Origin of the sequence: Shewanella ulleungensis (assembly GCF_014648315.1) — a bacterium.
In the GTDB taxonomy this organism is placed as follows: domain Bacteria; phylum Pseudomonadota; class Gammaproteobacteria; order Enterobacterales; family Shewanellaceae; genus Shewanella; species Shewanella ulleungensis.
Genome location: NZ_BMQW01000005.1, coordinates 173015 through 230685, shown reverse-complemented (window position 1 = coordinate 230685; position 57671 = coordinate 173015). Strand labels below are relative to the sequence as shown.

Here is a 57671-nt window from a genome sequence, read left to right as displayed (position 1 = left end):
CAAATGTCTAGCTCTTGTTCATTTAATGCTTCTCGCAATGCTTGTTCAAGCTGCATACGGCGAGAGACGATATCAAGGAAATGAATTTTAAAGACGACAACTTGGTTTTTTCCTCTGCGTTTAGCTTCATACATGGCGAGATCGGCATTGCGAATGACATCTTCTTTCGTTGCCGCATATTTGAGCGGAGCAAGCCCGATTGATGCATGTAGGTTTAGTTTATGACCTTCATACTCAAAAGATTCAGCAATTTTCTTAAGTAAGTGTTCAGCAAATGGATGCGCTGCGTCGGGATCTGTGTCTTCTAATAAAATAGCAAACTCATCGCCGCCTAAACGCACTACTGTGTCATCAATCCGCACTTGAGACGTCATTCTTTGGGCTATTAATTTAAGAATATGATCACCAGCCGCGTGCCCTAAGCCGTCATTAAGCAGTTTAAAACCATCAAGGTCGAGTAACAGCAACGTGCAAGAAAAATTAGGCGTTAGCGCATGTTGATGCATATTAATGTCGAGTTTTGCCTGTAATAGGCGTCGATTGCCAATACCTGTTAGTGGATCATGGTGAGCAAGGTGATGTAAATCTTCATGCCGTACCTCTACCTCTGCAATAAATTCATTAAGAGATTGTGCCAGGTTATCTAATTCATCGTGACCTTTTACTGGCCAACGAATGGAAGAATGCGGCTCTTGTCTATATTGGTCAGCCAGTCTTGAAAATATATGCAGTCGGTTTAAGACTTTAAAGTGAACAATCCAATAATTACCAATAAGTGAGACCAGTGTTAAACCCGCCACACTAAACAATAATAATGTAAAGGTGAGATCTCGCTCTGCCTGTAGGTGTGTACCACCTTGCACTTCAGTTTTTGCTGCTAAGCCAGTTAACGATTTAGTGGCTAACCAGAGCTTATTTCCATCATTATTTTGCATTGTGACTGATACTGTCGACTGCGGGCTTGATGGACTTTTTGTTAACTCAAAAGGTACGAGGGTTAATTCACGTAAACTGTTTAACATCGGCTCATCTAAAATTCGAATAAAAAACAAGTAGCCGCTTGATGGAGTATTTTTAAAACTGTTGGTTATCGCCACGCCAGATATCATGATCCCGACGTTATTGTGCCAAATCATTTTACTGGTCACGGTTGTTTGTTCTGGTGACATTAACGATGGTATAACAGGCTGCAGTATTGCCCATAAATCTGCAGGCATCGAGACTAAGTTTCCTGCCTGTGTTATCAGAGGCGTTGACACTTTACTGCCATCTAAATGAGTAAGGATAAGGCCATTTACTTGGATATTATCGAGTGCTTCAGCTGTAAAGTTATCTTCGATATAAGTCGGGTTATTACCGAGAACAAACGCTTCAGTGTCATCCCAATGTGCGTAATCAATAAGACTTGATTCAAATGCTAAATTGTTTTGTTCAAATATACCGTTAACTCGCATCAGTTGTTGTTCGTAAAACTTAGCGTCAAAATTATCAAAGCGTGAATTGATTAAATGGCTCGAAAACCAGAGGAAACAGATACCAACAAATATCAAAAGTGCAGCCATGGCGAAGAGCATCCAGCGGCCCATACTGCTAGTAATCGTTTGATTTTGCGCTATCGCCATTTAACGTATTCCTTGATAACAACCAACCAGTCAATAAGTAAACCTAAAGATTAAGGTACTTGATAATCTTTATTTATAGAATAGGTTAAAACTAAAATATAATAACTAGTTCAGGCGATAATTTGTCTTTCAGCAAATTTATGTTTCCTCTAAAGCTAAGGCTCACATGTAAATGTGCAGCCTCTTTTTAGGTTTACTTCCCATCATATCGATAGCGCTTATTTGTCATTTGATCTTAGCCTTAACCTCTCCTTAACCAGCCCATCGGTATGCTTGTTCCATTATTGTGTAATACACAAGCTGGGAGAAGCACTTGATGATGGTTAAACCTGCTGTACGAAAAGCAATACTTGCACTGATGGTGTCGAGCCTGTTGGGTTGCAGTGCTTTTGATAATACCCATTACGCCGAGCAAGCTAGGCAAACAGAAGCCAAAACAAGCCAGCAGTTACTTGAACAGCTATTAGCGAGTTCGGCTTCTGGTTCACAAGATATACTTGCCCAACCCGTAGCACGATTAACCGATTTAATTAACGTTCCAGAGCTACAAACGTTTATTAAAGCCGCATTGCAAAACAACCCCAGTTTGCAACAAAGCGTGGTCGCGTTAAATATGGCTTATGCTCAGCACGGTATAACTTCAGCGAGTCGTTTACCATCGGTAGATGCTAGCTTTAGTGGCTCATCAACAGAAGACAGTGACGACAGTTACACCACTGACATTACCGTGAGTTGGGAATTAGATTTATGGCAAAAAATCGCTGACAGCAGTAATGCTGCGCTAAAAGATATTGCCAGTTCGCAAGCCAGTTTACAAAGTGCTCAGGATTTGGTGGCAGCTAATGTGATGCGCAGTTGGTTAGACATTAGCCTTCAGCAACAATTAGTGACCATAGAAACGCAACGTTTAGCGGTACTCGAAAATAACCAGGCACTGATTATGGCGCGCTATAGGGTGGGCTTAGGCAGCTTAGAAGACCTTGATAATGCCAATACTAGCGCCGCTAGCACTCGCGCAACATTAGTGAGCTACCATGAGCAGCTTGCGCAAAGTAAACGTGATTTAACCTTATTTACCGGGCAGTGGACGGGCAAAAATTTAGTGGCAGATGTCTCAGCGCAATTCCCTACTGTCATCAATCCAATTAGTTCACTTGGTCAACAAAACCTTGGTCGTCGTCCAGACGTTAAGGCGGCATTTTATAATATTGAAGCAGAATCATTACGTACCGATGCTGCTTACAAGGCAATGTTACCGTCGATCAGCTTATCTGCCAGCTTAACTGACATGGCAGAGTCGCCAAGTGATGCCTTACTCACGGGTCCGTTATGGAGTGTACTTGGGCAGTTATCGGCGCCGTTATTCCAAGGTGGTAAATTGAAGTCGCAAGCCGAATTAGCTCGCTTAACCACTGAGCAGCATTACTGGGTATATCAAGACACCTTACTCAATGCTGTAAACGAAGTTGAAAATACAGTTGGCCAAGAGTATTCCCTTGCTAAACAGCAACAATATTTAACAGAGGCACAAATGAGTGCTCAGCGTAGTTTTGTGAGTTACGAAGAAAAGTATCGCCAAGGTTTAGTGGATATTTTTGACCTACTCACAGTGCAGCAGCAAACCTATGATATTGAAGCGCAGCTTGCCACCACCATTTATAACCGTCTTGTTAACCGCATTGATTTAGGCCTTGCATTAGGTCTAGGGGTATCCGCATGAAACTTAACCGTATGAACGTTATCGTCACTGTATTATCTGTGGGCAGTATTTTTGCTGCATTAGGTTATACCGCCTCTAAATTACCGCCAGCGCCTAATCAAAAAGCCTCAGCTGAATCACCGGTCAAACCGCTTGAGAAAAGTGTGCCGGCAACGTTGTTACCGCAAGTTGGCGTAGTGGCAGTTACTGGCCAAGAGTATCAAGCTGAAGTGATTGGTTTTGGTGAAGCAAGACCGCGCTTTGAGTTAACGTTAAGCGCTGAAGTGAACGGCAAGGTGATTGATCTAAATCGTCAATTTGAATCAGGCCAAGTGATCAAAAAAGGCACGGTATTAGGCCAAATTAATGACACCAGTTACCAGCAAGCATTAACCCAGGCAAAAACCGATGTAGCCCAGGCTGAATTGGATTTATTAGAAGAGCAACGCGAAGGTGAGCAAGCGAAAGCTGAGTGGTTGCGTTCAGGTTTATCTGGCGAGCCAGCATCACCTCTCGTATTACGTACCCCACAATTAGCTCAGGCCAAAGCCGCATTAGAAAATGCTAAGCTTGCACTAAAAAAAGCCCAACAAGATGTGGCTTATACCCAAATTACCGCACCCTTTGATGCGTTGATTATCAGCCGTGATATTCAGCCAGGTAGCTATGTGCAAACGGGCACGCAGCTTGGCACGTTATACAGTGTTGCCGAAGTTGAAATCAACGTCCCATTGTCTGAGCAACAATGGAAAAATTTACCTGCGTTTGATAACGCCCAATTAGCCAAGACGCCTTGGAATGTGACGTTACAAAGCACCGATGGCCTAAAGCAATGGCAAGGATATATTGAACGGGTAGAGCAGCATTTAACCCAAACTAGCCGCCAACGTTCATTAGTTGTGGTGGTCGATGACCCGTTGGCACAGCAAACCGACTTGTATCCAGGTACGTTTGTTAAAACGCAGATAAACGGCAAGTCATTAAACAATTTGTGGCAATTACCTTCATCGGCTATTTCGCAGCAAGGCGATATTTGGTTTGTTGACGATAATGACCTATTAGCTAAGTCTGCTGCCACTATAGTTTTTGAAAAAGCAGGTTTTGTATACGTGATGCCTATGACCACTAAACAAGGCATGCCAGCCACAATGCAAATTGTAAAACGTCCGTTAAGTGGCTTTAAGGTTGGCACCAAAGTGTTGGCTAAGGTAGAGGTATAGTGATGTCAGTTCCTCAATCGACTCATACAGGGGCAATTGCCTGGTTTGCCAGAAATTCAGTAGCAGCTAACTTGCTGTTAATTGGTATTATTGTTGTAGGGCTATTCTCGCTTAATAGTTTACGTAAAGAGGCATTTCCGAGCCTAGAACCTGATCGCGTCACAGTGTCTGTTACTTACGACAGTGGTGACCCAGTGCTAGCTGAAGAAGGCATCGCGATTAAAATCGAAGATGCTTTAGAAACCGTCCCCGGAATTAAACGCATCACCTCAACCTCTAATGCCAATGGCAGTAGTGTGATTATTGAGAAAACCAGCTCGTATGATTTAGATACTTTACTCACTGACATTAAAACCAATGTCGATGCCATTTATAACTTTCCAAGCGAAGCTGAAAATCCAGTAATTGATAAGATGCGCATGCAAGACCATGCGTTATGGATTGAGATTTACGGTGATGCAGACCGTGCAACATTACAGGCATTAGCCGAGCAATTAAAGTCGGATTTACTCAGCCAAGATGCGATTCATGATCTTGAGATTAAAGCCAAAGCTGAGCCAATGATTTCGATTGAAGTTGATGAAGCCAAACTGCAAGCCTATGGATTAACGCTTGCCTCCGTTGCCAGCGCGATAAATGCCGAATCAGCGACATCAATCTCGACTAGTTTGTATAACGACGATAAAACCGTACGTTTAAAAGTGTCAGATCAGGCCTACCAACAACAAGATTTTATGGCTCTACCCATCATCACTAACAGCCAAGGATCGTTAATTACCTTAGGCGATATTGCTACAGTAAAAGACGGTTTTGCCGACGACACCTTTGTGTTGTCGCGTTATAACCAAGCTAACTCAAGCGCAATTGAAATTGTAATGGATGAAAGCGGCGATATCGTAAATATTGTTGAGCAAGCAAAACAGGTAGTTGAAAAGTGGCGTAATTCAACTGTGTTGCCTGCCAATGTCAGCATTGCCACTTGGCACGACAAAAGTACCCTCATTACCGAACGCTTAAGCTTACTGGTTAAAAACGCCCTTAGTGGTATCGCGTTAGTGTTTATTATTTTGGCGTTGTTTTTAAACCTTCGCGTGGCGTTTTGGGTTGCTGCAGGTTTACCGTTTGTGTTCTTCGGTACCTTGTTTTTTATGACCAACAATTTTGCCGGATTAACCCTAAATGAAATGACCACCTTTGGCTTTATTATGGCATTGGGGATCGTAGTTGATGACGCAGTAGTCGTCGGCGAGAGTGTGTATAGCACCAGACAAAAATACGGCGACAACATCGACAACACCATTAAAGGCACGCTTAAAGTGGCAACGCCAACTATTTTTGGGGTGTTAACTACCGTAGTGGCGTTTGTGGCGTTAGCCAATGTAGAAGGGCGCTTAGGGCAAATTTATGCCCAGTTTGGCACTGTGGTAGCAATTTGTTTAATGTTGTCGCTGGTGGAGTCTAAATTTATTCTGCCGTCACATTTAGCGCATATTGATACTAAAAAACGTGCTAAAAAGTCATGGTTTAATCATCTTCAACATGCGGCAGACAGTGGCTTAAAGTGGTTTAGCCGAGTTATTTATCAGCCATTAATTGAGTTTGCCCTGCGTTTTCGTTATGCCGTCGTTATGGTCTTTATCGCGATGTTTATTATTGTGGCCGGCATGCCGATAACTGGCAGTGTAAGAGTGGCATTTTTCCCTGATATTACCGGTGATACTGCAGTGGCTGACTTTTCAATGCAAAATGATGCCAGTTTTGGTCAAACCTATAAAAACTTAACCACTTTAGAGCGCGTAGCAAAAGAAGTTGATGCACAGCTTTCAGCGCAAGTAGCTACCGAGCATAGCGATAGCGAGGTTAAAGACAGTTATCTAACAAGCTTACATGTGTTGGCCAGCAGCAGTAGCTCAGGCCAAGTGCAAGTTGAGTTAGCCCCTAATAGCCCGTATACGCTAAAAGCGTTTACCCTTAAATGGACCGAGGCCGTTGGCCAAATGGAAGGGGTGAAAAAGCTTAAAGTATTAGCAAAAAAAGAAATGCTCGATAATTTTAAAGTAGAAATTAAAGCCAGTGATACGGAGTCGGTTTTTGCTGCTGGCCAGGCGTTAAAAGCGGCAATCGAAACCATGGACGGCGTGAGCGGTATTGATAACAACCTAGACTTAGGTGAGCCCCAATATCGTTTTGAATTAACTGCACAAGGTCGCGCCCTAGGATTTGATACCGAAACCTTATCGGCTCAAATACTGCAGTCGTTTGGCGGTGGTGTCGTTCAGCGTTTTCAACGTGGTAAAGACGAGGTTAAAGTCCGTGTTCGATATCCTGATGACGACCGCCAAACCATAGGTGATATTAAGCTTGCCAATGTGCGTACCAGCGACGGAACCATAGTGCCATTAAGCAATGTGGCAACAATAGTTAATGATTATCAACCATCGAATATTACCCGCATAGACAGTCAACGCGCCGTGTATATTAGTGCGGTGTTAGACAAAGATAAAATTGCTTCCAATGAGTTAGTGAGTCAATTAAAGCAGTCGTTAGTCCCGCAGCTTGAAGTGCAATATCCAGGGGTAAGCTTTAACTTTGCCGGTGAAGCAGAACAACAGGCAGAAACCACTAGCTCTATTGAGTCTATGTTTGTGCTCGCGTTAATCGCTATATATGCTTTGCTGGCCGTGCCGCTTAAGTCATATGTGCAACCTGTTATTATCATGACCGCAATTCCATTTGGCATTGTTGGTGCCATTCTAGGCCATTGGTTGAACGACTTAACCATAAGTATTTTATCGTTAAATGGTATATTGGCGTTAAGTGGTGTGGTGGTAAACGACAGCCTATTATTAGTGTCACGCTTTAATGAATTGATTAAAGAAGAAGGCTTTTCGGTACATGATGCCATTGTTGAATCATGCACCGGGCGATTACGTGCCGTACTGTTAACATCAGTTACTACTTTTGCTGGGTTAGCACCATTATTAGGGGAAACCTCATTGCAAGCGCAGTTCTTAATTCCCGCGGCAGCTGCGCTGGGTTATGGTATTTTGTTTGCCACGGTCATAACCTTGATTTTGACACCATCATTACTATTAATTCAAAGTGAAACAAAAGACTTTATTACTCGTATAATTAACAAGTTACGTTCTAATAATGACGCAACAGTATCGGCATAACACTAAGGAGCCAACTTGATGACAACTGATAAGTTGCAATTGTTGCTGGTCGAAGACGATCTCGACCTAGCCACAGCGGTTATCGAGTATTTTGAGTTAGAAGACATTTTGTGTGATCACAGCGCTAATGGCTTAGCAGGACTTAATTTAATTCAACAAAATCATTATGACGCGGTGATTCTGGATTTAAATTTACCCAAAATGAATGGTTTACAGGTGTGTGAGTCATTACGTTCTCAAGGTATTGATGTACCGGTATTAATGTTGACAGCGCGCGACACCCTAGACGATAAGCTCAGTGGCTTTGCCAATGGCACCGATGATTACTTAGTGAAACCCTTTGCCATGGAAGAGCTTATTGTCCGAGTTAAGGTACTAGCCCGTCGTCGCAGTGGCCAAGTACAACGCCTGAGCGTGGCCGATTTAACCGTCGACGTACAGCAAAAACAAGCTTTTCGCCAAACAGTAGAATTAAAGCTGTCGCCGACCGCATTGAAAATTTTGACGGTCTTAATGCGTGCAAGCCCCAGCCCAGTGTCACGGGAAAAGTTAATGCAAACAGTGTGGGGTGATGAACAGCCCGACAGTAACAGCTTAAAAGTACACATATTTAATTTGCGTAAACAAGTCGATGCCGAGCATGATCACAAGCTACTGCACACCATTAGCGGTTACGGTTTTGCGATAAAGGAAAGCCATTCATCATGAAAATAATCCCTAGCATTCGGCTTTATATATTATTGGCAATGTTGATTACGGGTATCAGTACCATTTTGATTTTATCTGCATTAAGCCTGCATTATTTTATCGCGGGCATGGATGCGTCTTTGCGAGTATCGATGTATGCCCAAGGCCAGCAACAAAATGTAGCAGACGGAAAACCCTATCAGTTTGAATCATTTACAGTCGCCAGTCGTTGGCAAGATCTACCCGAAAAAGTGCGCCAAATTATGCTTGAGCCACCAACAGAATTAAATGTACTGAATAAGGTGATTGTTGGCGGTAACTTAATAAGCCCACCTGATGCGGGTTATTTTACGATGAAAGTGGAATATGGTAATGAAATACGTTTTGTTTCAACGGTATTTGAACGCAGTAAAATCGGTGCCTTTAAGCGAAATGGTCCGCCTTATTTTTTAATCATTTTGCTAACGGCAATATTAGGCATTATTGCTTTTACTGTAGTGCTAATTTTGGTGATGCGCCGTGTTACGCTGCCGATAGAAAGACTCAAAAATTGGGCAAAAGGTCTAAATACTCAACAGCTCGAACAACCGATGCCAGACTTTCACTACAGCGAACTTAACACCTTGGCCGTAATCATCAAAACCAGCTTAAGTACAGTGCAAGACAGTTTAGCGCGAGAGCAACAGTTTTTGAGTTATGCCAGTCACGAACTGCGCACTCCTATTGCAGTGATCCGTACCAATACTGAACTATTACAAAAGTTAATCGCCAAAGGAGCTGGCGCTGAAAAACAAGCACAAGTGGTTGAACGGATTGAGCGCGCCGGACTGACGATGACCGACCTTACCGAAACGCTGTTATGGTTAACTCGCCGTGAAGATAAAAGCTTACCAGTCATAGAGGTGTGTTTAGACCAACTTATTCGTCAACTAGTGAGTGACCTGGCCTATTTAGCAACAGGTAAAGACATCGATATTAGTATTGAAACAGACGACTCTGTTCAACAACTACCAGGCACATTATGCCGCATAATTATGACCAACCTTATCCGTAATGCGCTACAACATACCATGAAAGGCAGTGTTAGCATTGTGCAGAATGGTTACACTGTCAGCATTATTAATCAGTGCGAATCTTACGCTAATAGCAGTGAAGACTTAGGTTTTGGCCTAGGGCTAGAGCTCACCACACGGTTAATTAAACAATATGATTGGCAGTATCAAAATATTGAAACCAATCGCGGCCGTAAGGTGTCTATCGATTTTTCGGTAGGTTAATCGCATTTTGATATGACTGAGCTAATCACTAAAGCCACCTAGCGTGGCTTTTTTATTGATACGAATTTATTTATTATAATGTAATGATAATAAAGTTATCATCAAGTGGTAACTTAATTTGATTGTGCTAGCGGACGAACGGCCTATAATGAGGGGTATCTTGACGCCGTACTAGGTTATGGGATCGCCGCAATGAAATACCGCACACATTTATTTTCTCTTCGTATCGGGCATGCACTTCGAGAGTCTTTAAAAGACGCTCCCTACAATGCCAATGCATTCACTAAAGACTTATTAGCCGGCTTAACCGTTGGCATTATTGCTATTCCGTTAGCTATGGCACTGGCGATAGCTATAGGCGTTGCGCCGCAATATGGCTTATATACCGCCATTATTGCCGGGTTTGTTATTCCGCTCACTGGTGGTTCGCGTTATAGCGTGTCAGGGCCGACAGCCGCTTTTGTGGTGATTCTTTATCCTATCGTGCATCAATATGGCTTGTCTGGGTTACTGCTTGCCAGCATTTTGTCTGGATTGATGTTAATCGTTATGGCGTTATTTCGCTTAGGACGTTTTATTCAATATATTCCTGAGTCGGTCACTTTAGGTTTTACCGGTGGTATTGCTGTCGTGATCGCAGTATTGCAAGTTAAAGACTTTTTTGGCTTAAACATTACTGACATGCCAGAGAGCTTTGTGGGTAAAGTTGCCACGTTAATACAAGAAATTCCTGGGTTTTCCGGGCCGACGATGCTGGTGGGGATAAGCACCTTAGTCGTGTTTATTTTGTGGCCCAAACTCAAGATAAACATACCCGCTCATTTGCCTGCAGTGATGGCGGCGAGTGTGGTGGCTTTGATGTTAAACCTGTTAGGATTTCATGTATCGACGATAGGCTCAACCTTCAGTTTTACCTTAGCCGACGGTTCTGTCGGTGCAGGTATACCGTCAATGCTGCCAGATTTTGAGTGGCCTTGGCAGCGGGCACAAATGGGCGAAATGCCGCTGGTATTCACTTGGCAACTGGTCAGTGACTTATTGTCTGCCGCATTTGCCATTGCCATGTTAGGGGCGATTGAATCGTTACTGTGCGCCGTAGTTTTAGATGGTATGTCGGGTAAAAAGCACAGCGCCAATAGTGAGTTACTAGGCCAGGGTATCGGTAACATTATTGCCCCATTTTTTGGTGGTATTACGGCTACCGCTGCAATTGCACGTTCGGCAGCCAATTATAAATCTGGCGCGGTGAGCCCCATTGCCGCAATGATCCACGCGTTGGTGGTGTTGGTGTCATTGTTATCATTGAGTACCATTTTGGCGTATATCCCAATGGCAGGCATGTCGGCATTATTGATCATGGTGGCGTGGAATATGAGCGAAGCACCCAAGATTATTCACTTAGTGAAAAAAGCGCCAGCCAGTGAAGTGTTGGTATTGATGGTGTGTTTGTTGTTGACCATCTTTTTTGACATGGTGATTGCCATTAGTGCTGGAATTATTTTGGCATCGTTGCTGTTTATGAAACAAGTTGCCGACATGACAAAGGTACAAGACATTAGCGAGCAGAAAAAGCATATTCATGTCGAGCTACCGCCGCGCTGGAAAGTATTTAAAATCAACGGGCCATTATTTTTTGCCGCTGCCGATGGGGTATTTGGTGAGTTGGTTCATTTAAGTGCTGACCAAGATGGTGTGGTGTTGTATTTCGACGGGGTGTCTATTTTAGATTCGGGTGGAGTTTCGGCGTTGTACAAATACATTGCTAAATGTAAGCACGATAATACCCGAGTATTGTTGGCTGATTTTCAATTTCAGCCACTTAAAACCCTGGCAAAAGCCGGTTTTAAACCCGATGGAGTGCACTGTGTAACTTATTCAACACTCACAGATGCGCTAGACGATATAGTGAAAAGTTAACAGAACCATATAAGTTTGCTTATTATGGTTCTGTTATAACGATTAACGGTGTTTAAGCCATATCTACTTAGCAGGTTTAGTTACTTAGCAGGTTTAGTTACTGGGTAGGTTTAGCGACTTCAATATAATGCCAAGAGTCAGCAATATGCAGTCTTGCTGAAGTGACACGTTTATTACGCTCTACATTAATGTGGTTGGTTTGCTCTGACCACAGTTCTTGTAGCGCAGTCATTTTTAGGTAAAAACCTTCCATATCAGCGGTAATCGGTGTTTCTTGGTACACCCACAAATACTTACCTTCTAACTCTGTGCCAACATAAGTCAGAGTTAACGGTTGTTGTTGCTGATCTTGCATCGAAAATGTCGAAATAGCGTAATAAGCAAAAGCATCGCGACCAACCGGATCGCTGATCAAATCCGTGTTTTTATCGATCACTTGCTGGGCGGCATGCTCTGCATCGTGTAAGTAAAATCGATGTTGGATTTCAAGCATGCCACTGCGCTGATTGAACACAATACTGGTGTAAGCTTCTTTTTGCTGGTGGGCAAGGGCTTCTCCTGTAAAGAAACCCAAACCTACCATACTGATTAATAGTAAGGCTAGTTGACGTATCACTTCTTTTTCACCTTAATCTCGGGTTCTTCAAGCGCTTCTTTGTTGTCATGCATAATATCGCGATACTGATTGCCCTTACGTTCTTCTTCTTTAAAGGCTTCGATACGTGAAGGGATAATTTGACGTGGATAATAGTTATTTTCAATATCGACATCGGCTGTTTCACCGCGACGATCGACCACCGCCGACACTAAAATATTGTCCTTGTCGGTCACTATTAGCTTACTAACTTCAAATGGTGAGCGGCGCCAAATTTCAGCAGGTAAAACCAATGACTCAGTGTTGCCATTTTCAAAGGTTAATTCGAGTAAAATGGGCATCACAAGGCCGCCAAGATTAGAAAAATTAAATACGTAATAGTTTTTATCTTCTTTGATGGCTCGAGGGAGCACTTGTTGCTCCCATTCGTCGAGCTCAGCGTGTTTTTTGTTGTACTTGTTGCGTTCTTTATTGGTGACGCTAAATTGATCATGTTGGTCATGATAATCAAGATTGTCTGAGTTCAGTTCAACCCAGCTTTTTTGACCACTTTGTTGATTACGTTCCACCGAATAAGGCATGGGTTTACCTTGATAATCTTGGCGGCGGCGCTCGAAATCAATGTCTGGATTGTTAGTGTCTAGGCGCAGTTTATAAATGCGGTCTAACGAAATATCAACATGATCGGTGCTGTAAAACCAACCTCGGAAGAACCAATCTAAATCAACCCCAGAGGCTTCTTCCATGGTACGGAAAAAGTCGCTTGGTGTTGGACGTTTGTTCATCCAGCGGTTGCTGTATTCTTGAAAAGCGAAATCAAATAATTCACGGCCTAATATCACTTCACGCAAAATGTTTAACGCCACAGCGGGCTTAATATAGGCATTTGGGCCAAGCTGCAGCACACTGTCTGACTGAGTCATAATAGGCACTTGCACGTTAGATTTCATATATTCAATCACATCACTTGGCTCACGTCCCCAAGAGAGGTTAGGGTCCCATTCGCGAGTCGCAATACCGTCTAAAAAGCTGTTTATACCTTCATCCATCCAGGTCCATTGACGCTCATCTGAGTTTACAATCATTGGGAAATAGTTATGACCAACTTCGTGGATCACCACACCGATTAAGAATTGCTTTTCCGATAGGGTATAAGTACGGCTGTCATCGTCGTGCCAAATGGTGCGTGGACCATTAAAGCTGATCATCGGGTATTCCATGCCGCCAACAGGGCCGTTTACACTAATGGCCGCAGGATAGGGATAATCGAAGGTAAAGCGTGAATAGACTTTAAGGGTGTGAATAATTGAAGCGGTTGAATAGCGTTGCCACAGCTCGCCACCTTCTTTAGGGTAAAACGACATCGCCATTACGTGCGGATTGTTACTGTCTTTTTGCTGATAACCTTGAGCGTCCCATATAAATTTACGTGACGATGCCCATGCAAAGTCGCGTACATTGTCGGCTTTAAAATGCCAGGTTTTATTACCTTTTGCTGTGCTCGACTCATTTGCGATCGCTTCATCTTCAGACACAATAAAGACTGGTTTATCGGCTTTTTTTGCTTTATCTAACCGCTTAAGCTGTTCTGATGACAATACTTTTTTACTATTTTGCAATACGCCAGTCGCTGTAACAATGTGGTCGCTAGGCACTGTCATACTCACATCGTAATTACCAAACTCCAAGGTAAACTCGCCGCTGCCTAAAAACTCTTTGTTGTGCCACGCTTCGTAATCTGAATAACTGGCCACTCGCGGAAACCACTGCGCTAATAAGAATATGTCGTTCCCACCTTTGCGATCATCGTCGGGGAAATGCTCAAAGCCAGATCGAGCGCCAACGGCGTCTTCTTCTAAAATGTTGTAACCATAATTAATGCGCAATTGAGTCGATTGGTTTTGACCTAAGGCCGTTGGCAAGTCGACTCGCATTTGAGCACCGACAATGGTGTATTTGAGTGGTTTTTTATTAGTGTCAGTTACCGCAGTAATTTGGTAACCCAAGTTGTTATCGGCTAAAAACTGTTGGCGTCGTAAGTCTTGCAGGCTGATTTTTGCAAATGCATTATCACCATAAGTGTTGGTGGCACTCACGCTACCATCAACCCCATAAAAAGTACTGCTTCGTTCGGCGATAGAATCAGATTTAAATCGATTTTGTTCTAGCTGTAACCAGAGATATTTAAGCGTGTAAGGAGAGTTATTGTGATAAGTAATCACTTGTTCACCTTCAATACGACGCTTTTCTTCATCTAGAGTGACATTAATTTTATAGTCAACTTGCTGCTGCCAGTACTCTTTACCTGGCTCGCCAGCTGCATTTCGGTAATCATTTGGGGTTGGTAGGCTTTCTTCAAGTTGGCGAAATTTATCGACAAAATGGCCTTTACTTTGGACGATTTCTGAAGCCGAAATGGTAAAGATTACTGAACTGGTCAGTGCCAAGACTAGCAGTTGACTATACACGCGCATAAACACTCCTTTGACACTAGCGAACCAGTGCCAATATCCCAAAATGATGATTTATTGTATTTTTTGTGGGCAGAGTGTAACTAAGTTGAAGTGAATATACAGAGAAATAATGTTACTAAAGTTTGCACTTTAAAGTCGATTGTTGCGTGCTTAATAAATAGTGTCGTGTCACTTATTTATGACGGGTAGAAATTTTTGTAAGTGCTTATGGCGCGCTTTATTTGTTGAAACGCTAGGTAATATTTTGTATTTATTAATAATTTCTTGATACTCACCGTTTGCTTTTAGCATCTCAATGCCGTTAGCAAACATTTTCGCATTGGCGTGGTTTAGCTGACTAAAGCCCACATGCAAAGGCACTGGCTGGCCAATAGTGCCAGCATAGCGCAATTGTTGACTTAAGTTTAATTGACTTGCTGTGTACTCGATGACATTTTTGTTGTCGACAATAACCGAATGTCGACCTTTTACTAGCCGAATGATATTCATCGCTAACGGATCGTTACCTGAGGCAAAGTAGGTATTAGGATGGGCATTTAGCCAAGCATCAAGTTCAACGCCGTAGTTATAACCGCTGACCACAGCTGCTTGTAAAGTTTGATTAAGATCGGCAATGGTTTCAAACGACTCGTCTTCACCTATGAGGGTATAAAAGTCATTGCTGTTGTAACCGATAATAATATCAGCATCGATGAGTTGGTTATTGGTAATGGCGCTAGGCGTTAATGCCAGTACCGCATCAATATTATCTCGTTGCAGCTCTATAAGGGCGCGTTTATAAGGAATAGTAACAAACACTACCGTTTGCCCTTGAATTTCAAAAGCGCGTTTTGTTAGTTCAACAACATAGCCCTTTTCATTTTCACATATATAAGGGCACCAAATATCCGACGCGATACGGATTGGTGTTGCATGGGCGTGAATACCGATTAACGACAGTAGTATCAACAGGTACTTAAACAACTATTGTGCTCCATGATTTGAACGGCCGGGTATAGTAATTGTTCAGCTACTATAGGCAATGTTTTTTTGATTAAAAAAGAAACTACTTTAGCACTCTCTAACATTATCGCTCATTTTGCGAACAAGCACACAGCAACAATAACAGGCTTTTAATGCTGATTACTTTTTGATAACAATTAACCGAGATAATATTTTATGGCGACAATAAGCAGAGAATTTACCCATGTGCATGTTGAGCAACCAGGTGCTCCAAGTGTGATGACAATGGCTCAATCAACATTAGCAATGCCCGCAGAAGGCCAGGTGACAATTAAGGTTTATGCCGCCGGTGTAAATGGTCCTGATATTAAGCAGCGTGTAGGTGCTTATCCACCGCCAGCAGGTGCCAGCCCAATTATTGGTTTAGAGGTCGCGGGTGAAATCGTCGCGTTGGCAGACGATGTAACTCAATGCCAAGTGGGCGACAAAGTCTGTGCGTTGGTTCCTGGAGGTGGTTATGCCGAGTTAGTAAACACTTACGCAGCACATTGTTTACCTATTCCAACGGGCTACAGTTTTGTGCAAGCCGCTGCGTTACCAGAAACCTTTTTTACTGTGTGGGGTAACTTGTTTATTCGCGGCGGATTGAAAGCGGGTGAAACGGTTTTGATCCACGGTGGTTCTGGTGGTATCGGTACTACAGCCATTCAAATGGCAAGTCGTTTAGGTGCAAAAGTATTTGCAACTTCTGGCAGCGATGAAAAATGCCAATATTGTTTAGATCAAGGTGCCAGTGTTGCGATCAATTATAATGAACAACAATTTGTTGAGCCTATATTAGCCGCCACAGAAGGGGTTGGCGTTAATGTTATTATGGATATTGCCGGTGGCGACTTTATCAATGAAAACCTCAAAGCCATTGCTACAGAAGGGCGTATGGTGTCAGTGGCAATGCAACGAGGCCCACAAGCGACTATCGATATTTTCCGTATCATGGCAAAACGAGTGGTGTGGACAGGTTCAACATTACGCCCGCAAAGTGTCGCCAACAAAGCACAAATAGCTCAAGGCTTAGCAGAGCACGTATGGCCGTTATTAAATAATGGTGATATGAACATTCCAATCGACAGTGTATTTCCGTTTTCGCAGGTGGTTAAAGCACATGAGTTAATGGAATCAGGTAAGCATAAGGGTAAGATAGTATTAGATTTACAGGCTTAGTTTTAAGCATCATTTTATACAGTTCAATTTGGTCAGCATTTAATATTTTAGGATGAGTGCCGAGTTGAGCTGTATAAAAGCGTTATAAAGATAATGCGATGCCGATAAAATTTTTTAGATAAAAAACTTGAAGGCTGTTTTATTTCAGCTATTGTCCTGTTATCGATGTTTATTAAGAGGGTCTAATGCAGCCCATGACGTCACATTGTTGTGAGTCAGTTGAGCAAAGCTCAATTGGGGCTGTGAACTAACGGTAGCAATTCAATCGTATAGGTAGACAGCATAAAGACCTCTTTTTTAGTAATGGTAATGGTCTTTATCCGGACAAATTTTACTAAGATTGACATTTTTATGCCGTTACGCGAAAAATTCATCGTTTTAGGCATTGATTCTCAGAAATATTCTGTTTAAATACCCACGTAAATACAGAAGAGATAATCGTGGTGCAAAATGAGGTGTTTTAACTCATTACATTGCATCATTTTTAGTATATGTGTTGATTTAAGGGCGTTAGCATATATGTATAACACAGCAAAAAAACAACTTTGGTTTGGTGAATTAAGAACATCGAAAGGTAACACTATCGTGGTTCATGATAATCAACTACCACAAGCGTCACCTGGGCGCGTTTATATGTTTCATACTACGCGCAATACGATTGTTGAATTTGTAGAAGACATCGTTAAAGTTAACTTACACGACTTAGATGACGAACAAACAAAAGCTGCTATGGCTGAGTTTGGGGATGCTTGGAAAGCTGCACGTGCTGAGTTTATGTTAAAGCACCAATCACGGATAGACTTGTCAAAAGTGCCAGATACGGCACCACCTCGCAAAGCTAAACCTGTAGCTGAGCCAGATGAAGTTGTAGATTCAGATGATGACATTCCAGATTTTGATGACTCTGATGACGACGATGGTGATGATTTCGATGAAATGGGCGACAATCTAGACGATTAATCGCGTGGATAATATGGTGTTATTGCTAACAGCATATTATTTAGTAGTGATTTATCAGATTGTATACCCACTTGTGAAAACGGCATAAAGAATGAAGATTCTTTATGCCGTTTCTTTTTGGCTAAAGTTCAAAGGCCAAATGTTAAGACTTAAGCGTTAAAACTTAAGCGTTAAATAGAATTGTCCAAACTTAATGTCGTTATTCTTTATCAAAACTGTCGACAATAATCGCGCCCATCGACGCGGGCATCGCAATTAAAATAATCCGCTTTAATGCTAAAATAGGGTCGGTTAATAGCGGCAGTTTATTTAACGCTAACAATACGATCCCTACCACGATTAATGTCAAAAAATACGCGGCAACCACCCGTAAAAAAAATGCCCTTCTGCGTTTTATAATATTGCCTTGAAACACACTCTGATAAGCAAATAATGTGATAAACGCCAACGACAAAAACACCACAAGTACTAAGTTTAACGTCGGTAAACTGGCCGATAATCGCCATGCTTCTTCTGAAAATGCTATCGGTACAGATAGAGCAAAAGCCCCAACAGCGATTTGGCCAATATCTTCGGCGTTAAAGGTGGGCTTTGCTGGCGGATTACTTGGCATCGAACTGATAACGCGTTATGTGGTGATAGACGCTTTCTGGTGTAACCCAGACATTACTGGCACCAGGTAAATGCGGCTGATTGGGTGAATCTGGCAGCATTTGCGGTTCAATACACACCGCTTGATGATCCGCTAATATCCGTTGTTTTTTAGCCACAGTACCTTGTAAAAAGTTAGCCCCATATACCTGCACTCCAGGCTGGTTTGTATATACTGTCATACGGCGACCACTATTGTGGCTCGCTAAGCAACCAAAGCGTTGTAAGTCTGCGCCGGGGTTATCTAATATATAACAGTGATCAAACCCCTTAGTGGCCGCTAAGGCAGCTCGTTGAGTTTGTACTGACATAAGCGTGGCAACAGCCATATCTAAATCACTGCCTGTAGTAGGTTGAATAGCGGTTGGTATACCAACATCATTCATGGTCAGGTAGGTTTTAGCATCTACTTGCAGAGTGTGCTCGGTATTGGTGTCACTGCGGTTGCCGTCTAAATTAAAGTAGCTGTGCTGGGTTAAGCTAATTGGGCAAGCTTTGTCTGTGCTAGCAAGCATTTCAACATATAAGTTATTGCCGACTAAGCGGTAGTCTAGTTGCACAGTGCAATTACCTGGAAACCCCATATCGCCGTCAGGGCTTTTTAACGTTAACCGCACCCCGTCACTTAAGGTGCCTAATTGCCACAATTTACGGTTAAACCCTTCCGTGCCACCATGTAAACAGTTGGTAGCTTGATTGACGCTCAGCGAGTAGCGCTGGCCTTGATATTCCATAGCACCATTGGCAATACGGTTACTGTAACGACCAGCAACAGCGCCTAAATGGGCTTGTTGGGTTAAATAGTCTTCAGCGCTATCGCACCCTAAAACAATATTTTTACGTTCGCCATTTCGATCGGGTGTCCATAATGATCGAATGATGCCGCCTAGACTTAATACTTCAAGTGCAATGATGCCATTATCAATTCTAACCCGCTCAATCTCTCCACCACGGGGATCTTGCCAAGGTTCAAGTACACTAAAACGTACCATTTACGCCTCTCTCTTTTGGTTAATTTAGCGGATGCGTCCAGCACCGCCGCTGGCTGAACATAAGTGAATGGTTGCTTCAATTCCGGTTTGAGTAAAAAATTGATTTTCAACCAAATTAATCACATCGTCGCTTAAATCATGGTTCACTAACGCCAGTACACAACCATCACTCATGCGCACACCGCCTTGTTCGCCTATCAAGGTGGAAATTAGGCTGACCAAAGTGTCTATTTCTGGAGTGATAATCTCAAAGTCATCACGCATTGATGTTTGCGACTGTGCCATCAACTGGCTAAAGCGGGCAATATTGTTTTGTTGTAAGGCGCGAGCGGCATTACTGGTACGTTGATTTTCAGTAATGATATGACGAGCTCGGCGGAATTGTTCATCGTTGAGTAACTCTTTGCTTTGGCTCAATAAACTTAATGAAGAGTCGCGTAATGAATCGAGCCCAAGCAATTGCGTAATATGGCTACATTCTTTTTTACGTTGTTCAAATTGTTGTACAAACGCCTGCCTGTCTTGTTTAAGGTCGATAATGATCATACTGAGCTCTTCGGGTAATAACACCGGCTCGCTCTCGAGCTCTAAACAGTCAATTAATAATGCATGGTCTGGCTCGGCCATTGCGCTGATCATTTGGTCCATCATGCCGCAGTCTAAACACATAAATTGGCTTTCGCCGCGCTGGGCCAATTGGGCAATGGCTAACGGAGATAAATGTAATTGGCTGGCATAACTGATGGCCGTACCAAAGGCAATCTCTAACGCCGCAGACGAAGATAATCCGGCGCCAAGAGGCACATCTCCAACAATCGCGAGGTCTAACCCTTTGGCTTGTAAACCAGATTGATTCATCGCTGCCGTGACACTCTTTAAGTAATGTGTCCAATCATCACCGGCTGCAACAGTGCCTTCTTCACCAAAATGCCATTGTTCAATTTTACCAGGAAATGCAGTAGTGACCGCGCGAAATACATTATCATCGCGGTGTTTAACCGCAATAACAGTATGAAAGTTAATGGCAGCGGGCAGCGCAAGCCCTTCATTATAATCAGTATGCTCACCCATAATATTGACTCGGCCAGGCGCTTGATATAACTCGTCAGGCTTGGTGCCGAATGTTTGAACAAACAATTTAGTCGCGCGTTGAGCAGGGTTTGACATACTTCAAAAAATCCAACAAAAAAGTGACAAGAACCTTTGAGTTATAGCATGACTTTACGGTGTCTGTAACTTAGATTTTCTTATCTGAAGCAAAAATGAAAATACTGTGTCGCAAACAAAAACGCCTACTTTAATTTGTAGGCGTTTTTGTTATCTTGAGTTCAGGTTGATTAGTTTTATGATGGCGACTTAACCTGTTGCGCTTCAACATCTATGTTATCGGTTTCGACTACATTTTCGGCCACATTGTCGACCATATTAGCCGCAGCATATTCAGGCACAATTTCTGGCGGGGAGTCCAACAACTCATGAATCACATGGTCAACAAAACCGGCGCCTGCGGCTTCATATAAATTGTACACAGTGTGAACACCAGACTCTTTGAGCGCTTGGCCATCTTCTGCATATTGCACAATGGCGCTAATCTTACCTTCGTAGTTCATTTTTTGTAGTTGCTCTACTGCAAATAAATTACCCACATGATGTGGCATTGCCAGTAGTACCAACTCTAAATGCGGTGCTCGTTCAAGCTTTTCCCAAAAGTCAGTATCGCTTGCGTCGCCTTGTACTACGTTACGCCCTTCATTGCGATGAAAATCTACCAACTCTTGCTTGTGTTCAATCCCTAAAATTTCACCGGTATATTTAGCGCGTAACTCATCGTAAGCACCTGAGCCTATTCGGCCCATCCCTAAAATCAAAAAGCGAGGGTTACCAATGCGGATTTGTCTGTCTTCTGGGTGTAACGGATGGCGCTCAAGCTTACTCAGTCTGGCTTGATAACGTTGGTAAATGTTGCTGACGCTATTATTAAGCGGTGCAGCAAATAAAAAGCTAATACTTAATGCAACAGCAATAATAATCAGCCATTCAGGTGGTAACCAACCTTTATGTGCCGCGACCGCTGCGACAATTAAGCCAAACTCACTGTAGTTACCTAAGTTAAACGAGGCCAATAATGAGGTGCGCGAACGTAACTTAAAGCGAGTGAGTAAGTATAAAAACATCATAATTTTAACGGGCACTAATGCGACCAAAATAGCCGCTAAACCAATATCGGCCAAAGTGGGGAGACCATTTAAACCAATGGTTAAGAAGAAAGCGACTAAAAATAACTCTTTAAAGAAGTAAATCGACTTGGCTAATTCTGATGATTTAGCATGTCCTGCCAGTAAAATACCAATAATAAGCGCGCCTAAATCTGGTTTTAAGCCGACGGCCTCAAACAACCAAGCACCCACTACTAATGCCATGACTAGGCCAAAGAGCACCAGCATTTCACCGTGACCAACTCGGTCGAAAATTTTATAAATCAACGGACGAACAAGTGGCAGCAACAATAATCCAAAGGCCCAAACTGAAGGGATATTACCTTTGGAAATGGTTAAAAATATCACCGCAAAGATATCTTGCATAATTAAGATACCAATCGCCACTCGGCCATAAAGCGACTGCATATCACCACTGTCTTCAAGCACTTTTACCGCAAATACAGTACTTGAAAAGCTCAGTGCGAATGACACTAACATCAGTTGATTTATCGAAAATCCGTCGAGTTGTTCTATGCCTAAAAATCCCAATAGTTTGAGTATGGGTACAAAAAACAGGATAGAACCGATTAAATGTAGGCTTGAACCGGCCCACACTTCAGCTTTGAATAAGCTTTTAAGATCGAGCTTAAGACCGATCGAAAATAATAGTAAGGTGACACCCAAATCAGCCAGTTGCTGCAAAATAGGTAAGCTGCTGTCTTCTATGCCGAAAGTGAATAATACGAAGCCCGCGGCAAGATATCCAATGAGTGGCGGTAAACCAACTCGACTCACCAACATGCCGCATAATAAGGTGATAATAAGAATAGCGGGTTCCATAAAACTCCTTGGATGAAGAATACAAAACCACATTGTATAAGAAAAAGTTAAACTTTCGATGACTTTAATGTCGTAAATGCAAAAAACAGCATCTTTAGTCATTAAAGATGCTGTTTTAAATTGTGTTTTTAAATCTATTTAGCTAATTTTAAATCTACTTAGCTAATAACAGGTCTAAATGAGCGGCAAAATCTTTTGGCCCCATAAAGCCGGTTACGCGTAGGTCTTCACGTTGCTCGCCATTCTCGTTAAACATCAATAAAGTGGGTAAACCCAACACGCCATAATGCTCCAGTAATTCAATATCAATATCATCACTGGCGGTGACGTCGGCTTGCAGTAATACCATTTGATCCATACGCATAGCGACTTCTTTATTTTTAAAAGTAATCGCTTCAAACTCTTTACATGCCACACACCAATCAGCGTATAAATCTAACATTACCGTTTTACCGCTAATACTGGCTTTATCAAGCTCGACTTCTAAATCAGCAAGCGACTTAATGCGAATAAAGTGATTCTCTTCGGCTTTACCTTTACCCTCAAGGCCCGCTTGAGTAATGCTTGGTGTCTCGTGGCCAAAACCTGTCATAAGCGCTTGGAAACCATACGAGAAACTGGCTAGCAATGTCAGTAATAACAACACGCCACGGGTAGTTTGTTTCCAGTTAAACTCGCTAAGTTTGTTTTGGTGCATTAAGTAGCCGGTTAACGCAACGCCCCATATAGACCATAGCAAGTCCGATACTAGACCCGGCCAAATGCGGCCAATCATAACAATAGAGACTGAAATCAGTAAGAAGCCAAATATGGTTTTAATGATGTCCATCCAGGCACCGGCACGCGGTAAGATTTTACCACCAGAAGTACCAATCACTAATAACGGTAAGCCCATACCCATACTAAGCACATATAATGCTAAAAAGCCTTGTAGTAAGTCGCCAGACTGCGCCACATAAATCAGCACGCCAGACAATGGCGCTGTAGTACATGGTGAAGCGACGAGCCCTGAAATGACTCCCATCATGAACACGCCAATAAGGTTGCCACCTTTTTGGTTATTCGACATTGAGTTCATTTTTTCCTGCCACTTGGATGGCAGTTTCAAATCGTACATGCCAAACATCGACAAACTTAACAGCACAAACATTACCGCCAAGAAAATCAAAATAGCAGGGTGCTGAAGCGCCGCTTGAAATTTAAGTCCGGCAGAGGCAACGACTAGTCCTAATAATGAATAGGTAATCGCCATACCTTGCACATAGGCCATTGATAAGGTGAATGCTTTAGCTGTAGACAGCTTTTTACCTTGGCCAACAATAATACCCGACAAAATAGGGTACATAGGGAATACGCAAGGTGTCAGTGCTAAACCAATACCTAAACCAAAGAAAATCACTAAGGTCCATAGTAGGCTGTCGTCTTGCAGCATCTGGTTAAGCGTGTCTTGCTGGGTAATCGGTGCTTTTGCAGTGTTAGTAGCAGCTACTGATTGTGTTGCTTCAGGCGCACCAATGACTTGTTTGGTTATAATGTTACCGTCGTTGTCAGCAACAGCCGTTAATTTCACGTCGTTTTTGGTTGGTGGATAGCATAATGTACCCTCTGCACAACCCATAAACGTCACTTGGAATAAGGCGTCAGCGTCAGCCTGTTTTAGTGCTACTGGGATTTCAACAAACGAGTAGTAAACTTCTTGATCACCAAAATATTCATCGTTATGGTTTTTACCGCGAGGTAAGTCAATATCCCCAATCACCGCTCCGTTAGCAGAAAACTGCAACTTATCGCGATACAAGTAGTAACCGTCAGCAATCACAAAGCTTATTTTAAGTTGATTACCTTGTTGCTCATAATCAAATGCAAATGCCTCGTTTACCGGCATTAGCTTGGGCTCATTGCTTAAAAAGCTAAAGGTGTTACTCGTGGCATTGGCACTGTGTACCGTTGGTGAAAGTATAATTGATGACATCAATAACAATGATGTGAGGCAAAATGCGACGATTTTTTTCATGATAGTGAGTTGTCTTTTATCCATTGTAGATAAGGGCCAAAACCACCGATAATCGGAGTGGCAATGAATTCAGGTACTTCATAAGGATGCATGTGGATCACAAGTTGCTCAATGGCATTATATTGTTCTGCCATGCATTTTATTTGCAATGGCACCTCTTGTGACTGACAAATTTCATTGTCCCAACAGTAAACAGACTCTATCACTTGACCTATCTGCACACAGGCAGCCAATTGCGCTTTAACAAGTGCATTGGCAATACTGTTTGCCGTTTCAACATCTGGGCAAGTCGTTAAAATCAGTAATTGCTTAGCTTTATACATACGTTGTCTTAAAGTTTACTTAAGTTAATGGCGCTATACTAAAAGCGTTATCACATTACGCTTATTTAGCTGAATTTTCATTAAACAGAGACGATAATCGTGACCTGTCTTGAAAACAGACCCGATAACCCCCATTTAAGTTTCATCGGCATTAATTTTTTAGGTCGCTAACGTATTATTATACGTCGCTACTTTATTATTTACCCAGTCGCCAAATGTAACAAAAAGCGATGATTAGAGGCCAATATGTTTTTTATTTTATTGTTAGTGTTTGTACTTATTCCGGTTGTAGAGCTCAATGTGCTGATTGAAGTAGCCAGCTCAATTGGCTCATGGACTACGGTCGGCTTAGTATTATTTACAGCCGTTGTCGGTGTGTCATTAGTGCGCAGCCAAGGGTTAAGCACCCTAATGAGCGTGCAGCAAAAATTAGCCCGTGGTGAAGCTCCAGGGCAAGAAATTGTTGAAGGCATGATGTTAGCCGCCGCAGGGGTGTTATTACTTATCCCAGGTTTTGTGACTGACTTTATCGGCTTAATTTTATTAACGCCGTTTACGCGCGCTCCTATTGCAGCGTTTTTGTATAAACGTATGCAACTTCGCGTGGTGGCCAATGGTGGTTTTAAAGGCGGTTTTGGCCCAGGACAAAGCCCATTTGGTCAATCAGGTCCATTTGGTGGACAAAACCCACATGAGCAAAATGGCAATACTTTTGATGGTGATTTTGAGCGAAAAGACGAGCAACCACGCAGCCATCATATAGAGCAAAAACAATCTGACGACGATATTATCGATGTTGAACCGGTAGACCCTAAAGACGATAAAAAGTAACTGATCTAGTTAAATATTATTATCAATAACTCCACAAAAAACAGCCGACTATTACATAATTTAGTCGGCTGTTTTTGTTTGTAGTTGTTTATCTTGTTTCGCACCTAACCAGAATGCAGTCGCGATACTCAGCGCCCAGTTAGCAATAAACAACCAAGTGATGCCAGATAAATCGGTCGATTGTGTGTCGAGTGCGGCTTTAGATACCTCGGTGTAAATGGAGCTTAAATCGTTGCCAATATAGCCGGCTAAAATCTGTTCAGCAATCACTTGTGCACGACTAATAATGTGGTTCATTAGCACCATTACGCACAGCAAGCTAACACTAATAAACCCCCAGCCTAACCATTTTTTACCTAACCAAACCTGACCACTACCAGGGCATATAATGGCCGACAATAATGCGGCATAGAGGGAATTTTTCATAAATAATATGGCTGAATGTTATAAATAATAATGACTGATATTAACTCACTGACGCCAGTTAAAGGCAAGCACTAGGTATAAGGTTAATGCCGAATTAATCTACGAGGTTATTTGACGCAGATTTAGACGGCACTGAAGTGCGCAACAGTTCTTTACCGTTATCTGGCTGATTGTCATGGCTGTTATTATAACGTTGGCCATTATTAGACTGATTGGTTTTATCACCGTATGGCACACTGTGCTTAATGTGCTCGGGTTCGCTAATTTGAGTGGCCAAATAATAACAAGCAATGCCCATAAAAGTGTTAGTGATTGGCAATGCAAGCAAAATCCCTTTTACGCCACCAATATATGCCCCTAATGCCGCTAAAGGCAGCATGATCAACATTAATCGGCAAAGGTTAATGACTAGCGAGCTTAATGGTCTGTGATAAGCATTTAAGCTTGTGGCAACAACAATCACAATACCTAATGGGCCATAGGCTGCAGGCAATATCATCACATAAAAACTTAGCCAATCGATCACTAACGGGTCGTTGGTAAACAGTTGAGCAATGGCAGTGGCATTAAAATACAGCGGAATAAATAATAGGGTTTGAAACACAAATACAAACTGTAGCGACATCAATAAGGCTTTTTTTGCTCGCTCTGGCTGGTCTGCCCCTAAGTTTTGCGCAATAAACGGCATTAAGCTTGATGACAAAGCCATCACCACAATTAATAACACCGACTCTAAGCGGATCCCTGCTCCAAATGCAGCCACACCAGCATGATCAATGCGTGCCAGCATGGCCATAATAATGCCGTTAGCAATAGGGTTAATTACATTCATTAAGGCAGCTGGGCGAGCAATGTGCGCAAGGGCTTTCCAGTGCAAAATAAGCCGGCCAATATCAAAACTGGCAAACTCAACCAACTTGCGTTTGATAACAATTAAATATCCGGCCAACGACATAGCCACAACCCATGAGAGCGTAGTTGCAATCGCAGCCCCTTGTATTTCTAAGCGTGGAAATGGGCCTATGCCAAAAATAAGCAGCGGGTCGAGAATTAAATTAACCACTGCCGCAAGCATCATAATTTTTGCAGGGGAGCGAGTGTCGCCAGTGGCACGTAATCCTTGATTGCCTACCATCAACAACACCAGTGCGGGAGCGCCCAAATACCAGTACCACATATAGTCATTAATTAACGGTAAGCTGGCTTGGTTAGCACCGAGTAAGCTAAAAATAGGCTCAATAAACACACAACCGAGTATTGATAAACCCCAAATAATCAATAAGGTCATGCACAAGGCATCAAACAAGAACACCTTGGATTCTGGCGCATGGCCTGAGCCAATCAAACGCCCAAGGTTAGTCGACACCCCTGCACCAATACCAATACCAATACTTGAAATAACCAAGGTAACAGGGAAGGTAAAGCTCACCGCAGCTAATGCCTCAGTCCCCAACTGACTGATAAAAAAGATGTCTACCAGACTGCCACCCAGAATGGTCATTATTCCAATCAGGTTCGGTAAGGTCATATTAAATAATACACGACCAATAGGTGCACTGAGCAACCCGTGTCTGTCTTTCATCTATTCTCTAACGTCTGGGGTTTTAAAGGTGTCGAATTCTATCAGGATTAGTTCAGCTTTAATAAAACAGACTTAAAAAAAGTGTAGTTTTTTTTTAAATTCCCCTTGGATCTGTGATCAATCACCCCCATATCACATGCATCAAGGGGAAAACCCTTTTTTGTTAGTTAATAGCCTCGTTTTTTGGGCATCAAATCATTAGGAGAGTTCATAGATGAATATTCGTCCATTACATGACCGCGTTATCGTTAAACGTTTAGAAGTTGAATCAAAATCAGCAGGCGGCATCGTGCTTACAGGCAGCGCAGCTGAAAAATCAACTCGCGGTAAAATCCTTGCAGTAGGCAATGGTCGCATTTCAGAAAACGGCACAGTTACTCCACTTGACGTTAAAGTGGGTGACGTTGTGATCTTCAATGAAGGTTACGGCGTTAAAAAAGAAAAAATTGACGGTGAAGAAGTCTTGATCCTGTCAGAAGCTGACCTGATGGCTGTTGTAGGCTAAGCCTCACGCATCAATCGACTTTCCAATTAATCATTAAATTTAAAGGAACATCAAAAAATGGCAGCAAAAGAAGTCTTATTTGGTAATGACGCACGCGTAAAAATGCTTGCAGGCGTTAACATCCTAGCCAACGCAGTTAAAGTAACTTTAGGTCCTAAAGGTCGTAACGTTGTTTTAGACAAAAGCTTTGGTTCGCCACTTATCACCAAAGACGGTGTGTCAGTAGCCAAAGAAATCGAACTAACAGACAAGTTCGAAAACATGGGCGCACAAATGGTGAAAGAAGTTGCTTCTAAAGCCAATGATGCAGCGGGTGACGGTACAACTACTGCAACAGTATTAGCACAAGCTATTGTTGTTGAAGGCCTAAAAGCAGTAGCCGCTGGCATGAACCCAATGGATCTTAAGCGCGGTATCGACAAAGCGGTTATCGCTGCAGTTGCTGAACTTAAACTCCTTTCTCAAGATTGTGCTGACACTAAAGCCATTGCTCAAGTGGGCACAATTTCTGCTAACTCTGACGAATCAATCGGCGAAATCATTGCAACAGCAATGGAAAAGGTTGGTAAAGAAGGCGTTATCACCGTTGAAGAAGGCCAAGCGCTTGAAAACGAATTAGACGTTGTTGAAGGTATGCAGTTTGACCGTGGTTACCTATCACCATATTTCATCAACAAGCCAGAAACTGGCAGTGTTGAACTAGACAGCCCATTCATTTTGTTAGTAGACAAAAAAGTGTCTAACATCCGTGAATTATTGCCAATCCTTGAAGGTCTAGCTAAAACCGGTAAGCCATTGCTTATGGTTGCAGAAGACGTTGAAGGCGAAGCATTAGCAACGCTAGTGGTAAACAACATGCGTGGTATCGTTAAAGTGGCTGCTGTTAAAGCACCTGGCTTTGGCGACCGTCGTAAAGCAATGCTTCAAGACGTGGCAATTCTAACTGGCGGTACTGTTATCGCTGAAGAAATTGGCCTAGAACTTGAAAAAGCCACTCTAGAAGATTTAGGTACAGCTAAGCGCGTTATCATTACTAAAGATAACACCACCATCATTGATGGTAACGGCGACCAAGCACAAATTGCAGCACGTGTTTCTCAAATCAAACAACAAGTTGAAGAGTCAACATCTGACTACGACAAAGAAAAGCTACAAGAGCGTATGGCTAAACTAGCTGGCGGTGTTGCAGTAATCAAAGTTGGCGCAGCAACTGAAGTTGAAATGAAAGAGAAAAAAGCGCGCGTAGAAGATGCATTACATGCAACTCGCGCAGCGGTTGAAGAAGGTGTGGTAGCCGGTGGTGGTGTTGCTCTTGTTCGCGTAGCAAGCAAAATTAAAGACGTTGAAGTAATCAACGAAGACCAAAAGCACGGTGTGGTAATCGCATTACGTGCAATGGAAGCGCCTTTACGTCAAATCGCAACTAACGCTGGTCAAGAAGCATCAGTTGTCGCTAACACTGTTAAAAACGGCACCGGTAACTTCGGTTACAACGCTGGCAACGACACTTACGGTGACATGTTAGAAATGGGTATTTTAGACCCAACTAAAGTGACTCGTAGCGCACTACAGTTTGCAGCATCTATTGCAGGTCTTATGATCACAACAGAAGCGATGATTGCTGAAGTACCACAAGAGTCTGCGCCAGATATGGGTGGAATGGGTGGTATGGGCGGAATGGGCGGCATGATGTAATCTAACTGGTTAAAATGGGTTATAGCGGCGTTACTTTGCAGCTCGTGTAGAAAAACGCTACACGTCGCTACAAAAAGCCTTGCTCTAAGCCCATTTTTCCTGCGTTAGATGCATTGTATGCTGGTCGAAAGCCTAAAAGCTTAAAGCCAAACTTCTTGTAAAAAGAAAAGAGAAAGCCCCGATACTTAACAGTGTCGGGGCTTTTATTTATTGGTTATTTGGGTGATTTTACTCTGACCTAATTTATCTAAAAGTGATGACTGTTAATACCCACTTAGCGGTACTAAAATTTGTGGCTGGTACCAGCGAGAAACTAATGTTATCTTTAGCTCTATGCGGAAGCCTGTGACTTCGAAATCCAAGTTTTTGAGATACTTTAGTGTTATTGAAGTTATAGTGACTTTCTATAGTTGATGCAACGCTATCTCAGCTGATTTTTTTGTTATCCTTTAACTTAAAATTTCATGACGCGTAACAAATGCTAACTATCTGTTCACCATTTAGTAAAAGAATTTTTAAGGTTATTGTATGTCATCAATAGTGAGCACTTTTTCTGATCCATTAGGGCGATATTACACAAGAGAAAGGGTTAGTGAAGTTTTAGTTTCTTTTTTATCAATTAAAAACCCCAAGATAGTATTAGATTTAGGAAGTGGAGATGGCTCTCTGTCTAAAGCTGCGGCAAAGAAATGGGCAAAGGCTCAGTACATAACGGTCGATATCGAGTGCAACACATCGTTAGAATTAATGCCAACTTCAGGACACCAACTTAGTCACAAACACTTTTTTAAGGATGCACTAGAGCCATCATTGATCAGCGATATCGGCCTATATCCAGAAAATATTGATTTAGCAATTTGTAATCCTCCATTTATTAGGCCTCAATGGCAGAAAAAACATCATGACTTTTTGGTTAATGCAGGGTTACCAAAAGAAATTATAGGTATAAAAGAACTATCTGCAGAAGTAATATTTGTTGTTCAGAACTTGGCATCACTGAAGCCTAGAGGGCAGTTAGGTTTAATAATTCCTGATGGTTTTATTTCTGGAGAGAGAAATAGAAAGTTTAGAGAGTTCATTTTAAAGTCAAATGCTATCGAAAAAGTTGTCAAACTTCCAACAAATGCTTTTGTTGGTACTAATGCTCAAGCCCATATTATGATTATTACCAAGGGCGGAACTAATGGCTTTATAAGTCTTGAGGAGCTTGAGTCTTTAGGTAATACATCAAAGGAAATAGTAATACCAAAAAATGACGGAATTGAGTCATTAGATTATTCATATCATCAGGGTAGAAAAGGTAGAACGAAAAATTGTGTGACGTTGTCAGAATTAGGCTGCTCTGTTTCTAGAGGGGTAAGTAACTCAAAACAGTGTAGAGAGTCACATCAGAGGATATTTCATACCGTTGATTTTCATGATGATATGAAATTTGTAAATTTAGAGTTATTTTCAGGCGGTATAGGGTCTGAAAAATCTAGGCATGTTATTGCGAAAGAAGGCGATATTCTGATGGCTAGAGTAGGTAGAAATTTAACTAAAAAAATATGTATTGTGTCTAAAGGGGAAGCTCCCATATCTGATTGTATTTATCGATTAGTAATACCTTTTAAATGGCGTGACTTAGTGTATGAGTTTCTTGTTAGTGAGGTCGGCCAGGCGGCTATACAGTCACGAATTCATGGGACTGGAGCAAAGTATTTAACAATGGAACGGTTATTAAGTTTACCTGTTACAAATATTTGAATGGTGAAAATAGTGGATACGATAGAGCAGGACCTTCTCGAAGAAGCAATAGAACAGAGAGCTGATTTCATACCAAGCGGTGATTTGAAAGCTGAGACGGCTGACAATGATATTTTTAATAAAGTTATTGATAGTTTGATCAAAAGGCAAACTACGCTAATAGTGGGGCCAAGAGGCTGCGGGAAGACTCATATGATGCGTTATGCATCGATATTATGCCAAGAAAATGAGTCTAAACCTTTTGCTGTTTATGTGTCTTTTAATCGATATTATCGCCTAGAGCCGTTGCTCACATCTAAAATTGATGCAATAAATTTATTTCACTCTTGGGTTTTGGCTAGGATTGTCGTTTCCTCTTATGAAACAATAAAAGAAATAAATCATGAACTTACTGATGAGGATTTATTTGAGAGTTTGAACTATTTGGATGTAAATTCATTAGGTAATGTTATAAATCAATTGGAAAAGGGGATTTCCTTAACTGAAGAGGAGCAGCTTGAAGTTAGGAAATTATCAATTTCTAATGTCAAAAATATAATTGATAATTTAAGAGTGCTTAGTGGCCGAACGCGTACAGTATTACTACTTGATGATGCTGCGTTGACTTTAACCCCAGAGTATATGAAAGAGTTTTTCGATATATTCAGAACATTAAAATCACCTCATATATCTCCAAAGGCCTCTGTATATCCCGGGACTACTGAATATGGTGCTAGATTTCATCCTACCCAAGAAGGCGACTTTATTCCTGTTTGGATCTCGGTGGAGGAACCTTTATACAGTGAAATAATGGAAGATATAGCAAAAAAAAGAATTCATAATTTTAATGATGTTCCGATAGAAGTTAGAGAGTATTTAAAGTTTGCTGCATTTGGTATACCCAGAGCTTTTCTAGGGATGATGCAAGAGTTTTTAGCTGGTGACTTTAAAACGCAACAACAAGGTCTCAATAGAATAGTTCAACATCATATTGAAGCAAGAATTGAGGAGTTTCGGTCTATTAAATTGAAGTCTCCAAAGTTGAAAAAACTCTTGGAAACGGGAGAATCTGTTTTTGATACAATTTGTAAAGAAGTTAAAATTAATAATAGCAAAGCGATTGAAAGTGGACACAAACAGCTTCGAGTTGGAGTCTCTGATGCCCAAACTAATCCATATGTAGAACGTATGTTTAATCTCTTGATTGAAGCTGGTTTGTTGTTTGAGATTCCTGAAGTGGTCTCTCATGGTTCTCAGAGAGGGTACACCCGATATATTCCACATTTATCAGCATTGTTAAATAAAAAAGCCTTTATTTCAAAAGAGAAGACCGCTTCAGCAAAAACAACTATTGATATTATTAAGTCACCTTCGACTAAACATCCTCTACGGCGGTCGATTTCCACTTTGATGGCAAAAGATGAGCTAGAGTCATTGGCGTTTAATTTACCTCCTTGTGGCTCTTGTGGTATGGATAGGATTAATCAATCACAGAAATTTTGTCATAATTGCGGGTCAGAATTGATTGATATATCGACATTTGAGCAATGTATGGCATTACCTATACATACCGTTCCGGGATTAACGACTTGGCAAATGAATAAAATAAAGAAAGAAATTCCAAAGTTTAAAAACATTGGTGACTTTCTTTCTTCTCAAGACCCAAGCAAAGAGCTCAGACAGGCGAAGCGAATTGGCAAAGTCAGAGCTGAGAAAATAATTAAATTAGTAACAGGTTTTGTGGATGACTTTTTACAATGATAAATGAAATTAACACTCTAGATTTTTCGGAAATAGTAAAAGTTCAGGCCATTACGCAAACTATAGATACAGAGAATCTTTTTGATAGGGAATACAAAGAGCTAAATATATCTCCTATTGATCAATTTTTAACAAATGCAAATAAAATCAATTTGCTTTGGGTATCAAGTTCTGACGTTTCGAGAGAGATGGCTACTATAGCTTTTCTTGGTTATATGTCTGCCGTAGAGAGTTATGTTCGAGCTTTAGTGAGGGGGCTAGTTCAAGTAGATATACATTCTCAAAAATCAGTTTCGTTAAGGGAAATTACATTTGGAGCAGCATTACATCACACTAAACAGTTACTTCCAGAAGCTTTGATGGATGAGTTTTCTTTTACTCACAGCGATAACATAAAAAAAACATTTAGTGATCTTTTGGATTTAAAATTATCTCTTAATAACCAAGCTGAAACTGAATTTAACAAAATTTGTCAATTGAGGCATTGTTGTGTTCATCGGTTTGGTAAGTTAGGTGCAAAAAATGCTATGAAACTTGGCATTGATAAGCATAGCGCACTATTTGAAAAACCATTGAATTTGAATATGAATGATTTGGGGTTAGTTGCACAGAATTTACGTTCAATCGTTAAGCAAATTAATAATTCAGCCTATAAAGAAGTTCTAAATAGAACATTTCCAATACACAAAAATCAGGCTCAAAGAAAAGAATGGGAAAAAGCAGGAATTGTAAATATGTGGTCTAAAAATTACACTGATGATAAAGATTTATTTAGGGTTTACTATAATTTATTTTCAACTAAAGTCGACACTGTAAAGTCTGAGTCCGCACAATCAATGTATAAGAAGTTTATAGATTGCAGAGTCGAGGAAATCGCTCGTAAAAATGCAAAAAAATAATTCAATTAATCATAAATAAGTGGGGTCTAAATTTGACGAATTCCCACAAAAAGAACTGAATAAATAAAGAGATAAGTAAAAAAGAAAGGAACATTCATGGCATTTGGTGATCAAATTTATCGCCAAACAAAAATTACCATGAGTAAATGCCATGAATGCGAAACAAGTTTTATCAAAATGCCTATCGTTTGTCACCCCGTTAATGCACAAAACTCGCCGACAGAGTTTATTCTCTGCAATCGAAAGCGCAATGAATGGTGGCTCCCTATGAATCACGGGTCTTGGCCGTGATATTGAGAGTCAAGCCATGGAAAAACATAAGATTAAACGTGTGGATTGGCTTTGTAGCAATGGTCACTTACATCGTGATATCGAGTTCATATACACCCGTATGACCTATTTGCTAGTCGGAAAAATGAAGCAACCAATCATTCATATCGATTGGTCAGATCTTGATGACCGAAAGCAGCATTTTCTCATTCGAGCATCACTAGCAGCTCAAGGACGTTCACTGACACTTTATCATAAGTGGGGCCAGAATAAACTTTCCCCTGTTCAACAATGGGTGGCTTAGTTTTTGCTTCTTCTTCACGCTTCTTCCGCGCATTTACCAATGACAAATCAGGGTAACTTCCCAATACCAGCTTTGTGGGGTTTGTGTTCCTATTGCCTATTCGGTAACGGAAAAGCCAACTCACTTAATTATGTTGGGTCATAATTATGTTGGGTCAGAACAAACTTTCTGCCCCACGATATTGTTATGCTATTTCCACGACGAAATTCAGTTATTACTTACGGGTTATCTTATCCAAATACCCCATGGCGAAGGCCGATAACACAAAGGTGATGTGGATGAGCAAATACCACATGATTTTGTCGTTTTCGATGTTTTCGGCATTCATAAAGACTTTGAGCAAATGAATTGATGAAATAGCGACAATCGATGCGGCCACTTTATTTTTAAGTGAACCGGAATCCATCTTGCCTAGCCAGCTGAGTTTTTCACTGTTTTCACCGACATCAAGCTGTGACACGAAGTTTTCATAACCTGAAAACATCACCATAATCAGTAGGCCACCCACTAAGGTGATGTCGATGAGTGATAGGGTCACGAGCACTAAATCAACTTCAGCAATGGTGAAAATAATAGGAATGATGTGAAAGATCTCTTGAAAGAATTTTATGCCTAAGGCGAGTAAGACTAGGCTTAATCCTAAATAAATCGGTGCCATGATCCAGCGTGATGCATACATCAATTTTTCAAATATTTGTTCCATAAAAATAGTAACCCTTCAAATAAATACGCTAAAAATCAATCGAGCCATTGCTGTAAAATAATGTGATAGTGAACTTTAACTGTGCTGACATATTATGGCAAGCTAGATAAGATGTCATTTCTGCACTTTATATGATGCATAATGTATTGCATCAACCCATAAGATGCCGATTGAGTGGCAGAATAAACCTTATTATTACCTAAAGCACCTACTGGTTTATTATTGTTAATTTTTAATCTCAGTCTCAGGTTGATTTATTACACTGTTTTGATTGAGTATGGATTTTAACATTTAACACAGAGACTGATCATTATGGATAAAGTGAATTCAAATACGAAGCGAAAAATGCCCTGGATTGCAATTGGTATCATTGTATCTATAGCGTTGTTGTTTGGCCTACTCGTAACGCAGATGCCCAAGGGCTTTACGTCAGAGCTTGAGCAGATAGGCACAGGTAAACCTGCTGTTGTGTTTGTCTACGATCCTAACCTCGTGTCGAGTATCACCCAAACTGAGCAAATGAATGAAGCGCGCGATCATCTTGGTGATAATGTGTTCTTTTTACTTGCCAGAACGGCAACGCCAGAGGGCGAGGCGTTTATTGCTAAGCATAATGCCGGCTCTACTGAAGTCTTTCTGTTTGATTCTAAAGGTGTACTCATTACAAGAAAGCCCGCGGTGTTAGATGCTAATGAACTGATGCGTTTGGTGCGGTAGGTGTTTTATTAAGTTCGACACAGTCACCTTAACTAAACAAGAAGCCTGCTGATAATTAGCAGGCTTTTGGTTTTTTATAAGGTTAAATTATTGCTTTAACTCAAGCTGATAAAAACTTGCTTGGGTGTAATCGCCAGCTTCCATGCCACGCCATTGGCAATCTGAGCTGCTTTTATTCGTGTTGCATTGGTTATAAACGCCTGCTTTGTAATACATCCAATCATTTTTATAGCCTAGATCGACCTTGTTGTCTTGGTAATTCCCCTGGGCTAGGTTGACGTCGAAGGTCTTGACTATTGGTTTGTCGCTGTTTGGATTTTTGGTAAATGTCAGCTTCATATTGTCGCCTTCAACATTCACTTCATAAGCAAATATTTCGCCTAATTTAATGCCATCTTTTGGATCGCTAGCCCCTTTGCGCAGGTTGTATTTGCCAAATACATTGTGACGAATATCTTGACGTAGTTTTTTACCATTACTGTCTAGTGCATCTTGTAGTTTGGGCTCAGGGTTTAGCTCGTAGCTCCAAGCTAAAGAACCATATTCATGCTCCGGCAGTTTACGATAAACAATTTTAAGCGGTTCGTTGTCAGAGCCATGAATTTGGCCTATGACAACAGCAAATGCGCCATTCTTTTTGTCATTACCACTACTGCTGACTTGGTCCACAGATAAGGTAGCTTTTAATTGCCCGCCAATAGCGCCATATTCACTGGCATTGGGGTGCGATGCCACGACGAAATTGTTTTTAGGCTCATCGTATTTATCGGCCAGCATGGCGCGTAATTCGCTACGGGTATTTTTGCTATTTGGGGTTGTTGGTGCTTCATTAGGGGCAATAAACACTAATGCACCGGTATTTTTATCGGTATAAAACCACTGCGGATGAGAGTAAGGCGTTTGAGTATCGCTGAGTTGTTGCTTGTCTATTTCTAACGCTTTACCTGCTTTTTCAGTCGACAGTTCCGGTAAGGTGATTTTCCATTTTGATAGATCGAAGTTTTGTGACGGAGCATGTGTTGGGTCAAGATTGAATTGCTTGGCGGTATCAAGTTCAATCGAAGCTGCGGCAGAGCCGGCAATCATACTGGCGGTTAACAAACTCAGGTGGATCTTTCTCATTGAATTGTCCCTCAGGATTATGACTAAATAGGTTGTCAGAATACTACAATAATATTGTATTACAAATATGTGATCGAGATAGGTATTCTGACCATGAGTGAATAAAATCAACGTTAATCACATTCAATAATTAGCATGTTGTGCACGCTATTACCTAAGCAAACACTTTATATAACCTTTCTCTACAGCATTGAGCTTATATGTTTTTACTGAGTGGGTAGATATTAATGATGTCTCAAATAGACTAATTGATATATGATGCGCCACCCTAAATTTAGCCTGTTTTTGATTTCATTTTATGTCTACTAATGCTCTTTATACCGACTTGTCTGGTTATTACGATTTAATGTGCTGCGATATTAATTATCAACAACAAAGCAATAGCGTGGCTCGTTTGCATCAGATTTTGGGCAACGAGGGTAAACAACATTTAGATTTAGCGTGTGGCACTGGGCCGCATGTTAGGCATTTTATTGATTTAGGTTTTCAAAGCAGTGGCCTTGATATTAATCAGCCTATGCTCGATATTGCTATGCGTCGTTGCCCTGAAGCGCAGTTTAGTTTGCAAAATATGACTGAGTTTTATGTTGAAGAGAAACTGGATTTAATTACCTGTTTTTTGTACTCCATCCATTATTCACAAGGCATCGAGGCGCTTAAGGCGTGTATTGCAAGCGTACATAAGGCCTTAAATTCTGGTGGCTTATTTTGTTTTAATTCGGTTGATAAACACCAGATTAATAATAATGCTTTAGTGCGCCATAGTGCTGATTTTGAAGGTAGTCAGTTTGTGTTTGAGTCGGCTTGGCATTACAGCGGTGCAGGTGAGATGCAGGCTCTCAATTTGAGCATTGCCAAAACCCAGCTTGACGCCACACAACTATGGCAAGACTCTCATGCTATGGTCGCGACGAGTTTTACTGAACTACAAGCATTGTTAAGCCCTTATTTTGACGTGCAAATATTTGAACATGATTACGACAGAATCATCCCGTGGGATTCAGCCTCAGGCAATGCCTTGTTTGTGTGTACAAAACGCGAAGTTTAAAGGTTAAGGCTTGAGTGGTCGTTTGGGTTGTTTATTTAAATTAAGCCAGCCATTTAGCTTGAAATGGCTGGTGTTTACACTTCGTTTACTGCTCAGTATCAGTAAATTCTGCTTCAGCCTTTTCGAGTTCTTGCTGTGTTTTAAGCTCAAAGTGTTGCTGCTTTTTCAATTTTGCTTCTTCTGCAAGCGTGGCTTGTCGTTCTTTAAAGCTGTGCTTTTCAGTCTTGGTCAAAAATTTAAACGCTTTTTCGTTGGCAAGTGCATACGCAACGACATCTTCGCCTTTGACTCTGCGTTCATCGACACGTTTTGAAAAACGATCGTTATCTCGCGCTTTACGCTCTTCGGCATTTAGCTTACTCATGTTGTATCCTCATTTTTATGACTGTTTGGGGTAATCTTTCAGTCAAATAAATGAGTTGCACATTCATCAAGCTGAGGGCGAATTTTAGCATAAGTTGCTCTACTTACTCATTAGAATACAGGAGTAAACGAGCACACTATTTAATTTTAATCATTAAAGCGCTTCAATGCTGCGGCAATACTGTGACAAGCCTGTTTGGCACGCTTGCTGAGTGTGGTGATGGAGATAAATCCGTGCATGCAATCATCATAGTGCTCGTGGTGGATGTTAACGCCGGCATGTTTTAATCGATTAGCATAGGCAATACCATCATCTCTTAAAGGGTCAAACCCAAGTGTTAATAAGTAAGTGCTAGGCGATTGGCTTATATCAGCGGCTTGAAGTGGGCTGACTAAGGGCAGGGTGACTTCGTCGAGTGAATTGACATAGTGGTCTCTAAAAAAATCCATTAAATCGCGTGTTAGCAATAACTGGTTATTGAAACAACGGTAAGACTCGGTGAGTCCTTGTAAATCGACCATGGGATAAATGAGAAATTGAAATGCCGGCTCTGCTTTGACTTGCACAGGTAGCGATATTTGTAATGACGGCAAGCCAATAATGCAGGCCAAATACGCACCCGCACTGTCGCCGCCAACACCAATATAATCTGGATTAATATTGAGCTGCTGATGATTGTCGTTAATGTAATTCCAGGCTTCGATAGCATCACAAATGGCGCTAGGGAATTTATGCTCAGGAGCTAAACGATAACCTACCGAGATGATATTCATGTTGCCGTGCTTAGCCAAAAACCGGCAAAAACGGTCATGAGTGTTAATGCTGCCAATCACGCAACCGCCACCATGAAAATACACTAAGGTCTTTTTGGGAATACTGCGGCAGGGGTGATAGATCCGCAGTTTAATAGTATTTGTGCCGCCAAGATCTGTGCTGATTGGAATGGATAAATCTATCACTTTATCCATGACAATTTTATTGAGCCCAACCAGCTTATCCATTGCGGCATAGATAACCCTAAACAAGACAAGGGGGAGTTTATATAAAGGCAGTAATGACAACATTTTTGCGGCGCTTAACTGCGATGATTCGAGTTTAGTTGAATGTGGTTTTGTGTTGTCAGGTGACGGTTGAGGCTTATTATTGTTGTCCATTTTTATCGCCTTTTTGATGTGTATTTTATCCGCTTGAAAGGGATTATCGGCTTAACCATTTCATCATTAACCGATTAATAAATGCTGGTGATACGTTACTTAGGCGGTGTAATACCCCATAAAACACGCTGACGGTTCGATGTGTTTTTGGGCGCCTAACTTGCTTGTCTATAACTGCGACCACATCTTGAACGGTGATATTCACCCCAAGGCGATGCAGCACTTTGGCGCTATTTTGTTGTGATGTAAGCATATTAGTTGCCACAAAGGGCGGCATGACGTCGCATACGCTAATACCATACTTTTTCCACTCTAGCTCGAGCGCTTCAGTCAGTGCTTTTACTGCAAACTTACTGGCGGAATAACTTGCCAGTTCTGGCACGCCGTAATCACTGCTGGCTGAGGACATATTAATTACAGTGCTGTTGCTATGGTTTTTTAAATAAGGCCTGGCCGCATGGCATAAATTCATTACCCCGTTAACATTAATATTAAGGGTGCGTTGATGTTGTTCAATCGAAACGGCTTCAAACGCGCCAATCTCTAGGATGCCAGCGTTATTGAGTAGTACGGTTAAGCTGTTGTTATGCTCAGAGCAAAATGTCATCACAACCTGTTTTACTTGCGCAAAATCACAGACGTCAAGTTGAAATAACCTCAATCGAGTATTATCCCATTGTTGAGTGACCTGGTTTAATAAGACTAAATTAATGTCTGCCATGCCAACCACGTAGCCTAAAGAGTGGAAGTGTTTAGCCGCTGCTAATCCTATCCCAGACGCTGCGCCTGTAATCAATATTGTGTTTGTATTCATACACTCGTTAGCCTTACGCAAGTTAATTAAAACGTGGTGGTATTGATATGCTCCATTTGCGGCTCTTTCATTTCATCAACCCAACGCTGCCAGGTGTATGGCCATAAAATAGGGTCGCCATCGACGTCTAAATACCAACTTTGGCAGCCACCCACCCAGCTTGTGCCTTTTAAACCCTCTCTGACATAAGCAGTAAAGTCATCAATGGCTTGTGGTTTGGCTTCAAACTCATCAAATTCATGTGCACGCCATTTATCAATTAATTTGATCACGTATTCTGTTTGCACTTCACTCATGGCGATAACCGAAAAGTTACCAATGGGAGTATTGGGCCCAAGCATTAAAAAGAAGTTTGGATAGTCGCTAAGAAGCATTGAGCGGTAGGCTTTGATTTTATGCGCCCAGGCTTTATCGATATGTACATTATTGCGGCCGACTAAGTTCATTGGACGCATAAAGTTAAACGCATTAAATCCGGTCGATAACACTAACACGTCCAGTTCGTGGTGGTTGCCATCTTTGGTGATAATGCCGGTTTCGGTAATGCGCTCAATGCCTTCGGTGATCAAATGTGCGTTGGGCTTTTGAATGCCTTTATAGAATGTGCTGTTGATAATGACACGCTTACAGCCGACTTGATAATGAGGGCGGAGCTTTTCCCGTAAGCCTTTGTCTTTAATGCTTAATCGTAGGTTAGCCTTACATAAAAAGCTCAACAGATGTTTTTGGATAAACTGGCCTGTCACGGCTTTGGTAAAAAAATGCTCTAAAATGAATTTGCCGGTATTGCGATGAATTTTGGTGATAATGGGATAACGGGTCATGAGTTTTCGCATGGTGGTTGAAAACGCATAATCGGGCAGATGCATTAACCATTGCGGTGTACGTTGAAATACCGACACGTCAGCACCAGTATTAATGAGTTCTGGTATCGCTTGCGCCGCAGTAGAGCCTGTACCAATTACCCCAACACGAGTATTGGCTGATATCTCGACGCTATGATCCCATTGCGCGGTATGAAACTTAGCGCCTTTAAAATCATCTAGCCCAGCAATAGTGGGAAATTGTGGATGATGTAAAATGCCAGTGGCACACACAACAAAATCGGCGATGTAAGTTTGCCCTTTGTTTGTTTTAACGGTCCATTTTCCATCACTATAGTGGGCGTCGGTTACCGCTTCATTAAAACGTATATCACGCGCGACATCGTATTTATCGACCACGTGCTCAAAGTATTGTTTTATCTCTGGTCCGCGGGCAAAAAAACGGCTCCAGTTTGGGTTAGGTTCAAACGAATAGGTATACATGTGCGCGGGTACATCGCAAGCCGCGCCTGGGTAGGTGTTTTCTCGCCAGGTACCGCCGACAGACTCTTTTTTCTCTAGGACAACAATGTCGGTAATGCCTGCCTGACGCAGTTTAATGGTCATTAAGATGCCTGTCATACCTGCACCAATAATCACCACCGACGGGTTGCGTTTTGTTTGAGTCATAGGGCCTCAATTATTATCATTATCGCGATTTCTTTTATTATTCAGCATGCTCATATCTTATTTGTATGAGCATGCAAACATTGTTAATAAATTGTTTTAGATTACCCAGCATAGGAAATTACGCTTAATTGATCTACGCTTAAAATGGACGTATATTTGTGATTTTAAGACATCGTGATCGTAACTAATGACATTTCGCAGCATTACCAGTGTGCAAATTATTGTGGCCTACGGCATTGAGCTGGGTATTGAAGAGAGCGAATTACTTAAGGGCTCTGGGTTGACGGGGACGCAATTAAACGATCACGAACAACTGGTTGAGGATACGCAAGAATTACAAGTGTTAAATAACCTGATGCAGCATACATCGTCTCCCTTTACCGTTGGCGTAGCCTTAGGCAGTCGATACCATTTAACCAGTTATGGCATCATGGGTTACGCTCTTTTAGCCAGCAGTACCGCCAGAAAAGCGATTGAACTGGGCTTACGTTATTTAGATTTAACCTATGTTTTTTCGCAAATCACCTTAAGCCAGCTAAATGATGATATTGCGCTGACGTTTTTCTGTGACGTACCGGGCGAGTTGGGCGAACTGGTGTTGATAAGAGACATGGTTGGTGCGGCGATGATCCAACGCGAGGTATTTGAACAAAACGATTTACCCATCACTATGCAGTTTACCTCCGCTCCGCCCACGAACTTACCAATAGCGGATATTGAACAAAAACTCGGGGTTAATATTCGATTTAATGCTGATTACAATGGCTTTGCTCATTTAGCACCTCTGCTCGATTTGCCGTTAACCAAAGCCAATGAAGCCACAGCCAGACTGTGCGAAGCGCAATGCAGCCAATTATTACAGCAAAAACAAAACTGGAAACCCGTCGCCAAATTGGTAAAAGACACCTTAGTGCATCTAGGCTTAACAGCATCAATGGAAGATATCGCCCAGCATTTAGCTCGAACGACTCGCACTTTGCATCGGCAACTCAAGCTGGAACAAACCAGTTGGCGTCAAGTACGGGACAATGTGCGGGTGGGTATTGCAGAGGCCTTACTATTAACACCAATGCACCTAGATGAAATCGCCGAAAGGCTTGGTTACAGCAATGGAGCCAATTTTAGTCACAGCTTTAAACGCTGTAAAAATATGACCCCAAGCCAGTATCGTAAACAAATACATAAGCTGCGTTAATCGTAAATCCTTAAACGTTAATTACAGAACTGTCTTTCGCATGGAATACCGTCCCCTTTTCCATTTCTGTCACCATCCATTTTAGTGTTTGGGCAGTTCTTTAAATAGAACTTAGCTTCGGCACATGAGCGCATATGGCTGCAATGTGTTTTACCTGGTTCACAACGAAAATTTTGTTGTGTTGAATTAGGCTCTTTGGTTCGCCAAACTGGTGTGTATGACTCCTCTGGCTTGACCTCTTGAAAGACTTCTCGAGTTGTCTCTGGTTGTGGTATCGGGATCTCAGTCATTTTCTCATACTGTTTATAGCCGAAAATCCCGACACCAAGAAAAATAATAATCATGAACATACGGCCGAGTAGTGGGCTACTGGTACTGTGGTTATGGTCTTTATTAGCGTGCTGGTGAGAATGGCGGTTGTGTGCGGCGGTGTGAGTTGTCGCATTCAGGGTATTCGCAACAACGGCAACACCTTCAATGCTGGCTTTTATGGCTTTGACTTTTCCGTCAGGCTGGTTTTCTCGATGGAATACAATCTCATCGCCAACCTTGGGCTTCCTGGCCATGTGCTTTAGCGCTGAGATATGAATAAAGACGTCTTGATCATTACCCGTTTCTGGTTTGATAAAACCAAAGCCTTTTTCATCGTTCCAACGAACTAACGTGCCTCTTTCCATGGCGATATTTTCCTAATCGAGGTAGTGTAGATAAAAATTATAATTTAAATCAGTAATATAATCGTAAACGTTAAAGGATGTAAGTTAATTGTTCGAGCCATGCGGTAGTCGATAGACTTAGGCAAAAGCGTTACTGGTTATCGGTAATTCGATATCGTCATCATAATATGAGGTACAGTTTAATTTGAGTCATAATAATTAGTGTGTTGAAGCTCATACTTCTAAACTGAATTTGGGTACTACAATCTTTTTACTGCTTGTCAGCGTATATAAGTAATCGTTATTGCTATCAAAGGACTTCACCATGCGTTTTTTAATGATAATTACTGCCATATTACTTCTCAGTGCCTGTAGCACGCATTACCCTAATCAGGTGATTACAGGACAGGCTTTTCCTTCTGTATCGGGGGAAACCCTTGAGCAGCAAGCGATGACATTGCCGGACGATTTACAAGGGACAGCATCATTACTGTTAATTGGTTACAAACAAGATTCTCAGTTTGATATTGACCGTTGGTTGATTGGACTCGACATGACCCAAACTCAGGTGGCAGTGTACGAAGTGCCGACTATTCAGGGGGTATTTCCACGGATGTTTAGCACTGTCATTAATAATGGCATGCGATCTGGCATTCCTAAACCGTTTTGGAAGGGAGTGGTGACTGTGTATCAAGATGGTGAGCAAGTCCAAGCTTTTACTGGTAATGAAAAACCCAATAATGCTCGCGTTGTGTTATTAGATGCACAGGGTAAAGTGATTTACTTTTATGATCAGGGCTTCTCGGTTGATGCGCTTAATGCGTTACGGGCATTACTGTAAATATTCAAGATATACAGGCGGACTATTGTGTTGCATGAGTATGGAAATAGGTTCATCTTGTTGCAATCAAGCACGTTAATATTGATTCGTCATTACTAACTAGTTACTACTTACACGCTGCAGTTTTTGCAGCTTCATTGAGGGATTTTTCATGCTTTACGATCTGACTGTAGTGCAATTCAGCAAAATGTTGAATAATTTAAACCATATTCTTGATAAAGCAGAAGTCTTTGCTGCACTGAAAAAAGTCGACATGGCTGTGTTATTAAATTCTCGCCTAGCGCCTGATCAGTTTAACCTTATTCGCCAAGTGCAGATTGCTTGCGATACGGCAAAAGTGGGTGTAGCTCGTTTAACCGGAAACATGGACACAGTGCCTAAGCACGATGATAGTGAAACGACATTAGCAGAATTGCGTCAGCGTATTGCATCAGTGCTGACATATCTTGACGGTTTTAGTGAGGCTGATTTTAGCCATGCCGATAAGGTACATGTGTCGCAACCTCGTTGGGAAGGTAAATACTTAACCGGGTATGAATTTGCCATTGAGCATGCAGTTCCGAATATCTATTTTCATATCACCACGGCTTACGCCATTTTACGTCACAACGGCGTAGAGGTTGGCAAGAAAGACTATTTAGGTGCTATGCCTTATAAAGTGCCGGTTAAGTAAGTTGTAGCGGTTATTAATTTGAGCAGATTATTGAACGCATGCAGTACATAATGCAGTAATCATTGTGAAAACGAATAGGATAAATAGTGTCAAATGACATGTTATTTATCCTATTTTTGTCTTAAAAATATGTTTACTGCAATGGGTAATAGGCATGATGCTACACAGAAAAGCGACTATTGAGGATGAATATCCCTAAATCAGTTAGTGCTTGTGTCAAACCAACTTGAATCAAAAATACCGCAAGCGTAAAGAATAATGCGCTACCAAAAGACAGTAAGAAAATTTTACAGTAGACAATAGACACCAAAAAATATGCCAATATCAGTCCTGTTAATCCACCAATAAGTGCAGTGCACGCAGTGGCTAAAGTGGTGCCGATAACCACAGCTAACAGGCAATATCCAAGCCCTTTATTGTCTGCATCAAATAACTGAGCACCAATTCTTACCGGTACTACGGTAAGCAGCGCTAAAATGAGTAACCCTAACATCCTGACATCCTTGTTAATGAAAGCGAAACAGATTAACTCGAGCTAGTTTTACCTAACAACATTAATGTTTACGCCAATCGTATTCCTTATAAAATCCGCGACAGAATATATAAAAGCTTACTCAAAGTAAAGTTAAGGCTATGACAATATTGATTATATGATTCGGCAACGGTTTAGTCTGCCTTTGCCTCGATAGTGCAGCACAAACTCGTTGCCAGTTTATCCGCCAACGAGGTGCCAGCATTAAACCAATTACTCAAAACTTGGCTAACGGCTTTTGAAGGCGAGTGAGGGTAATAAAAAATGTTTAATTTAAATTAGTTAACATCCAAATAATTAACATCATGTTTTTTCTATGTTAATATTTAAGTATTAGCTATTGTTTTATATGTTTTATTTAAGGAATGGATGCTTTATGTTTGTATGTCAACGGATGACAGTGTTGATTTTATCATCAATGTTTATTTTTATTTTATCAGCTTGTGGCGGCGGATCTTCTTCTGATACACCTGATGAAACACCCCCAATAACTTCCCCAGTAACCTACAGCAATTACACTATTGTTGCCATTGATGGTTATTTAGAAAATGCCACAGCATGGTTAGATGTAAATAATTCAGGAAATTATTCTTCAACTAATCCTACATCTCAAACACATGAAAATGGAGAAGCCGTTTTAAGTATTCCAGATACTTTTATTGCTACAAATTTCCCTGTAATTGTGGAGGCAAAACCAGCTATTACTTTTGATAAAGGGTTAAATAGATTGATTACGAATCATTTTACCCTAGCGGCACCAGCAGGTGAGAGGGTCGTGACACCATTTTCCACTCTTGTATATATCAAAATGAAATCAGGATTATCATTAGAATCTGCAATCATACAAGTATCAAATGAGTTACAAATATCACAAACTGATTTACTCAGTGATTTCATTGCTACCAATAATGAGCGCATGACATTAATTGCTGCAGATTTAGTAAGATTAAATATTTTCCCTACAACACCATCAGCATTAGTCCAAGTAACACTTAATCCGCTAAATATTTCTGCTGAAGTCACTAAATATGCCAACATTCAGAGTGATGTTAATAGCTTTAAAACGACAGTTAGAAATTCGCTTAATGTAATTGAATTAGATACTGACAACGATAGTGTTGCTGATAGTGAAGATGGTGATATTGATGGTGATGGGATTCCGAATGAACAGGATAATTATCCTTATATTGTCGACCGTCATACTAAAGCTAATCCAGGCGAGTTAATTCTTGGTCAATCTAAAACTGAAGTGTTACTTGCAGGACAATGGCATTATTTTGAACTGACAACGCCCGATAATATTTTATTAAATATTAATTTGTCGCAGTTAACTGGAGATGTAGATTTATATGTAAAACAAGGTTCTATTCCTACCAAGTTTGATTATGATTGCCGCTCTAACAATAGTTTTACAAACACAGAAAAATGTCTTCAGCGGCTTAAGCAAGGTCAGCAACATTTTATTGCTGTTGTCGCAAGGGAGGACTCTGGTTACCGCTTAGAAGCTATCTTAGATGAAATAGTGGTTAGTAAAGTGAGCCTGCTATTACATGGCCTAGCGTCAAGTGCTGATACTTGGAGCCATCTAGTTAGTGATGATAGTTTTTTTGCCGGTTCATGTTCTACGTTGAGTCTCGATGATGAGTTAACCGAGTTACCGCAGGTTAATAGTAAAGGCGAATATTGTTTTAGGCTTGATTTTGGCGGTTATGATCGAGACAGTAACCTGGCTACAGTTGGTTTGGATGGTAAAACATGTATTGTAGTAGGCGGATGCAATGGTGACTTTTCCCGTTTTAATGTGTTAGGTGAAGAAGTGGAATATGCGGTCACTCAGATTGTGACTGAATTAGGTGTAGATACTGAAATTATTTTACTTGGCCACAGTCGTGGCGGATTAGCAGCTAGAGCTTATTTGCAAAACTCAGATTCACAATATAAAGAATACGTTAAAAGTTTAATTACTACTGGTACTCCTCATCAAGGTTCGCCTCTGGGACGTTTTTATAAATATATGGATGATAATTGCACGCCTAAAACTACTTATAGGCAGGATAATAGTGTTTGCGAAGATAGTTGGGAAGTTATAGAGCTGTTAGCTGGAGATAGAACTTTTTTTGGCATTCCAATTGGCAAAAAGGAAATGGACTTGCTAGTGCCTAGCATCGACTTTTTATCGCCAGAATCAACAGAGATAAAGGCGCTAAATGATAATCTCCTCGCACTGGATAATATTGTTATTGGCCAATTGAGTTATCGCGGTACAAACTTTGGTATTTTAGCTGAAGATGTTGGATTAGGTAATGATTATGACCTTTATGATTATGGCGCATGGTTTGTCGGCGATCATCCACATCCTAGTACTCTTCGTTATATTGAGAATGGCCAAACAAGAGCTAGTTTTGTAGGTGATGGAATTGTGCCTGCTTATAGCCAGCAAATTAGTGAGTTATTGACTCCTTTTGCTCGAAATGTTGATTTATCTTTTTCTAGTACGGCATACAATGTAATCCATACAGAACAGACTCAACAAGTGAGTGATTTATACTCGGTTTTTGAATCAGTTCGTGTACAGATTGGTTGGGAGCAGTAATATGAAAAAGCAGTTACTCATAATCATGATTGTTATTACATCTGTTACCACTTATGTCGTTTCTGATACAAGTGACCAAGACCCAAATATTGTACCTGCACAAAGCAATAAGGATAAATCAGTTAGTGAACCTGTTAATTCATTAGTTAACACCAAAACAGGTATGGACGTTAAATCAACATCTTCTGGGGTCATTAACACGGTATCTCCTGAGCAAACGCTTGTTATGTGGAGTGAAATAAAGACGCTTTTAAGTGATGGGAAAGTAGATGTTTCTCTTGAAAAACAGCTTATTTACTCATTAAAGCAAAGGTCTAACTCAGATGTTTATTTAGAGGTAAGTCAATTATTACAGCAACCAGATGATAATTTAACCTCTAGAAATCAAGAGTATTTATTGAGTTTACTGGCATCGGTAAATAGTGCTGAATCTGTATCCTTGCTACTTAGCAATCTTGAAAGTGAACGGATATTAGATTCTAATGCAATCTATTCAGCGAAAAAATCGATACAAAAAATAGCCCGTACTGATACCCATATGAATTTGTTTCAGTCTACTTTCAGTAACATGAATAGTGATAATATTTTTCTGCCGGATATTGCCAATGCAATAGCTACGAATGCATCTGAATCAAGTTTTGATTTTATTATAAATCAAATTGATGCAGCTTCTAATAAGTCTGTTATTGTAATGAATAGTATGCAATTCATTACTCAAGAAAAGCTTGTTCCCAAGTTACAAAACATCATTAATACACGAGAACCAAATAGTGAAATCAGCCAAGTTTCGTTAACAACATTGGCCAATATGGGGCAGTATGAAGCAACTGCAGCATTAATTCAGTGGAGTGCAACTCAACCGTCTAGTGCTGATTCATTAGTAGGCGAGCTTTTTTATTCTGCTGCGAGCAGAAGCCCATCAGTATACAGAGCTATAGAGAAAGAATTGAACAGTTATGATTTCTCTAGTGATAAAATAAAAGAAACAATTCAAAACGTTTATTCAAATCGCTAAAATTCGACTTAACAAAAAACGGCCAGAATCTTAGATTCTGGCCGTTTTATCTCTATTGAGCCACGAGCATGGAAACTACTGCTGCAATTGCGCTTTTGCTGCTTCAACTTTCGAGAAATCTAAGCCAAGTTCTACAACGGCTTCTTTGATTAATGCTGGGTTTTGCATCACCATGCCCATCAATTGCTGAAGTTTGTCCGCAGGAATACCTAATTGGCCAATTGTTGCCATTGCGGCAAATGGATTTTCAGTCAATGTTTGAAACAACTCATTAATTTGAGCGTCTGTGACATTGTGTTCTTTTAAGATGGCAATAATAGGATTCATTGCGTTACCTTGTTTGGTTAAAGTGAGTAGGGTGAGATTTTATCATGTTTTTGCCTGTTGAGGGCAAGATAGCGATTGCATAATCGGACAACGTTTGTTGGCCATTTTTACGATGTTATCGATTTATTATGTAGAATAACTTCACCTCAAAGTCTCTGCCTCGCAGTTGTATATGTGAGTAATGGCCAACAATTGGCAGCAAAAAACTTGAAAGATCCGCAGACCTTAAAAATCGATCCAGTAGGTTTTGACTCTAGTGAGCTTCCGAGCAATATTGCTCTGAGTGTCGTTTATACATTACACCATTCGATAAACGATTGAATTTACAACTTTAGTGTTTATACTGTTCTCGTTTTAGCGTGTTGTTTTGTTGATTTAATACCACTTTTACATGGATTTTTTACGGACGTTTATATGGATATTGAAACCCTCTGCACTGTACTCGTGCTGTTCCAACCCCTTGTAGTATATTTCGCTTTTTATAAAGATACTGGCGTAACCACTAAAGATAATGAGTTTAATCAATCTTTTTTAGTCATATCTCCTAGTTTTGCCTTCTTTTATTTAGACCAATACTGGTATGCACTCAGTTTGTTGGCTGGTGTGGTTTTGATAGGCGTATTATTGGCAATGATAGTCGATCGTAAAGCCAGTCATCCGATTGATTACGGTGGGCTTGTTTCATTTATGCTTGCTTGGTTGATTATCTTTGGTATTGGTCATTGGATAGCCAGTTTTTTTCCAGACTCAAGCGTAACAGATGCTTCCGCGGTAGCAGACCCGAATACCATTACCGCATCGCAAGGGATCCTCTCCGCTTTAACCAGTTCACTGTATTATTTAGGACTAATGTTAGCGGTATTTTTTATTTCTGTATTAGAGAAAAAATATCCTCTCAAAGAGAAGCTAGGTGATTTTCTACTATTTTTTGCTTCAGTTGCCGGTGGTGTGATGCCTTTGTTAGGTGACTATTTTTTATTAAGTATCGTCATTAATTTTTTTATCTTGTTTGGTATCAGTAACCTCATTATTAGCTTAGATGGTCCTGACGCTACAAAAGGCTCAAACGGTGCCGTTGGTTTTATATTTAGCTATTTATTTGTGATGGGAGTTGGGTTTTCCATCATGATAAAAGGCGGGATTTGGCTTTATAGTGCAATGAGTTAACAGGTAATAAAAAGGCCAGATCATATTGTTAATTATGCTCTGGCCTAATTTTTTATTCGCTTATGGCAATAGACTCAGCCATATCAAAACACTCAAGTTAGCGCTACTGCACACTTTCAAACTTGCAACGTACTTGCGTTAATTTTGCAGTATTACCGCTTTGCACATGTTGCAATAGGCAGCTATCACCTTGTTTTAATAATTGAACCGCATCAGGTATTTCGTTACTGCGGCCCATTATCAATAACCCGTTGGCATCTTTGTGTTGTGCACGCTCAATCACCTCTTGGCTGTATTGTGTAAAGGCACTGTCGCTAATAAGCACACTACTGGCACCTAATAAGTGTGCAATGACTTGCTGCAACTCAACGTGGGTTTGCTCACTTGGATTGGTTATTGTCGCAGCTTGAGGCGAGGCGTTAACCTCGCTTGCTGTCGCCACGCAACCGCTTATAAGTGTAATACCAATAAGTCCTATGAGTGGTTTTAGCATTATTGCTCCGAAGCCTGTGGCGTTAAAATGCGATTGTTTAACAATACATTCTGATTACGGACGTCTTGCAGCATAAAGCCTGGGTCAACAAAAGTATTTTTAACTGGTGCGCGGGCGATTGCCGTTGCCGCTGCTGGGCAGCTGTTGTTATCTCGATAATATAATGCCGCACTTAATAGTGTTTCATCTGTATCGCCTAATGCATGTCCAAGATCGTCTGCTAACATACATCCAGGAACTTCACTGTCTACGGTTGGATTTGTTGATGGCACAAAACCGTCTGAATACTCACCAAATCCTTTATCATTCACGCCTTTAAACTGAATAGTAAAGTAGGTTGTGTCACAGTTACCTGTTGGATAAAAGCCATATGGTTTACCACAAGTCGTATCGCCTAATTGAATCACTTCAACATCAATACCACGCAATGCATTCATTAATGCTTCACTGGCCGAACAGGTACCAGGTGTCGTTAATACAAATACACGTTTAAGATTTAATGTAGGTAACGATACGCCGCTTCTGAGTAATGACGTATTAAACCCAAGTGATTCAGGGATAAACGGCATTGGTGTTAATGTGTCACGAGTGACCGGATCAATGGTTGGATATTTGTCGTTAAAGCTGGTGCGTTCAAACACACGGTTTGCTGTCGCTGTGTCACCCGCAACCATGTAAGCCAACTGACTCGCAATTGCCAGTAGTCCACCACCGTTGTAACGAATATCTAATACTAAATCATCAACTTGTGCGTTGCTTAGGGTGGTCATCGCATCATATAAGCCTTTTTCAGCTGTTGCGATATGTGAGTTAAATTGTAAATAGCCCACTTTGCCACTGTCAGTCGTAATTGTTTTAGTATTTTGTACAGGAGTTGATACCACTGTTGCAGCCGTTAGCGTAACGCTGCGATCGGTTTGGGCATTTAAATCTCGCACCACAAATACCGTTTGTTTACCGCTATCGCTAGGAAATAAACCGGCATTAAGGGTATCAATGCTGTCGCTATCACTGGCATTAGCGACATTGACACCATCTACAGAAACGATAATCGCTCCACGACTTACACCCGCATTACTCGCTGGAGTATTGGGCTCATTATAAGCCACAGTGACTTGTCTACTCACGCCAGCAGATGCCTGACGTAAGCTCAATTCCATACCATAGCCTACAGAGGCACCAGAACCATTAAGCAGTTCCCACTCTTCGGTCGACATCGAAAAGTGGAAGTTATCTTTTAGACTCCCAGTGTCCGATAGCTCATTGGTTTTCAGTAGGTCAAAATATTCGGCAACGCTATAAGGTGCTGGATCGCGATCGACGATTTCGTCATACCAAAGGTAGGTGTCATTACTCCAAGAACGTAACCACAGTTTTTGGGTTAATGGTGCGCTGCATTGATTGGCTAGGCTGGAATAATTAGCAAATGTCCCTGAGACCCATTGCGGTGCGGCTGTACCTGAGGTGTTATCATCATTACTTGATGAGCCTCCGCCTCCACACGCTGTAAGTAAAAGGCTCGTGCCAATAATGAAGGGCGCTAAGGTGCTGCGAGAGATTAACTGCATTCAAATAATCCTTTATTTTACTCAAATAAGTAAGTTGATTTACCTACTTTCTATTAAGGATTTTATTATAAATCGTGTTATTTGTAACTCAAATTTTACATAATTGTTAACTACCATAGCGGCTTATACTGGTGTAGGTGAAAATGTACATTCTTGGTCTGTGCCACTAAAGTTGTGTTTTATTTGCTGTTTAACCTCGCAGGGAAGTACCATGGCTCAAACAAATAAGATAAGGATAGCTAATGCTGGCATCACCCAATTACCTGTTAACCTCACGTTATAAACAAACTGGCGCATCGGGTGTTAAACTTTTACTGATTATATTAGTCACTGTGTTAGTCACTGCAGGCTTGACGTTTTTTATTATCCGTACTTATATTTTTCCATCCCCTTTGACGCCTGTGACGTTAAACGTAAAAGAAGCACAAAAGCTGGACCAAAAATTAACTCAGCTAGGTTGGCAAGTTGACTCTAGGACATCTTCAGCATCTTCTTCTACAGATTCGGCCCATTCATCGAGTAACAAAAATACTCAGTATAATGCTGCAGGAGAGTTAACACCGCAGGCATACCAAGAGTTTGATGCAGATCGTCAAGTGAGTTTTAGCGAAAAAGAAGTCAACTCAATGATTGGCCGCAACCCTGATTTTGCCCAGCGCGTAGCGATTGATTTTTCAAATAACTTGGCTAGTGCGACCATGCTGATCCCTATCCCAAAAGACTTTCCTATCATGGCGGGTGAAATTTTACGGGTAAATACCGGCCTAGATATCCGCTTAGATGCTAATCGTCGTCCAGTTGTCGCGCTAGTTGGTGTGAGTTTGATGGGAGTACCGATCCCCAATGCATGGCTAGGTAATATGAAAAACGTTAATTTGGTGAGTGAGTTTGGCGATAGAGGTTTTTGGAACACCTTTGCTGATGGTGTTGAAGATATCCAGATTCGGGATGGCGAGCTGTACATCAAATTGCGTGAGTAAATATTTAAACCGATAAGTCTTGATGACAGTGTCCAGTTACCTGCAGCACACTGTCTCTTCGCCTACTTTTACTTGCAATCAATGCAGTGTTTTTTATAGACATTAAGTGCGATAAAGCACTTTGACCACATGCCAGCCAAATTTGGTTTTAACCAAATGCGGGGTAATTAGCTCGCCGTTAAAACACACTTTATCGAATTGCGGCACCATTTGACCTTTTTTAAACTCACCCAAATTGCCACCATTTTTAGCGGAAGGACAACTCGAGTGTTTTTTGGCTAACACATCAAACTTAGCACCTTTATTTAGTTGTTTAATCAGGTCTTCAGCTTGAGTTTGGTGTTTCACTAAAATATGTAACGCTGCTGCCGTTTTAGCCATGTTGATGCCTGTATTGGGGGTAAACTAGAGATAAAAAATGTCGTGGTTATTATAACTGTTTAACGGTGAGATTTGGCATTATTTTCCCCAATAATACGCGTGTAACAGTTTGTAGCAGCTTATCGATTGAACATCTGCATAAATTCTATAAAGTAGTTGCACGTTTATAAAAAACGCAGGCAAACAACTAAAAGGATAATTAGATGCTTAAGCGAATCATACCTTTATGCGTAGCGAGTGCGATGACAATGGCCACACCAATTCAAGCAGAAGAAGATAAATTTATTTGGTTAGAAGACGTTGAAGGTGCTAAACCTATGAGCTGGGTGAAACAGCAAAATGACGTGTCAGCTGCCCATATCAAAGCTTACAAAGGATTTGATAGTCTAGTAGCAAATAGCCTTGATATTCTCAATAATAAAGCGCGTATTCCTTACGCTAGCCGCATTGGCGAATATTTCTATAATTTCTGGAAAGACGAAACCCACACTCGTGGCATTTACCGCCGTACTACGCTAGAAGAATACGCAAAACCTGAGCCTAAGTGGGAAACCGTACTTGATATCGATGCGCTAGGTAAAGCCGAAGGTGTTAACTGGGTATACAAAGGCATGAACTGTCAATACCCGCTTAATGAGCGTTGTTTTGTGTCGTTATCACGTGGTGGCGCAGACGCTGCTGAAGTGCGTGAGTTCGACTTAACAACTAAAACCTTTGTCGATACAGCACAAAAGCCATTTTTAGTAAATGAAGCTAAATCGATTGTTAGCTGGATTGATAAAGATACAGTATTTATTGGTACCGATTTTGGCGATGGCAAAAGCATGACTGACTCAGGCTACCCAAGCCTAGTGAAATTATGGAAGCGGGGCACGCCATTATCTGAAGCAAAAACCATCTTTACTGGCGATAAAGCCTCTGTAGCGTCAGCGGGTTACGTCATTTTTGATGACAAAACACCACTCAATATTATCACTGAAAGCTTAACGTTTTATACTGCAAAACATTATGTATATCAAAACGATAAACTTATTCCGTTACCTTTGCCTGCAGATGCCGACATTAAAGGCTACTTTAAAGGTCAGCTCTATATTGAGTTAAAGAGTGAGTTAGTCACCGACAAAGCCACGTTTAAACAAGGCGCAGTGGTCATGACGCCAGTGGATAAGCTCATTGCGCAAACGCCGGAGTTTAGTGAGTTTGTTTCACCAACAGCCAGCTCATTTATTTCACAAATTAACTTCAGTAAAAGCGCCATTTTTGTGACCTGGTTAGACGATGTCAAAAGTAAGCTTGTGCGTTATATGCAAAACGACAAAGGCGAGTGGCAAAGCGAAATCGCACCATTTGAAGCGAATGGCACCCTAAGCGTGTTTGATGTTGAGCGTGACAGCGATGAGTTTTTTGTTGATTACACCAGTTTTCTAGAGCCATCAACCTTATATCGCTTAAACGGTACAACGTTAAAAACAGAAAAAATTAAAGGCATGCCACAACAGTTTGCCGCAGATAAATTTGAGACCAAACAATATTTTGTTAAGTCAAAAGATGGCACTAAAGTGCCGTATTTTGTGGTGATGGCTAAAGACATCAAGCTAGATGCTAGCAATCCAACTTTACTATATGGCTATGGTGGATTTGAAGTATCACGCTTGCCAGCGTATTCAGCTACTGTAGGTAAAAACTGGCTTGAGCAAGGCGGTGTTTATGTTTTAGGCAATATCCGTGGTGGCGGTGAGTATGGACCTGCTTGGCATCAAGCTGCGTTAAAAGAGAATCGTCATAAAGCGTATGAAGATTTTGAAGCTATAGCCGAAGACTTAATTGCCCGAAAAATTACCTCTAGCCAGCACTTAGGCATTCAAGGTGGCAGTAATGGTGGTTTGTTAATGGGGGCAGCCTTTACCCGTCGTCCTGAGCTGTATAATGCTGTTGTGTGTCAGGTGCCTTTGCTCGACATGAAGCGTTATAACAAGTTACTGGCGGGCGCCAGTTGGATGGGTGAATACGGTAACCCTGATATTGCCGAAGAGTGGCAATACATTAAAACTTACTCGCCATACCATAATTTAAAACAAGGGGTGAAATACCCAAAAGTGTTCTTTACAACCTCAACCCGCGATGATCGTGTACACCCAGCGCATGCGCGCAAGATGGTGGCAAAAATGGAAGATATGGGCATTGATGTGTTGTACTACGAAAACATTGAGGGTGGCCATGCCGGGGCAGCAGACAATACCCAAGCAGCCGAGTTAAGCTCAATGGTTTATGCGTATTTAATGCAGCAACTTCGCTAATTCATTGTGTTAAATATACTAAAGGGCCTCAAAACATGAGGCCCTTTTTTTTGGGGTAAAGATTAATATATTTTATTAAAAAAGCCGCAGCAACACGCTACGGCAGAGGTCCAAGATTAGTTAGGTGAACTGGCTGTGTACCTAACTAAAGTGGGGGGAATCATCATTCATCCGCGGCAATAAGGGTGATTTCATTGCTGGCAATAGAACCATGAATTTGAACCGCAACTTTGAATACTTCGACAGCTCCAGCAGCAGCTTTACTGCCAAGGTCGAGGTCGGTTGCATCAAAGGTATACTTTCCTTCTACATCAGTTTCTTGAAGTAGACCGACACAGTTGTCGCTGTCGGTTTTATCGCACTGGAAGCTTTGCGTTACATGCCAGCGCTTCCACGCTTTGGGCTTAATGGAAGGCGACGCTGGATCTGGGAAGCCAAAATACACAATGTCATAATCGCTGGCATTGGTAATAGCTTTACCATCGGCATCGGTCAATGTGAACGTTAATGCCCCTGTTGCCGCATCAAATGAGTCAAGCTGCATCGATATATCGGTGGCTTCATCTACAGTAACGGCTTCACTCACGGGATCGACAACCACTGGAGGCACCACAACTACAGGTGGCGTCACTACGACAGGCGGTTCAACGGTAATGATGTCTTCGTCATCGTTATCACTGCCACAACCAAAGATTAGCAAACTACTGGCTAAAATGGCGCTAAGATATTTGA

50 protein-coding genes and 1 pseudogene (2 of these 51 running past the window's edge) are annotated in these 57671 nt (G+C 41.3%); 25 read left to right on the top strand and 26 right to left on the bottom strand.

Translation table 11 applies throughout. The features are described 5' to 3' along the window. A protein-coding gene (locus IEY40_RS11810) for a sensor domain-containing diguanylate cyclase (RefSeq protein WP_188956380.1) crosses the window boundary here: on the bottom strand, positions 1-1622 show its 5' portion. Its footprint begins 736 nt before the window's first position; 1622 of the gene's 2358 nt are visible here — the first part of the coding sequence; the start codon lies at positions 1620-1622; the stop codon falls past the left edge of the window. Positions 1623-1938: 316 nt separating this feature from the next. On the opposite strand from IEY40_RS11810, the gene IEY40_RS11805 reads away from it, so the two are divergent. The 6 genes from IEY40_RS11805 to dauA all read left to right on the top strand — a co-directional run bounded on the left by IEY40_RS11805 (position 1939) and on the right by dauA (position 11598). Continuing rightward, positions 1939-3342, top strand: a complete 1404-nt coding sequence (locus IEY40_RS11805; RefSeq protein WP_188956569.1) for a TolC family protein — start codon at positions 1939-1941, stop codon at positions 3340-3342. Continuing rightward, a complete protein-coding gene (locus tag IEY40_RS11800; RefSeq protein WP_188956378.1) occupies positions 3339-4541 on the top strand; it encodes an efflux RND transporter periplasmic adaptor subunit in 1203 nt (400 codons plus the stop codon). The genes IEY40_RS11805 and IEY40_RS11800 overlap by 4 nt, the downstream gene beginning before the upstream one ends. 2 nt (positions 4542-4543) lie before the next feature. After that, positions 4544-7717: an efflux RND transporter permease subunit gene (locus IEY40_RS11795; RefSeq protein WP_188956376.1), complete on the top strand. Its 3174-nt coding sequence runs from the start codon at positions 4544-4546 to the stop codon at positions 7715-7717. 18 nt (positions 7718-7735) lie between these two features. Further along, the gene (locus IEY40_RS11790) at positions 7736-8425 is read left to right on the top strand and encodes a response regulator transcription factor (RefSeq protein ID WP_188956374.1); all 690 of its coding nucleotides are present in this window, start codon (positions 7736-7738) and stop codon (positions 8423-8425) included. Further along, positions 8422-9681 carry a sensor histidine kinase gene (locus IEY40_RS11785; RefSeq protein ID WP_188956372.1) on the top strand — a complete coding sequence of 420 codons (1260 nt, stop codon included), beginning with the start codon at positions 8422-8424 and terminating at the stop codon, positions 9679-9681. Before IEY40_RS11790 ends, IEY40_RS11785 begins: the two co-directional genes overlap by 4 nt. Before the next feature lie 192 nt (positions 9682-9873). Then, a complete protein-coding gene (gene dauA / locus IEY40_RS11780; protein ID WP_188956370.1) occupies positions 9874-11598 on the top strand; it encodes a C4-dicarboxylic acid transporter DauA in 1725 nt (574 codons plus the stop codon). 97 nt (positions 11599-11695) lie between these two features. Here dauA and IEY40_RS11775 read toward each other — a convergent pair whose 3' ends face one another. From IEY40_RS11775 to IEY40_RS11765, 3 genes are all read right to left on the bottom strand, one after another. Further along, entirely contained in the window at positions 11696-12214 is a 519-nt protein-coding gene (locus IEY40_RS11775) for a DUF6702 family protein (protein WP_188956368.1), read from the bottom strand. Continuing rightward, positions 12211-14667: a M1 family metallopeptidase gene (locus tag IEY40_RS11770; protein ID WP_188956367.1), complete on the bottom strand. Its 2457-nt coding sequence runs from the start codon at positions 14665-14667 to the stop codon at positions 12211-12213. The genes IEY40_RS11775 and IEY40_RS11770 overlap by 4 nt, the downstream gene beginning before the upstream one ends. 168 nt (positions 14668-14835) lie before the next feature. Beyond that, the gene (locus IEY40_RS11765; protein ID WP_188956365.1) at positions 14836-15630 is read right to left on the bottom strand and encodes a substrate-binding periplasmic protein; all 795 of its coding nucleotides are present in this window, start codon (positions 15628-15630) and stop codon (positions 14836-14838) included. A 195-nt stretch (positions 15631-15825) separates the two neighbouring features. Here IEY40_RS11765 and IEY40_RS11760 point away from each other — a divergent pair, with 195 nt between their 5' ends. Both IEY40_RS11760 and IEY40_RS11755 read left to right on the top strand, forming a co-directional pair. After that, a complete protein-coding gene (locus IEY40_RS11760) occupies positions 15826-16830 on the top strand; it encodes an NAD(P)H-quinone oxidoreductase (RefSeq protein ID WP_188956363.1) in 1005 nt (334 codons plus the stop codon). Between the two features lie 519 nt (positions 16831-17349). Next, positions 17350-17790, top strand: a complete 441-nt coding sequence (locus IEY40_RS11755; protein ID WP_188956361.1) for a hypothetical protein — start codon at positions 17350-17352, stop codon at positions 17788-17790. Between the two features lie 199 nt (positions 17791-17989). Here IEY40_RS11755 and IEY40_RS11750 read toward each other — a convergent pair whose 3' ends face one another. The 6 genes from IEY40_RS11750 to cutA all read right to left on the bottom strand — a co-directional run bounded on the left by IEY40_RS11750 (position 17990) and on the right by cutA (position 24808). Beyond that, positions 17990-18403 (bottom strand): DUF2391 family protein, encoded by a 414-nt coding sequence (locus tag IEY40_RS11750; protein WP_188956359.1) that lies wholly within the window; start codon positions 18401-18403, stop codon positions 17990-17992. Further along, on the bottom strand, positions 18393-19433 hold the full coding sequence (locus IEY40_RS11745; protein ID WP_188956357.1) for an aldose epimerase family protein: 1041 nt from the start codon (positions 19431-19433) through the stop codon (positions 18393-18395). The genes IEY40_RS11750 and IEY40_RS11745 overlap by 11 nt, the downstream gene beginning before the upstream one ends. A gap of 24 nt (positions 19434-19457) precedes the next feature. Beyond that, positions 19458-20600, bottom strand: coding sequence for a galactokinase (gene galK, locus IEY40_RS11740; RefSeq protein WP_188956354.1), 1143 nt, complete (start codon positions 20598-20600; stop codon positions 19458-19460). Between the two features lie 176 nt (positions 20601-20776). Further along, positions 20777-22471 (bottom strand): cation:proton antiporter domain-containing protein, encoded by a 1695-nt coding sequence (locus IEY40_RS11735; RefSeq protein WP_229777086.1) that lies wholly within the window; start codon positions 22469-22471, stop codon positions 20777-20779. 154 nt (positions 22472-22625) lie between these two features. Continuing rightward, positions 22626-24485 carry a protein-disulfide reductase DsbD gene (locus IEY40_RS11730; RefSeq protein WP_188956352.1) on the bottom strand — a complete coding sequence of 620 codons (1860 nt, stop codon included), beginning with the start codon at positions 24483-24485 and terminating at the stop codon, positions 22626-22628. Further along, positions 24482-24808: a divalent-cation tolerance protein CutA gene (gene cutA / locus IEY40_RS11725; protein WP_188956350.1), complete on the bottom strand. Its 327-nt coding sequence runs from the start codon at positions 24806-24808 to the stop codon at positions 24482-24484. The genes IEY40_RS11730 and cutA overlap by 4 nt, the downstream gene beginning before the upstream one ends. 246 nt (positions 24809-25054) lie before the next feature. Here cutA and IEY40_RS11720 point away from each other — a divergent pair, with 246 nt between their 5' ends. After that, on the top strand, positions 25055-25639 hold the full coding sequence (locus IEY40_RS11720; RefSeq protein WP_188956348.1) for an FxsA family protein: 585 nt from the start codon (positions 25055-25057) through the stop codon (positions 25637-25639). A gap of 60 nt (positions 25640-25699) precedes the next feature. Here the strand turns inward: IEY40_RS11720 and IEY40_RS11715 are convergent, their stop codons facing one another. Both IEY40_RS11715 and IEY40_RS11710 read right to left on the bottom strand, forming a co-directional pair. Beyond that, positions 25700-26065, bottom strand: coding sequence for a hypothetical protein (locus tag IEY40_RS11715; protein ID WP_188956347.1), 366 nt, complete (start codon positions 26063-26065; stop codon positions 25700-25702). 94 nt (positions 26066-26159) lie between these two features. Further along, a complete protein-coding gene (locus IEY40_RS11710; RefSeq protein WP_229777085.1) occupies positions 26160-27647 on the bottom strand; it encodes an MATE family efflux transporter in 1488 nt (495 codons plus the stop codon). A gap of 214 nt (positions 27648-27861) precedes the next feature. Here IEY40_RS11710 and IEY40_RS11705 point away from each other — a divergent pair, with 214 nt between their 5' ends. From IEY40_RS11705 to IEY40_RS11680, 6 genes and pseudogenes are all read left to right on the top strand, one after another. Then, a complete protein-coding gene (locus IEY40_RS11705; RefSeq protein ID WP_011639076.1) occupies positions 27862-28152 on the top strand; it encodes a co-chaperone GroES in 291 nt (96 codons plus the stop codon). A 57-nt stretch (positions 28153-28209) separates the two neighbouring features. Next, on the top strand, positions 28210-29847 hold the full coding sequence (gene groL / locus IEY40_RS11700) for a chaperonin GroEL (protein WP_188956344.1): 1638 nt from the start codon (positions 28210-28212) through the stop codon (positions 29845-29847). 528 nt (positions 29848-30375) lie between these two features. Further along, positions 30376-31593 carry an N-6 DNA methylase gene (locus tag IEY40_RS11695; protein WP_188956342.1) on the top strand — a complete coding sequence of 406 codons (1218 nt, stop codon included), beginning with the start codon at positions 30376-30378 and terminating at the stop codon, positions 31591-31593. A 12-nt stretch (positions 31594-31605) separates the two neighbouring features. After that, positions 31606-33333: an ORC-CDC6 family AAA ATPase gene (locus IEY40_RS11690; RefSeq protein ID WP_188956340.1), complete on the top strand. Its 1728-nt coding sequence runs from the start codon at positions 31606-31608 to the stop codon at positions 33331-33333. Beyond that, positions 33330-34232, top strand: coding sequence for a hypothetical protein (locus IEY40_RS11685; protein ID WP_188956338.1), 903 nt, complete (start codon positions 33330-33332; stop codon positions 34230-34232). The genes IEY40_RS11690 and IEY40_RS11685 overlap by 4 nt, the downstream gene beginning before the upstream one ends. 151 nt (positions 34233-34383) lie before the next feature. Next, a pseudogene (locus IEY40_RS11680) lies at positions 34384-34761 on the top strand (IS4 family transposase); the annotation flags it as partial. Here IEY40_RS11680 and IEY40_RS20300 read toward each other — a convergent pair. Beyond that, entirely contained in the window at positions 34709-34930 is a 222-nt protein-coding gene (locus tag IEY40_RS20300) for an Arm DNA-binding domain-containing protein (RefSeq protein ID WP_368855373.1), read from the bottom strand. The pseudogene IEY40_RS11680 and the gene IEY40_RS20300 sit on opposite strands and share 53 nt — an antisense overlap. 90 nt (positions 34931-35020) lie before the next feature. Next, complete coding sequence (locus tag IEY40_RS11675) at positions 35021-35509, bottom strand: TIGR00645 family protein (protein WP_188956336.1); 489 nt, start codon at positions 35507-35509, stop codon at positions 35021-35023. A 345-nt stretch (positions 35510-35854) separates the two neighbouring features. On the opposite strand from IEY40_RS11675, the gene IEY40_RS11670 reads away from it, so the two are divergent. After that, the gene (locus IEY40_RS11670) at positions 35855-36226 is read left to right on the top strand and encodes a hypothetical protein (protein ID WP_229777084.1); all 372 of its coding nucleotides are present in this window, start codon (positions 35855-35857) and stop codon (positions 36224-36226) included. Between the two features lie 87 nt (positions 36227-36313). Here the strand turns inward: IEY40_RS11670 and IEY40_RS11665 are convergent, their stop codons facing one another. Next, positions 36314-37348: a polysaccharide lyase family 7 protein gene (locus tag IEY40_RS11665; RefSeq protein ID WP_188956332.1), complete on the bottom strand. Its 1035-nt coding sequence runs from the start codon at positions 37346-37348 to the stop codon at positions 36314-36316. 298 nt (positions 37349-37646) lie between these two features. Here IEY40_RS11665 and IEY40_RS11660 point away from each other — a divergent pair, with 298 nt between their 5' ends. After that, positions 37647-38396: a class I SAM-dependent DNA methyltransferase gene (locus tag IEY40_RS11660; RefSeq protein WP_188956330.1), complete on the top strand. Its 750-nt coding sequence runs from the start codon at positions 37647-37649 to the stop codon at positions 38394-38396. An 85-nt stretch (positions 38397-38481) separates the two neighbouring features. Here the strand turns inward: IEY40_RS11660 and IEY40_RS11655 are convergent, their stop codons facing one another. From IEY40_RS11655 to IEY40_RS11640, 4 genes are all read right to left on the bottom strand, one after another. After that, a complete protein-coding gene (locus IEY40_RS11655; protein WP_188956328.1) occupies positions 38482-38760 on the bottom strand; it encodes a DNA polymerase III subunit epsilon in 279 nt (92 codons plus the stop codon). Between the two features lie 146 nt (positions 38761-38906). Beyond that, on the bottom strand, positions 38907-39914 hold the full coding sequence (locus IEY40_RS11650) for an alpha/beta hydrolase (RefSeq protein WP_188956327.1): 1008 nt from the start codon (positions 39912-39914) through the stop codon (positions 38907-38909). Between the two features lie 43 nt (positions 39915-39957). Continuing rightward, complete coding sequence (locus IEY40_RS11645; protein WP_188956325.1) at positions 39958-40728, bottom strand: SDR family oxidoreductase; 771 nt, start codon at positions 40726-40728, stop codon at positions 39958-39960. Between the two features lie 26 nt (positions 40729-40754). Next, on the bottom strand, positions 40755-42221 hold the full coding sequence (locus IEY40_RS11640; RefSeq protein WP_188956323.1) for a flavin-containing monooxygenase: 1467 nt from the start codon (positions 42219-42221) through the stop codon (positions 40755-40757). Between the two features lie 187 nt (positions 42222-42408). Here IEY40_RS11640 and IEY40_RS11635 point away from each other — a divergent pair, with 187 nt between their 5' ends. Further along, the gene (locus tag IEY40_RS11635) at positions 42409-43416 is read left to right on the top strand and encodes an AraC family transcriptional regulator (RefSeq protein WP_188956321.1); all 1008 of its coding nucleotides are present in this window, start codon (positions 42409-42411) and stop codon (positions 43414-43416) included. 17 nt (positions 43417-43433) lie between these two features. Here IEY40_RS11635 and IEY40_RS11630 read toward each other — a convergent pair whose 3' ends face one another. Further along, a complete protein-coding gene (locus tag IEY40_RS11630) occupies positions 43434-44093 on the bottom strand; it encodes a cold shock domain-containing protein (protein WP_188956320.1) in 660 nt (219 codons plus the stop codon). 304 nt (positions 44094-44397) lie between these two features. Here IEY40_RS11630 and IEY40_RS11625 point away from each other — a divergent pair, with 304 nt between their 5' ends. After that, positions 44398-44913, top strand: coding sequence for a hypothetical protein (locus tag IEY40_RS11625; protein ID WP_188956318.1), 516 nt, complete (start codon positions 44398-44400; stop codon positions 44911-44913). Between the two features lie 151 nt (positions 44914-45064). Then, positions 45065-45586: a DUF1993 domain-containing protein gene (locus tag IEY40_RS11620; protein ID WP_188956316.1), complete on the top strand. Its 522-nt coding sequence runs from the start codon at positions 45065-45067 to the stop codon at positions 45584-45586. A gap of 160 nt (positions 45587-45746) precedes the next feature. On the opposite strand, the gene IEY40_RS11615 is transcribed toward IEY40_RS11620, so the two are convergent. Continuing rightward, a complete protein-coding gene (locus IEY40_RS11615; protein WP_188956313.1) occupies positions 45747-46079 on the bottom strand; it encodes a hypothetical protein in 333 nt (110 codons plus the stop codon). Positions 46080-46494: 415 nt separating this feature from the next. Here IEY40_RS11615 and IEY40_RS11610 point away from each other — a divergent pair, with 415 nt between their 5' ends. Continuing rightward, a complete protein-coding gene (locus IEY40_RS11610) occupies positions 46495-48711 on the top strand; it encodes a PGAP1-like alpha/beta domain-containing protein (protein ID WP_229777083.1) in 2217 nt (738 codons plus the stop codon). Position 48712: 1 nt separating this feature from the next. Next, positions 48713-49726, top strand: a complete 1014-nt coding sequence (locus IEY40_RS11605) for a hypothetical protein (RefSeq protein ID WP_188956311.1) — start codon at positions 48713-48715, stop codon at positions 49724-49726. Between the two features lie 75 nt (positions 49727-49801). Here IEY40_RS11605 and IEY40_RS11600 read toward each other — a convergent pair whose 3' ends face one another. Then, the gene (locus IEY40_RS11600) at positions 49802-50053 is read right to left on the bottom strand and encodes a DUF2999 family protein (protein ID WP_188956310.1); all 252 of its coding nucleotides are present in this window, start codon (positions 50051-50053) and stop codon (positions 49802-49804) included. Positions 50054-50467: 414 nt separating this feature from the next. Here IEY40_RS11600 and IEY40_RS11595 point away from each other — a divergent pair, with 414 nt between their 5' ends. Continuing rightward, a complete protein-coding gene (locus IEY40_RS11595; protein WP_188956308.1) occupies positions 50468-51220 on the top strand; it encodes a hypothetical protein in 753 nt (250 codons plus the stop codon). A 103-nt stretch (positions 51221-51323) separates the two neighbouring features. On the opposite strand, the gene IEY40_RS11590 is transcribed toward IEY40_RS11595, so the two are convergent. Further along, on the bottom strand, positions 51324-51713 hold the full coding sequence (locus tag IEY40_RS11590; RefSeq protein WP_188956306.1) for a hypothetical protein: 390 nt from the start codon (positions 51711-51713) through the stop codon (positions 51324-51326). Continuing rightward, positions 51713-53281: a S41 family peptidase gene (locus IEY40_RS11585; protein ID WP_188956304.1), complete on the bottom strand. Its 1569-nt coding sequence runs from the start codon at positions 53279-53281 to the stop codon at positions 51713-51715. Before IEY40_RS11585 ends, IEY40_RS11590 begins: the two co-directional genes overlap by 1 nt. 242 nt (positions 53282-53523) lie before the next feature. Between IEY40_RS11585 and IEY40_RS11580 the strand changes: the two genes are divergently transcribed. Beyond that, positions 53524-54261, top strand: a complete 738-nt coding sequence (locus tag IEY40_RS11580; protein WP_188956302.1) for an arginine N-succinyltransferase — start codon at positions 53524-53526, stop codon at positions 54259-54261. Positions 54262-54363: 102 nt separating this feature from the next. Here the strand turns inward: IEY40_RS11580 and IEY40_RS11575 are convergent, their stop codons facing one another. After that, complete coding sequence (locus IEY40_RS11575) at positions 54364-54642, bottom strand: peptidylprolyl isomerase (RefSeq protein WP_188956300.1); 279 nt, start codon at positions 54640-54642, stop codon at positions 54364-54366. Positions 54643-54845: 203 nt separating this feature from the next. Between IEY40_RS11575 and IEY40_RS11570 the strand changes: the two genes are divergently transcribed. Further along, positions 54846-56939, top strand: a complete 2094-nt coding sequence (locus IEY40_RS11570) for a prolyl oligopeptidase family serine peptidase (RefSeq protein ID WP_188956298.1) — start codon at positions 54846-54848, stop codon at positions 56937-56939. A gap of 163 nt (positions 56940-57102) precedes the next feature. Here IEY40_RS11570 and IEY40_RS11565 read toward each other — a convergent pair whose 3' ends face one another. Then, positions 57103-57671, bottom strand: the 3' portion of a protein-coding gene (locus IEY40_RS11565) for a hypothetical protein (protein ID WP_188956296.1). Its footprint extends 7 nt past the window's final position; 569 of the gene's 576 nt are visible here — the last part of the coding sequence; the start codon falls outside the window, past its right edge; the stop codon is at positions 57103-57105.

Bases quoted from the DNA above. Each gene is read 5' to 3' on its own strand.
- IEY40_RS11610 (WP_229777083.1), top strand. From the start codon at position 46,495: ATGTTTGTATGTCAACGGATGACAGTGTTGATTTTATCATCAATGTTT.
- IEY40_RS11640 (WP_188956323.1), bottom strand. From the start codon at position 42,221: ATGACTCAAACAAAACGCAACCCGTCGGTGGTGATTATTGGTGCAGGT.
- IEY40_RS11795 (WP_188956376.1), top strand. From the start codon at position 4,544: ATGTCAGTTCCTCAATCGACTCATACAGGGGCAATTGCCTGGTTTGCC.
- IEY40_RS11595 (WP_188956308.1), top strand. From the start codon at position 50,468: ATGGATATTGAAACCCTCTGCACTGTACTCGTGCTGTTCCAACCCCTT.
- IEY40_RS11635 (WP_188956321.1), top strand. From the start codon at position 42,409: ATGACATTTCGCAGCATTACCAGTGTGCAAATTATTGTGGCCTACGGC.
- groL (WP_188956344.1), top strand. From the start codon at position 28,210: ATGGCAGCAAAAGAAGTCTTATTTGGTAATGACGCACGCGTAAAAATG.
- IEY40_RS11790 (WP_188956374.1), top strand. From the start codon at position 7,736: ATGACAACTGATAAGTTGCAATTGTTGCTGGTCGAAGACGATCTCGAC.
- IEY40_RS11645 (WP_188956325.1), bottom strand. From the start codon at position 40,728: ATGAATACAAACACAATATTGATTACAGGCGCAGCGTCTGGGATAGGA.
- IEY40_RS11570 (WP_188956298.1), top strand. From the start codon at position 54,846: ATGCTTAAGCGAATCATACCTTTATGCGTAGCGAGTGCGATGACAATG.
- IEY40_RS11710 (WP_229777085.1), bottom strand. From the start codon at position 27,647: ATGAAAGACAGACACGGGTTGCTCAGTGCACCTATTGGTCGTGTATTA.
- IEY40_RS11785 (WP_188956372.1), top strand. From the start codon at position 8,422: ATGAAAATAATCCCTAGCATTCGGCTTTATATATTATTGGCAATGTTG.
- IEY40_RS11750 (WP_188956359.1), bottom strand. From the start codon at position 18,403: ATGCCAAGTAATCCGCCAGCAAAGCCCACCTTTAACGCCGAAGATATT.
- IEY40_RS11630 (WP_188956320.1), bottom strand. From the start codon at position 44,093: ATGGAAAGAGGCACGTTAGTTCGTTGGAACGATGAAAAAGGCTTTGGT.
- IEY40_RS11735 (WP_229777086.1), bottom strand. From the start codon at position 22,471: ATGGAACCCGCTATTCTTATTATCACCTTATTATGCGGCATGTTGGTG.
- IEY40_RS11685 (WP_188956338.1), top strand. From the start codon at position 33,330: ATGATAAATGAAATTAACACTCTAGATTTTTCGGAAATAGTAAAAGTT.
- IEY40_RS11670 (WP_229777084.1), top strand. From the start codon at position 35,855: ATGCCCTGGATTGCAATTGGTATCATTGTATCTATAGCGTTGTTGTTT.
- IEY40_RS11715 (WP_188956347.1), bottom strand. From the start codon at position 26,065: ATGAAAAATTCCCTCTATGCCGCATTATTGTCGGCCATTATATGCCCT.
- IEY40_RS11590 (WP_188956306.1), bottom strand. From the start codon at position 51,713: ATGCTAAAACCACTCATAGGACTTATTGGTATTACACTTATAAGCGGT.
- IEY40_RS11625 (WP_188956318.1), top strand. From the start codon at position 44,398: ATGCGTTTTTTAATGATAATTACTGCCATATTACTTCTCAGTGCCTGT.
- dauA (WP_188956370.1), top strand. From the start codon at position 9,874: ATGAAATACCGCACACATTTATTTTCTCTTCGTATCGGGCATGCACTT.
- IEY40_RS11800 (WP_188956378.1), top strand. From the start codon at position 3,339: ATGAAACTTAACCGTATGAACGTTATCGTCACTGTATTATCTGTGGGC.
- IEY40_RS11695 (WP_188956342.1), top strand. From the start codon at position 30,376: ATGTCATCAATAGTGAGCACTTTTTCTGATCCATTAGGGCGATATTAC.
- IEY40_RS11575 (WP_188956300.1), bottom strand. From the start codon at position 54,642: ATGGCTAAAACGGCAGCAGCGTTACATATTTTAGTGAAACACCAAACT.
- IEY40_RS11605 (WP_188956311.1), top strand. From the start codon at position 48,713: ATGAAAAAGCAGTTACTCATAATCATGATTGTTATTACATCTGTTACC.
- IEY40_RS11620 (WP_188956316.1), top strand. From the start codon at position 45,065: ATGCTTTACGATCTGACTGTAGTGCAATTCAGCAAAATGTTGAATAAT.
- IEY40_RS11655 (WP_188956328.1), bottom strand. From the start codon at position 38,760: ATGAGTAAGCTAAATGCCGAAGAGCGTAAAGCGCGAGATAACGATCGT.
- IEY40_RS11745 (WP_188956357.1), bottom strand. From the start codon at position 19,433: ATGGTACGTTTTAGTGTACTTGAACCTTGGCAAGATCCCCGTGGTGGA.
- IEY40_RS11580 (WP_188956302.1), top strand. From the start codon at position 53,524: ATGCTGGCATCACCCAATTACCTGTTAACCTCACGTTATAAACAAACT.
- IEY40_RS11600 (WP_188956310.1), bottom strand. From the start codon at position 50,053: ATGAATCCTATTATTGCCATCTTAAAAGAACACAATGTCACAGACGCT.
- IEY40_RS11660 (WP_188956330.1), top strand. From the start codon at position 37,647: ATGTCTACTAATGCTCTTTATACCGACTTGTCTGGTTATTACGATTTA.
- IEY40_RS11720 (WP_188956348.1), top strand. From the start codon at position 25,055: ATGTTTTTTATTTTATTGTTAGTGTTTGTACTTATTCCGGTTGTAGAG.
- IEY40_RS11705 (WP_011639076.1), top strand. From the start codon at position 27,862: ATGAATATTCGTCCATTACATGACCGCGTTATCGTTAAACGTTTAGAA.
- IEY40_RS11770 (WP_188956367.1), bottom strand. From the start codon at position 14,667: ATGCGCGTGTATAGTCAACTGCTAGTCTTGGCACTGACCAGTTCAGTA.
- IEY40_RS11665 (WP_188956332.1), bottom strand. From the start codon at position 37,348: ATGAGAAAGATCCACCTGAGTTTGTTAACCGCCAGTATGATTGCCGGC.
- IEY40_RS11585 (WP_188956304.1), bottom strand. From the start codon at position 53,281: ATGCAGTTAATCTCTCGCAGCACCTTAGCGCCCTTCATTATTGGCACG.
- IEY40_RS11755 (WP_188956361.1), top strand. From the start codon at position 17,350: ATGTATAACACAGCAAAAAAACAACTTTGGTTTGGTGAATTAAGAACA.
- IEY40_RS11675 (WP_188956336.1), bottom strand. From the start codon at position 35,509: ATGGAACAAATATTTGAAAAATTGATGTATGCATCACGCTGGATCATG.
- cutA (WP_188956350.1), bottom strand. From the start codon at position 24,808: ATGTATAAAGCTAAGCAATTACTGATTTTAACGACTTGCCCAGATGTT.
- IEY40_RS11650 (WP_188956327.1), bottom strand. From the start codon at position 39,914: ATGGACAACAATAATAAGCCTCAACCGTCACCTGACAACACAAAACCA.
- IEY40_RS11760 (WP_188956363.1), top strand. From the start codon at position 15,826: ATGGCGACAATAAGCAGAGAATTTACCCATGTGCATGTTGAGCAACCA.
- IEY40_RS11805 (WP_188956569.1), top strand. From the start codon at position 1,939: ATGATGGTTAAACCTGCTGTACGAAAAGCAATACTTGCACTGATGGTG.
- IEY40_RS11615 (WP_188956313.1), bottom strand. From the start codon at position 46,079: ATGTTAGGGTTACTCATTTTAGCGCTGCTTACCGTAGTACCGGTAAGA.
- galK (WP_188956354.1), bottom strand. From the start codon at position 20,600: ATGTCAAACCCTGCTCAACGCGCGACTAAATTGTTTGTTCAAACATTC.
- IEY40_RS11730 (WP_188956352.1), bottom strand. From the start codon at position 24,485: ATGAAAAAAATCGTCGCATTTTGCCTCACATCATTGTTATTGATGTCA.